This window comes from Vibrio sp. SCP2 (genome assembly GCF_059295395.1).
The window spans coordinates 115344-172877 of the sequence record NZ_JCAFVV010000004.1 but is presented as its reverse complement, the minus strand read 5'-3'; the positions used below and the strand labels follow the sequence as shown (position 1 = coordinate 172877).

Below are 57534 nucleotides of genomic sequence, written 5' to 3'. Positions count from 1 at the left end.
TATGCCGCTACATAGTAGTGCGAAACGTTTTGATACCATGCACGAAATCATCAAATGGGTTGCCACTCAAGTTTCATCCGGTGATATGGTGCTATTATCACCTGCTTGTGCGAGCTTTGATCAGTTTAATAACTTTATGGCTCGCGGCGATGCCTTTACCGAGCTTGCAAAAGCTTACGCTTAAATTCACCGAGATATATGCAGATTCAAAACGTCTTTGGCAGTATTAAACGTTGGGTGACTTCAGCTTCACCCGAGGCTTTGTATGACCGTCAATTGGTATGGATTTCATTAGGCCTAATGCTAACAGGCTTAGTGATGGTGACTTCTGCTTCTTTCCCAATTAGCTCACGTCTAACGGATCAACCGTTCCACTTTATGTTCCGCCACGCCATCTTTCTGGTTCTGGCATTGTCGACGTCTGCGGTAATTCTACAAGTGCCCACTAAGCGGTGGGCGCAATACAGCACTTGGTTGTTGCTGCTATCGATATTTCTGCTCTTCGTAGTGCTGGTGGCGGGTAAGTCAGTAAATGGGGCATCACGTTGGATACCCCTTGGCTTGTTTAACTTACAACCCGCTGAAGTGGCCAAGCTATCGCTGTTTATCTTTATGTCCGGTTATCTGGTACGTAAAAATGAAGAAGTGAGGTCGAGCTTTTTTGGCGGTTTTATTAAACCTATTATTGTTTTTGCCACCTTAGCCAGTTTACTGCTGTTACAACCAGACTTAGGTACAGTGGTCGTGATGTTGGTGACTCTATTCGGCATGCTGTTTATTGCCGGCGCTAAACTCACTCAGTTTCTGGCCTTGATGGTGGTGGGACTGCTCTCGGTTGCCACTCTGATTTACATCGAGCCTTATCGTATGCGCCGCGTCACCTCATTCCTCGACCCGTGGGAAGATCCGTTTGGCAGTGGCTACCAGCTAACCCAGTCGTTAATGGCGTTTGGTCGTGGTGAGTGGTTTGGTCAAGGTCTAGGTAACTCAATCCAAAAACTAGAGTACCTTCCTGAAGCACATACTGACTTTGTATTCGCTGTTTTAGCCGAAGAGTTGGGCTATGTGGGTGTGGTTTTAGTCTTGATGCTGATTTTTAGCTTGGTGCTGAAAGCGATATTTATTGGTCGCAAAGCTTTTGACAACAATCAGTTGTTTGGCGGTTACTTGGCATTTGGTATAGGTATTTGGTTCGCTTTTCAAACCTTAGTGAATGTTGGCGCCGCGGCAGGTATGGTGCCAACCAAAGGTTTAACACTACCACTGATCAGTTATGGTGGTTCGAGTTTGATCATTATGTCAGTCGCTGTATCGATATTGCTGCGCATTGATTATGAATGCCGTTTAGCTAGCGCAGAAACACAACAAAACACAGATAACGATGAAAAAGAATAAACGATTAATGGTGATGGCTGGTGGAACTGGCGGTCACGTATTCCCAGGCCTTGCCGTTGCTAAACAACTTCAATCTCAAGGGTGGGAGATCCGCTGGTTAGGCACCGCAGATAGAATGGAAGCCGACCTAGTGCCCAAACATGGCATTGAGATCGACTTTATCAAGGTAAAAGGTCTACGAGGTCAAGGTATTGCTCGCTTGATTAAAGCACCCTTTCAGATCCTAAATGCAATTATGCAAGCTCGGGCGCATATGAAGCGTTGGCAGCCAGATGCTGTGCTAGGAATGGGCGGCTACGTCAGCGGGCCTGGTGGAATTGCTGCTTGGCTACTGGGTATTCCTGTGGTGTTACATGAGCAGAATGCCGTCGCGGGTTTAACTAACCAGTGGTTGTCTAAGATAGCTAAAAAGGTTTTTCAAGCTTTCCCAGGCGCATTTCCTAAAGCAGAGGTTGTTGGTAACCCAGTGAGGGAAAATGTGGTTGCGATTAGCGAGCCTGAGCAACGCATGGCTGAGCGTGATGGCAAAGTACGTATTCTAGTCATGGGGGGGAGCCAAGGCGCGCAAATACTTAACCGCACCTTACCTGATGTAATGGCTAAGCTAGGCGATGAATTTGAGATTCGCCACCAAGCAGGTAAGAACAACCGCGATGAAGTGACCCAGGCATATCAAACAAATAATGTACAAAATGCACAAGTAACCGAGTTTATTGACGATGTCGCCAAGGCGTATGACTGGGCAGATTTACTGGTTTGCCGCTCTGGGGCGTTAACGGTATCGGAGGTCTCTGCTGCCGGGGTAGGAGCAATCTTTATCCCATTTATGCATAAAGACCGACAACAAGCTTTAAATGCTGACCACTTGGTAGAATGTGGCGCAGCAAAAATGATTGAGCAGCCTGAACTGACGGTTGACAAGCTGGTGTCAGAGATTGAGGCACTAGATCGAAGCAAACTAATGGCTATGGCGAGCGAGGCTCGTAGGGCTGCTAAGTTAGATGCAGATAAAGTGGTGGCTGAAGCCATTGTTGCGCTGACGAAATAACGAGAAGATTCATGACAATTCAACATACTCAAGATTTAGCTCAAATTCGCGCTATGGTGCCAGAGATGCGCCGCGTGAAATGTATTCACTTTATCGGCATTGGTGGTGCAGGGATGAGTGGCATTGCAGAAGTGCTGCTTAACGAAGGCTACCAAATCTCAGGTTCAGATATTGCTGAAAACCCGGTGACAGAGCGTTTAACGCAAAAAGGTGCCACCGTCTATATCGGCCATGCAGAGGAGAACGTTGCTCAAGCAAGCGTTGTTGTCGTCTCAACAGCGATAAACGAAGAGAACCCAGAGATTATTGCCGCGCGAGGAGCGCGTATTCCGGTGGTTCGCCGTGCGGAGATGTTGGCAGAGCTGATGCGATTCCGCCACGGTATTGCAGTGGCGGGTACACATGGTAAAACAACTACTACAGCGCTAGTCACGCAGATCTACTCTGAAGCAGGCCTTGATCCAACTTTTGTTAACGGTGGTTTGGTTAAGAGTGCGGGTACTAATGCGCGCTTAGGTTCTAGCCGTATATTGATTGCGGAAGCAGACGAGAGCGATGCATCCTTCTTACACCTTCAACCTATGGTGAGCATCGTAACTAATATCGAAGCGGATCATATGGACACCTATGGTGGGGATTTCGAGACCTTAAAGCAAACTTTCATCGATTTCTTACATAATCTGCCATTTTACGGTCAAGCGATTGTTTGTATTGACGATCCTATTGTACGAGAATTAGTGCCGAAGATCAGTCGCCAAGTGATTACCTATGGTTTCTCGGAAGACGCGGATGTTCGCATTGATAATTACCGTCAAGAAGGTCAGCAAGGTAAGTTCACGGTAATCCGTCAAGGCAAAGCTGACCTCGATATTACGCTCAATATTCCAGGTCGCCATAATGCCTTGAATGCTTCAGCTGCTATTGCGGTTGCAACGGAAGATGACATTGCCGACGAAGCGATCTTGAATGCGATGGCTGGCACACAAGGCACAGGCCGTCGATTCGATCATCTGGGCGAGTTTGACACTGGTAATGGTCAGGCGATGTTGGTTGATGACTATGGGCACCACCCAACAGAAGTCGATGTGACTATTCAAGCTGCACGCAATGGTTGGAAAGAGAAGCGTCTAGTGATGATCTTCCAACCTCACCGCTATAGCCGAACACGTGATCTCTATGATGATTTCGCTAATGTCCTAGAACAAGTTGATGTTTTGATCATGCTGGATGTTTACTCTGCGGGTGAAAAACCAATTGCAGGCGCGGATGGTCGAGCGCTATGTCGCACAATTCGCAGTCGCGGTAAGCTTGACCCAATTTTTGTCCCAGAAAGCAAGGCGTTACCTTCAGTTCTCGCTAATGTTTTACAAGATGGTGACTTAGTACTAACTCAGGGCGCGGGTGATGTCGGTAAAGTGGCTAAACAGCTTGCTGCTTTTGAGTTAAATATCGATAAGATGACTCAGGCCTAGTTTAAAACATCGAATTTTGGGTATTTGCGTCACTTATTGCATTTTAAGTAGCGATTTATCACTTTCAGTGTTTGATACTTTCTAGGACGCCAGTATAATCCGAAGGTTAAAGTAAGTGCTTTTGCCTCTATTATACGAATTGGGATAGGGAAAGAATAAGCGAGCTAATGGCAAGGACTATGGACTTTGATTAAAAGTGCTTTTAATGAAGGCCGTCGTTTAACCGCTATGCCACTGGTAAAAGAACATGCCTTCGGTGGCAGTTTTTTGCTGGTGGTCTTGTTGTTAATTGGCTCTCTCCTCTACTCAACGATTACTTGGATGTGGGACGACCAGCGTCTACCCCTTTCAAAAATCGTGCTTCAGGGCGAATTACACTATGTATCTGCTTTAGATGTTCAACGAGCTTTTGCTCGGCTTGAGCATGTCGGTACATTCATGTCTCAGGATGTGGATGTGTTGCAGAACATGGCGGAGTCGATCCCTTGGGTTTCTCATGCCTCTATTCGTAAGCAGTGGCCAGACACGGTTAAAGTTTTTCTGACAGAGCACCATGCAGAGGCGATCTGGAATGGTAATGCTTTGCTCAATGATTACGGTCAGATTTTTGATGGTGATATTGGCAAATTGGAAGAAGAGCGGGTCAAGCTATACGGGCCACAAGGCACCAGTGAAGAAGTTCTTCAGGTATGGCGAGACATAAGCCCGAGATTTGAAGCACTTAACCTAATGATCACATCATTAGTTTTAAATGATCGTCGAGCTTGGCAAATCATCCTCGATAATGGAATTCGTTTAGAGCTAGGTAAAGAGTCGTTAGAAGAGCGAATAGAGCGCTTTATCTCGCTTTATAAGAATTTGGGTAGTGATACTCAGCGAGTGAGCTACATAGACCTCAGGTATGATACGGGAGCATCAATAGGATGGTTCCCAGAACAAGAGTTAGCACAAGAGACTACAGATGACTAAGACCGCTGATGACAACATTATTGTTGGTCTTGATATAGGCACTGCTACCGTATCGGCTCTCGTAGGCGAAGTATTGCCTGATGGTCAAATTAACATTATTGGCGCAGGCAGTAGTCCGTCTCGCGGGATGGATAAGGGCGGCGTTAACGACCTTGAATCGGTGGTAAAATCGGTTCAGCGTGCCGTTGACCAAGCTGAATTGATGGCCGAGTGCCAAATTAGCAATGTTTTTATTTCGCTTTCAGGGCGCCACATTGCGAGCCGTATTGAAAAAGGCATGGGAACTATCTCTGATGAAGAGGTTTCTCAGGAAGATATGGATCGTGCAATCCATACGGCAAAATCGATCAAAATTGGTGACGAACAGCGCATTCTGCATGTAATTCCTCAAGAATTTACGATTGATTACCAAGAAGGGATTAAAAATCCGCTAGGTTTATCAGGAGTGCGCATGGAAGTCAGCGTACACCTAATTTCTTGTCACAATGATATGGCAAGAAACATTATTAAGGCGGTTGAGCGCTGCGGGCTTAAAGTTGAACACCTTGTTTATTCCGGTTTAGCAGCAAGTAATGCTGTGATTACCGAAGATGAGCGTGAGCTCGGTGTATGTGTGGTAGATATTGGCGCTGGTACTATGGATGTTTCCATTTGGACTGGCGGCGCACTACGTCATACTGAAGTGTTCTCTTATGCCGGTAACGCAGTGACAAGCGATATCGCTTTTGCTTTCGGTACACCAGTGAGTGATGCGGAAGAGATAAAAGTAAAATATGGCTGTGCTCTTAGTGAGCTAGTCAGTAAAGATGACACGGTTAACGTTCCAAGCGTTGGCGGGCGCCCATCACGCAGTTTGCAAAGACAGACACTGTCTGAAGTGATTGAGCCTCGTTATACTGAGCTCATGGGGCTGGTTAATCAAACCATCGATACAGTTCAAGAAAAGCTGCGCGAAGAAGGGATTAAACATCACCTAGCAGCTGGTGTGGTGCTCACTGGTGGAGCAGCACAGATTGAAGGACTGGTCGAGTGTGCGGAACGTGTATTCCGCAACCAAGTCAGAGTCGGCAAACCTCTAGAGGTAAGCGGCTTAACGGATTATGTAAAAGAGCCGTATCATTCTACGGCAGTTGGTTTACTTCATTATGCAAGAGACAGTCAAATTAACGACGATACTGAGTACAACGAGCCAGCGCGTTCGTCAGTAACGGGGTTGTTTGGTCGTTTGCGTAATTGGATACAAAAAGAGTTTTAACCTGAGCGGCAGGAAAAACGGAGATAACACATGTTTGAACCGATGATGGAAATGTCTGACGACGCAGTTATTAAGGTCGTTGGGGTTGGTGGCGGTGGCGGTAACGCCGTTGAACACATGGTACGTGAATCCATCGAAGGTGTTGAGTTCATTAGTATTAATACTGATGCTCAGGCGCTTCGTAAAACCAGTGTGAATAGTGTTATTCAGATTGGTGGTGATATGACCAAAGGTCTTGGTGCTGGTGCGAATCCTCAAGTAGGACGTGACGCAGCTCTCGAAGATCGCGATCGCATTAAAGAAGAGCTAAACGGTGCCGATATGGTATTTATCGCAGCTGGTATGGGCGGTGGTACTGGTACAGGTGCAGCACCTGTTATTGCAGAAGTGGCAAAAGAGCTAGGCATCCTAACGGTTGCTGTAGTTACTAAGCCATTTAGCTTCGAAGGCAAAAAGCGTTTAGCTTTTGCTGAGCAAGGTATCGAAGAGCTTTCTAAGCACGTGGACTCGTTAATTACGATTCCTAACGAGAAGCTTCTTAAGGTACTTGGCCGTGGTATTACACTACTTGAAGCCTTTGCTAGCGCGAACGATGTATTAAAGAATGCAGTACAAGGTATTGCAGAACTGATTACTCGTCCAGGCATGATTAACGTCGACTTTGCTGACGTAAGAACAGTGATGTCAGAAATGGGTCATGCCATGATGGGTAGCGGTGTTGCTAAAGGCGAAGATCGCGCTGAAGAAGCGGCAGAAATGGCAATTTCTAGCCCACTTCTAGAAGATATCGATCTTGCTGGAGCACGCGGTGTGTTGGTTAACATCACGGCAGGTCTAGACATGCGTCTAGATGAGTTCGAAACCGTAGGTAACACAGTTAAAGCGTTTGCTTCAGACAACGCAACAGTCGTAATCGGTACGTCATTAGATCCTGATATGGCTGATGAAATCCGTGTGACCGTTGTTGCTACTGGTATTGGCAACGAGAAGAAACCTGACATTACTTTAGTTGCGGGTGGCAAAGCGAAAGTCGCTCCTGTTGCTCAACCGCAGACTCAACCACAAACGGCACCTGCTCAGCAGACTGTCAATAAAGTGGAAGAAAAAGCGGCACCAACTTTGCAAGAAAAACCTCAGGTAACTCCTCAGCCAACGACATCAACACCGTCTGGTTCGGGTGCGGGTCAAAGTGCAGCAGCGCCTAAGGCAGATAAAGAAAGCGGCTATCTTGATATCCCTGCGTTCTTACGTCGTCAAGCTGACTAAAATAACTACAATTTGACACTGTTCAATTTTGTGGTAGCATGCACGGTCAATGTCACAATTGACCGTGATTTGTAGCATTTTTACTGAGGCAAAGTAGATGATCAGACAACGTACTCTGAAAGAAATAGTGAAAACAACTGGTGTGGGGCTCCACTCTGGTCGTAAAGTCACGCTTACTCTGCGCCCTGCTGCTGCAAATACTGGCATCGTTTATCGCCGTACCGATGTGAATCCTCCAGTTGATTTTCCTGCGGATCCTGCTTCTGTTCGCGATACTATGCTATGTACAGCACTGGTTAATGACGAAGGTGTACGTATCTCTACTGTTGAGCACTTAAACGCAGCTCTAGCGGGAATGGGGATCGATAACATTGTCGTAGAAGTTGACGCACCAGAAATTCCAATCATGGATGGCAGCGCTAGCCCATTCGTATTCTTGCTTCAGCAAGCAGGCATCGAAGAGCAAAATGCACCAAAACGCTTTATTCGAATCAAAAAGCCAGTGCGCTTTGAAGATGACGATAAATGGGCAGAATTTGTGCCATTCGACGGCTTCCGTATGGATTTCGAAATTGAATTCAACCACCCAGCGATTGAATCTGATGAACAGCATCTACTGTTTGATTTCTCATCGCAAGGTTTTGTTAAAGACATCTCTCGTGCACGTACTTTCGGCTTCATGCGCGATATTGAGTACTTACAGTCACAAAACCTATGTCTAGGTGGTAGCTTCGATTGTGCAATCGTACTGGATGAATACCGTATTCTTAACGAAGAAGGCCTGCGCTTTGACAATGAGTTTGTTACTCACAAAGTGTTGGATGCAATCGGTGACCTTTACATGTGTGGCCACCCAATCATTGGTGAATTCCGTGCATTTAAATCAGGTCACGGCTTGAACAACCAATTACTTCGTTCAGTGCTTGCAGACCAAGAAGCATGGGAATGGGTAACCTTCGAAGAAGAAGCAAGCTCTCCAGTTGCATTTGCAGAACCAAACATGGTTATGGCATAACAAAATTGATTAAAAAAGCCAGACGAAAGTCTGGCTTTTTTGTTTTCTGGTCTTTCCTAAATAGCTTTAGGTTTTGGCAGCCTGCCTCTGCTACTCTTGATCTTTTTTAGCCAATTTTGCCAAGCTCTCTAATCTCGCTTTGACTTTAGGCGAGGCACCTGTTGCGATCATTTCTAAATACTGCGCTGCGGTACCGGATATTGGGTCACGAGGTTTTGGTTTATCTTCACTGCGATTCTTACTTCGATACAGTTCAGGGTTGATCTGAACGCTTACTGCAATCAAGCGAGCAAACCCTTTTGATCTTAGCTGATTCAAGATACTCAATCGCTCGTAATCAATTTTCATCTTGATCCCGGCACTTGCCACTTCGAGAATCAATTGGTTATCGCGAATATTTGCCACCCGGCAATGATCTTCCGTCCCTCTTGGTAGGATCGATTTTAATTCTTTGTTGATCAACATGATCTCTTTGGCATGTTGTTGCAATTGAGATAGTCGCGAACCCCCGATTATCTCATCCCCTAACGTCGGGCGGTGATCTCTCATGTTGAGCCTCTAATCAAATCGACAACTCTATTTTAGTCAATGCTCTAGAGCGAAGATAGAGCTTAATGCGAATAAACTTCCATCATATAACGAGAAAAAATAAAGAATGCTTCAAACAAATCACCTTGTTATTGGTTGTAAGAGGCAAAATTTCATAAACTATGCGCCACTTATAGTGATATAAGCCTTGAAATCTATAGTTGTCATCACAATATCTGAGGAAAGTGATTTATCTCAGTATTCTTAGTTCAAAACTGTTAGAGACTGAAGGCATTAAAAGTAGATCGGGCCCGATCTGGATAAAGAGAGATTCATAGCAAATGATAACTAAGCTACTGACAAAAGTGATTGGTAGTCGCAATGACCGAACACTGCGCCGTCTGAGAAAGATTGTAAAAGAGATTAATAACTACGAACCAACATTTGAAGCGCTTTCTGATGAAGAGCTAAAAGCGAAAACAGTTGAGTTCCGTCAGCGTTTAGAACAGGGTGAAACTCTAGATAAACTACTACCAGAAGCGTTCGCGACTGTGCGTGAAGCGTCTAAGCGTGTTTACGGCATGCGTCATTTCGACGTTCAGCTTATCGGTGGTATGGTACTGAACGCTGGTCAAATTGCAGAGATGCGTACAGGTGAAGGTAAAACGCTAACTGCAACACTTCCTGCTTATCTTAATGCGCTGCCTGGTAAAGGCGTACACGTTGTTACCGTCAACGACTACCTAGCAAAGCGTGACGCGGAAACCAACCGCCCTCTATTTGAATTCTTAGGTATGTCTGTTGGTGTTAACGTACCTAACATGCCTCCTCAAGAGAAAAAAGAAGCTTACCTAGCGGATATTCTTTACGGTACAAACAACGAATTTGGTTTCGACTACCTACGTGACAACATGGCATTCCGCGCTGAAGACCGTGTACAACGCGAACGTTTCTTCGCCGTAGTCGATGAAGTGGACTCGATTCTTATCGATGAAGCGCGTACTCCGCTAATTATCTCTGGCCCTGCTGAAGACAGCTCTGAGCTATACATTCGTATCAATACTTTGATTCCTCATCTGCAAAAGCAAGATCAGGAAGACTCAGAAGAATACCGTGGTGATGGTCACTACACGGTTGACGAAAAATCAAAGCAAGTTCACCTGACAGAAACTGGTCAAGAGTTTGTTGAAGAGCTAATGATCAAAAATGGTCTGATGGAAGAGGGTGATACGCTTTACTCTCCAGCCAACATCAGCCTACTGCATCACGTGAACGCAGCACTTCGCGCCCACGTACTGTTTGAAAAGAACGTAGATTATATCGTTAATGAAGACGGCGAAGTCGTTATCGTTGATGAACACACGGGCCGTACTATGCCTGGTCGTCGTTGGTCTGAAGGTCTTCACCAAGCGGTAGAAGCGAAAGAAGGCGTTAAGATCCAAAACGAAAACCAAACATTGGCATCGATTACCTTCCAGAACTTCTTCCGTCTATACGAAAAACTGTCAGGTATGACAGGTACGGCAGATACTGAAGCGTTCGAGTTCCAGTCTATCTACGGCTTGGAAACGGTTGTTATCCCAACCAACAAACCAATGATTCGTAACGATATGCCAGATGTGGTTTATCGTACTGAAGCGGACAAGTTCAATGCGATTATTGAAGATATCAAAGACCGCGTTGCTAAAGGCCAGCCATCTCTTGTGGGTACCGTGTCTATCGAGAAATCTGAGCTTCTTTCTAATGCCCTGAAGAAAGCTAAGATTAAGCACAACGTACTTAATGCTAAGTTCCACGAGAAAGAAGCGGAAATCGTTGCAGAAGCAGGTACACCTGGCGCAGTAACGATTGCAACCAACATGGCCGGTCGTGGTACCGATATCGTGTTAGGTGGTAGCTGGCAGGCTCAAGTTGAGAAGCTAGATAACCCAACTCAAGAGCAAATCGATAAGATTAAAGCTGACTGGAAAGTGGTTCATGATCAAGTACTAGAAGCAGGTGGCCTGCATATTATTGGTACAGAGCGTCATGAGTCTCGTCGTATCGATAACCAGCTACGTGGTCGTTCTGGTCGTCAAGGTGATGCGGGTTCATCTCGTTTCTATCTATCGATGGAAGACTCACTACTGCGTATCTTCACCTCTGATCGTATGGCAAGCTTGATTCAAAGCGGCATGGATGAAGGTGAGGCAATCGAATCTAAGATGCTGTCTCGCTCAATCGAAAAAGCACAACGTAAAGTTGAAGGCCGTAACTTCGATATTCGTAAACAGCTACTTGAATACGATGATGTTGCCAACGACCAACGTAAAGTGGTGTACGAGCTACGTGATGAGTTGATGGTTGTAGAAGACATCAGTGAGATGATCGAACAGAACCGTCAAGACGTCCTAACTGCGGTTATCGATGAGTACATTCCGCCACAATCTCTAGAAGACATGTGGGATGTGGAAGGTCTCCAAGAGCGCTTGAAGAACGACTTCGATCTTGATGCGCCAGTGAAGCAGTGGCTAGAAGAAGATGACAAACTTTACGAAGAAGCACTGCGTGAGAAGATCATCGAAACAGCGATCACTGTATACAAACAGAAAGAAGAAGTGGTTGGCGAGCAAGTGCTGCGCAACTTCGAGAAATCTGTGATGCTACAAACGCTAGATACGCTTTGGAAAGAGCACCTAGCTGCAATGGATCACCTTCGTCAAGGTATTCACTTACGCGGTTACGCACAGAAGAACCCGAAACAAGAGTACAAGCGTGAGTCGTTTGAGCTGTTTGAAGGTTTGTTAGATGCGTTGAAGTCAGACGTGATTACCATTCTGTCTAAAGTTCGCGTTCAGCAACAAGAAGAAGTAGAGCGCATGGAAGAGCAGCGTCGCGCTCAAGCGGAAGAAGCAGCTCGCCGTGCTCAAGCGCAACATGCGTCAGCGCAAAGCCAGCTTGCAGACGGTGAAGAAGAGACAGAAGGCGCGCACCAACCAATGGTACGTGAAGAACGTAAAGTGGGTCGCAACGAGCCTTGCCCATGTGGTAGCGGTAAGAAATACAAGCAGTGTCATGGTCAGATTAACTAATTAGATCATCACTGTATAGAGATTGAAGAGTCGCTTAGGCGGCTCTTTTTATATCTAATGGTTATCTCAAAAATAGTCAGCCACAATGCAGGGCATGACAATGGAAAGTAAATAGGAAGTCTGATGAAACGAATTCATATCGTCGCCGGAATTATCTTCAATCAAGATAAATCGCAGGTGTTTATTACTAAGCGTCCTGATGACAAACATAAAGGCGGCTTTTGGGAGTTTCCTGGTGGTAAGGTCGAGCAGGGCGAAACGATCGAGCAAGCCATGGTTCGCGAACTTGAAGAAGAGATTGGGATTACAACGACTGAGCAAGCGCTGTTTGAACACCTTGAGTTTGACTACCCTGACAAGTCGTTGAAGTTTGATTTTATGACGGTGACACAGTTTGAAGGTAAGCCTTATGGCAAAGAAGGGCAACAAGGAGAGTGGGCGGCGATCGCTGATCTCTCTAACTATGCGTTTCCTGAAGCCAATGTCCCGATCCTAGAGCGCGTGATTAAAGAGTTTTCCTAAACGATCAAATTTTCTTAAACGATCAAAGCCCCCTAGCCAGCGGTAGTGAATGCTGTTAGTTTTAACGGATTGGCTAAAAAAAACGATTATTCGAAACGGAGATATGCAATGGTACGTATTGCAGTTGCAGGAGCAGCAGGCCGAATGGGCCGTAACCTAGTTAAAGCAACTTACCTAAATCAGCAGGCGCATGTTGGCGCGGGTTCAGAGCGACCAGAATCTTCACTCGTGGGTGTGGATGTCGGTGAACTGTGCGGCGAAGGTAAGTTTGATGTTGTTCTGACTGACGACCTAGCAAAAGAGATTGAAAACTTTGATGTCATCATCGACTTCACGGCGCCAGCAAGCACGCTTGTTAACTTGGAGCTGTGTCGTCAACACGGTAAGAGCATTGTTATTGGCACGACGGGGTTCACCGATCAAGAGCGAGAGCTCATCGATACGATTGCCAAAGAAGTACCTGTAGTGATGGCACCGAACTACTCGGTTGGCGTTAACTTGGTCTTTAAGCTTCTTGAGAAAGCGGCCAAGGTGATGGGTGATTACTGCGATATTGAAATTGTCGAAGCACACCACCGTCATAAAGTGGATGCGCCTTCTGGTACGGCTATTGGCATGGGTGAAGCGATTGCCGATGCGATGGGTAACAAGCTCAATGATGTAGCTGTCTATGCTCGTGAAGGTATTACCGGTGAGCGTACTAAAGATGAGATAGGCTTTGCTACGATTCGAGCGGGTGACATTATTGGTGAGCACACGGCAATGTTTGCTGATATCGGTGAGCGTGTTGAGGTGACCCATAAAGCGACTGACCGTATGACCTTTGCTAATGGTGCTGTTAAAGCCGCCGTTTGGCTAAATGAGAAGCCAGCAGGCTTCTATACCATGACCGATGTGTTAGGGCTCAATGAGCTGTAAATCAATAATTATGCGCTGGGCTTACCCGGCGCTTTTTGTATCTAGCCAGTAATAATCGTTTAATAAACCAGGTGGATTACGCTGGTTATATGGTTTTTGAGTGTCTATTTTGGCTGTTCTGATGTGTTTTTTGTTTTAACTGCTCAAAAATTCCAGTTAACTTAGTTTGTTCAACGTTTGCGCAAAAAGTGAAAACAAAACTGTGATCTGTAATGAGTGAAAAATGACACAATTCATAAATTTTTCATCTCACCCTCCCAATGCTCTGACTAAACTTTGTTTTTTAGCCATCTAAAACCCTTTTTTGATTTAACTGCTCTAAATATCCAACTTATTTTCACGACTCTGTTGACACAAATCACAACCGTCATTAGAATACCGCCAATTTGTCTAATTTCCATAAACACGCACTTTTGAGTGTTGCAGGAAGGTAGATTTGCAAATTAAATCAATTTTAATGCATTTTTATTCCGGAGGTTGTCTTGAGCAAGTCAGCACTGCTAGTCCTAGAAGATGGGACAGTATTTCACGGTGAATCCATTGGCGCAGATGGTTCTGCTGTCGGTGAAGTCGTTTTTAACACCTCGATGACGGGGTACCAAGAAATCCTCACTGATCCTTCCTATTCTCAACAAATTGTTACTCTTACTTACCCTCACATTGGCAATACCGGAACCAATTCCGAAGATGAAGAATCCTCTTCAATCCACGCACAAGGCCTTGTGATTCGCGACCTTCCTCTTATCGCTTCTAACTTCCGTAACGAACAATCCCTTTCTGACTACCTTAAATCGCAAAACATCGTCGGCATTGCTGATATCGATACGCGTAAGCTCACGCGCATTCTGCGTGAGAAAGGTGCACAGAACGGTTGTATCGTAGCAGGTAACAACCTAGACGAGGCTCTAGCGCTAGCTAAAGCGAAAGAATTCCCTGGCCTAAAAGGTATGGACCTTGCGAAAGAAGTTACAACAAAAGAAGCGTATCAATGGAAACAAGGTTCGTGGACGCTTGAGGGTGGACTTCCTGAGGCGAAAGACGACAGCGAACTGCCATATCACGTTGTTGCCTACGACTTCGGTGCAAAACGCAACATCCTGCGTATGCTTGTTGACCGCGGCTGCCGCCTAACGGTTGTTCCTGCTGAAACTTCAGCAGAAGAAGTATTGGCTCTTAACCCAGATGGTGTGTTCTTATCAAACGGCCCGGGTGACCCAGAACCATGTACTTACGCGATTGAGGCGACAAAAGTATTCCTAGAAAAAGGCCTACCAATTTTCGGTATCTGTCTTGGTCACCAAATCCTAGCGCTTGCTTCTGGTGCTCAAACGGTGAAGATGAAGTTTGGTCACCACGGTGCAAACCACCCAGTTAAAGACCTAGACCGTAACGTTGTAATGATTACTTCTCAGAACCACGGTTTTGCTGCGGATGAAGCAACACTGCCTGAGAATCTACGTGCCACTCACGTATCGCTATTTGATGGCTCACTGCAAGGTATTCACCGTACAGACAAGCCAGCGTTTAGCTTCCAAGGTCACCCAGAGGCGAGCCCAGGTCCAGAAGATGCGGCACCGCTATTTGACCACTTTATCGAACTCATTAAACAACACAGCGCTTAATTCGGAGTAGTAGAGAATGCCAAAACGTACTGACTTAAAAAGTATTCTAATTCTAGGTGCAGGCCCGATTGTTATCGGTCAGGCATGTGAGTTTGACTACTCTGGTGCTCAAGCATGTAAAGCACTGCGTGAAGAGGGTTACCGAGTTATCCTTGTAAACTCTAACCCTGCAACCATCATGACTGACCCAGACATGGCGGATGCAACTTACATCGAACCAATCCAGTGGGAAGTAGTTCGCAAGATCATCGAGAAAGAGCGCCCAGATGCGGTTCTACCAACTATGGGTGGTCAGACTGCGCTTAACTGTGCTCTAGACCTAGAAAAGCACGGCGTACTTGAAGAGTTCGGCGTAGAGATGATTGGTGCAACGGCTGACGCTATCGATAAAGCAGAAGACCGTTCTCGTTTTGATAAAGCGATGAAGTCTATCGGCCTTGAGTGTCCTCGTGCTGATACGGCGAAAACAATGGAAGAAGCTTACGGCGTCCTAGAGATGGTTGGCTTCCCTTGTATCATTCGTCCTTCATTCACTATGGGTGGTACTGGTGGTGGTATCGCTTATAACAAAGAAGAGTTCGAAGAGATTTGTCGTCGCGGTCTAGACCTTTCGCCAACTAACGAGCTTCTAATCGATGAATCACTCATCGGTTGGAAAGAGTACGAGATGGAAGTGGTTCGCGACAAAGCGGACAACTGTATCATTGTATGTGCGATTGAAAACTTCGACCCAATGGGTATCCACACTGGTGATTCAATCACAGTAGCGCCAGCTCAGACTCTAACGGATAAAGAGTACCAGTTGATGCGTAATGCATCTCTAGCGGTACTACGTGAGATCGGTGTAGAAACAGGTGGTTCAAACGTACAGTTTGGTATCAACCCGAAAGATGGCCGTATGGTTATCATCGAGATGAACCCTCGTGTATCTCGCTCTTCTGCACTAGCGTCTAAAGCGACAGGTTTCCCAATCGCTAAGATTGCAGCGAAACTGGCTGTTGGCTTTACGCTTGATGAGCTACAAAACGACATCACTGGTGGTGCAACTCCTGCATCATTCGAACCTACTATCGACTACGTAGTGACTAAGATTCCTCGCTTTAACTTCGAGAAATTTGCTGGCGCTAACGACCGTCTAACGACTCAGATGAAGTCAGTAGGTGAGGTTATGGCAATTGGTCGTAACCAACAAGAATCGCTACAAAAAGCACTTCGCGGCCTAGAAGTTGGCGCGACTGGCTTTGATGAAATGGTTGACCTAGATGCGCCAGACGCACTAACAACTATTCGCCACGAGTTAAAAGAAGCGGGCGCTGAGCGTATTTGGTACATCGCTGATGCATTCCGTGCAGGTATGTCAGTTGATGGTGTATTTAACCTAACGCAAATCGACCGTTGGTTCCTAGTTCAAATCGAAGACCTAGTTAAGCTTGAGCAAGAGCTTAAAGTGAAAGGCTTCGCTGGCTTGAACAAAGAAGAACTGAAAAAGCTTAAGCGTAAAGGTTTTGCAGATGCTCGCCTATCTAAGATTCTAGGTGTGTCTGAAAGCGAAATCCGTCGCCTACGTGACCAGTACGATATCCACCCAGTTTACAAGCGCGTAGATACCTGTGCGGCTGAATTCTCTTCTGATACCGCTTACATGTACTCATCTTACGATGATGAGTGTGAAGCGAACCCAACGGATAAAGAGAAGATCATGATTCTTGGCGGTGGTCCTAACCGTATCGGCCAAGGTATTGAATTCGACTACTGTTGTGTACACGCATCACTAGCACTACGTGAAGATGGCTACGAAACCATCATGGTTAACTGTAACCCTGAGACAGTTTCAACAGACTATGATACTTCTGACCGTCTGTACTTCGAACCAGTAACACTAGAAGACGTACTAGCAATCGCTCGCGTTGAGAAACCAAAAGGCGTTATCGTTCAGTACGGAGGTCAAACGCCACTGAAACTGGCTCGCGCACTTGAAGCTGCAGGCGTGCCAATCATTGGTACTAGCCCAGATGCTATCGACCGTGCAGAAGACCGTGAGCGCTTCCAAGTTGCTGTTGACCGTTTAGGTCTTCTACAGCCAGAGAACGCGACGGTAACGACAATGGAACAAGCGGTAGAGAAAGCGCGTGAAATTGGTTACCCATTAGTTGTACGTCCTTCATACGTACTGGGTGGTCGTGCGATGGAAATCGTATACGACGAGCAAGATTTACGTCGCTACTTCAACGAAGCAGTTAGCGTATCGAACGAATCTCCAGTTCTTCTTGATAGCTTCCTAGACGATGCAGTTGAAGTGGATATCGATGCTATCTGTGACGGTGAGCGCGTAGTAATCGGCGGTATCATGGAGCACATCGAACAAGCGGGTGTTCACTCAGGTGACTCAGCATGTTCTCTTCCTGCATACACGCTAAGCCAAGAAATCCAAGACGTAATGCGTGAGCAAGTTGAAAAGCTAGCGTTCGAGTTGGGTGTTCGTGGTCTGATGAACACGCAGTTTGCGGTTAAGAACAACAAAGTATACCTAATCGAGGTGAACCCTCGTGCAGCACGTACTGTACCGTTCGTATCGAAAGCAACAGGCGCACCAATCGCTAAGATTGCGGCACGTGTTATGGCGGGTCAATCTCTAGAAGCTCAAGGCTTCACTAAAGAAATCATCCCACCATACTACTCTGTAAAAGAAGTGGTGTTACCGTTCAACAAGTTCCCAGGTGTTGACCCACTGTTAGGCCCAGAAATGCGCTCAACAGGTGAAGTAATGGGTGTCGGTGCAACATTCGCAGAAGCTTACGCAAAAGCAGAGCTAGGTTGTGGCAAGGTATACCCAGAAGGTGGCCGCGCATTACTGTCTGTTCGTGAAGGCGATAAAGAGCGTGTTGTAGACCTAGCGTCTAAGCTGTCTAAGCTTGGTTACCAGCTAGATGCTACTCACGGTACAGCGGTGATTCTAGGTGAAGCGGGTATCAACCCACGTCTAGTTAACAAGGTACACGAAGGTCGTCCACACATTCTTGACCGTATCAAGAACAATGAGTACACCTACATCGTTAACACGGCGGCAGGTCGTCAAGCGATTGAAGATTCGAAAGTACTTCGCCGTGGCGCACTAGCAGAGAAAGTGAACTACACCACAACGCTAAACGCAGCATTTGCAGCTTCTATGGCTCATACTGCTGATGCGTGTGCATCTGTAGCATCTGTTCAAGAGCTACACGCAAAGGTGAAAGCGAACGAAGCGTAATAAAAATCAGTAAGCTCAACTGAGAGCTTATATGACAACTTCATTGCCCACTCATTTGAGTGGGCTTTTTTTACCCTTATCGATGAATAATTGGAATGAATTAAAGTCTAATCTTTCTCTAAGAGAATTATTAACTTAGTGATATTTTGGCTGATAGAAACTGATAACCGATTGATTGAGAATGGAACTGACACTCGAAATTCTGACGATACTCTTCTTCGTGGCGACCGCTGCAGGCTTCATTGATGCTATGGCTGGGGGCGGAGGACTCCTTACTTTGCCTGCTCTACTGGCGGCGGGTGTCCCTCCGACTCAAGCGCTCGCGACAAACAAGCTTCAGAGTTCATTTGGCAGCTTTTCTGCCAGTTGGTATTTCGTGCGCAATGGGATTGTCAGCATTAAAGAGATGCGCCTTGCGATCGTTTGTACTTTTATTGGCTCGGCGGTGGGTGCAGAAGCCGTCCAGTACATAGACGCTGGGGTACTGACGAGTCTAATTCCGATTTTGTTGGTTGCGATCTCGCTCTATTTCCTAATGATGCCGAAAGCGAAACAACATAAAGGTGAGGCAAAGTTATCTGAAGCCATGTTTGCTTTCTCGGTTGGCGGAGGCGTCGGCTTTTATGATGGCTTCTTTGGCCCGGGTACAGGGTCGATATTCACAGTTTGCTTTGTTGCACTAGGTTACTTCTCGCTAGTGGATGCGACGGCGCGTACTAAGGTACTTAACTTCACCTCTAACATTGCGGCGCTGCTGTTCTTTATTTTTGCCGGATTGCCGATTTGGGAGTTAGGGCTTGTGATGGCCATTGGCGGATTCATTGGGGCGCGGCTCGGCGCTAAAGTTGTGGTGACTAAAGGACAGCAATGGATTCGCCCATTGGTGATTACAATGTCGATGTTGATGGCAGCTAAGTTATTGTGGCAAGAGCATTCGCAGTGGTTACTCTCTTTTATTGCTTAGAGTTTTAGTGAGCTAGGATTAAGCGACGTGTTTGCTGACTTGGCTACCGAAGCTACCACTTTATCAACTAGGACTTTAATTCGTTGATTCTTATACGAAGAAGCGCGCAGGCACACATGCAGCGGGCGATAGAGTGGTTGTAGCTGCTCGAAGTGATGGCAGTGCTGTTGCTCGATCTTTAGCGTTTGGATGACGGATAAGGGCACTAAAGCTGGGGCAATACCTGAAAGGGCAAGCTGAGCTGCAGCAGCATAAGAGTCCATCTCCATCACTGGTGTCATAGCCAGATTTTTGAGGATTTTTAGCTGATAGGTGTTGGCGGTATTGGCAAGATCATTGGTAATGATCGTGCTCGGCAGCTGCTTAAGAGGTGTATCGGCGACTATAAAAAACGGCTCGTCGACGAGGTGAAATGTTTTGAGTCCATGCTGCGGAGGAAGCAAACCCGCACATATACCTAAGTGCGCTTTGCCAGACTGAACATGCTCAACGATACGCGGTGTATGATTGGTGGTGATGCGAATGTAAGGATCGGTTTTAAAGTGTTCGCCAAGGATATCCGCAAGGTAACTGGCAACTAACGTTTCAGAGCAATCGACGCTTATTGTGCTCTGCTCCTCCATCGATTGTTGCTCATAGATACGGCCTCTCAGTTCATTGAAGGTGGGACCAATACTCTCGATAAGATTGATCGCATCTTGTGTTAGCTGAACATTTCTTCCATCTGGGACAATCAGCTTCTTACCCAGTTTCTTCTCAAGGTTGGCAATGCGTTTGCTGACCGCTGATTGGCTGATATAGAGTTGGCTACCAGTACGGCTCATGGTTTTGGCCTTACTGAGCGCTAACAGTGTTTCTATACCTTCTAACAGCATGTCATCGTATCCCTAAGAGTCGAACAGGTGTGATACTGTACCCAATAAAAAAGCGGCGCTCAATGAGCGCCGCTTTTAAAATCGATTATCTGAGAATTATAGAGACTCAGTAAAAGTACGTGCGATTACGTCGCGCTGCTGCTCTTGAGTTAGAGAGTTGAAACGTACTGCGTAGCCAGAAACGCGGATAGTTAGCTGAGGGTAGTTTTCTGGGTTAGCCACTGCGTCTTCTAGAGTTTCACGCTTAAGAACGTTTACGTTTAGGTGCTGACCGCCTTCGATACGTGGTGCTGTTTCGATAGCAACTTCACGGCTTTCGTATTCGCCTAGCTCGTTGATCGCAACAACTTGATCAGCTTCGAAGCCAGAGTTCGCTGCTACACAACGCGCTTCGTTCTTCTCGCTGTCTAGAAGCCAGATTGAGTTCAGTAGATCGTCGTTAGCTGCTTTTGTAATTTGAATACCTTGGATCATCACTATCTCCTAGTCCACTTTAGTGGTTTATTGGTGTTAATTTTCGAATTTTATTGAGCTACGTATTATATAGCGAATATCCCTTATGATAATATTGATTTAAGTCAAAAAACAACCAAAAACATCAATTTTCTAAAGGTTATTTTCTTGTTCTAAATCAATAAAATCTTTGAAAACAATATAGTTACAATATATTTGATAATATAAAAAATATTTAATAACTCATTTTGTTGTAATTTTACTACAAAATGAGACTGAAAATTGAACTTGCTCATCTAAGTGACTGTAAATAGGTTCATAGTCTGAAAGTATAAAGTGATTAAATGACAATGCGTAAAAATCAGTTTGGTAATAAGTATATTGGTGCCCATGTTTCTGCTGCTGGTGGTGTCGATCAAGCGCCGCTAAGAGCGAGAGAAATTGGCGCGAATGCGTTTGCTTTATTTACTAAAAATCAACGCCAATGGGTGGCAAAACCGTTAGAAGAAAAAACCATCCGAGCGTTTCGGGCAAATTGCCAAATGTTAGGTTTCAGTAGTGAGCAGATACTTCCGCACGATTCCTACCTCATTAACCTTGGTGCTCCCGAAGAAGAGAAACTAGCCAAGTCTCGCGCGGCTTTTATAGATGAAATGGAAAGGTGTAATCAGTTGGGTTTAACCCTGCTCAATTTTCATCCTGGGAGTCATTTAAAGAAGATATCTGAGAAAGAGTGCTTAGCGCGAATAGCGGAGTCGATTAATCTTGCCCATCAAGCGGTGCCTAATGTTATTGCTGTGATTGAGAACACCGCAGGACAGGGAACGAATCTTGGTTGGCGATTTGAACATCTGGCCGAGATTATCGAGCAGGTAGAGGATAAGTCTCGCGTCGGTGTTTGCATTGATACTTGCCATACCTTTGCCGCAGGCTATGACTTGAGCAGCTTTGATGCCTGCGAGGCAACATTTGATGAGTTCGACCGAGTTGTCGGTATGCATTATTTAAGGGCAATGCACATTAACGACTCAAAGATTGCCTTAGGCGGCAAGGTCGATAGGCACCACGCACTAGGTAAAGGAGAGATTGGTTGGGACTGTTTTGAGTACATCGCAAAAGATCCTCGTTTTGATTCTATCCCATTGATCTTAGAAACAATTGAGCCTGAGCTTTGGCCTGATGAGATCGATCAATTACGTGCTTTTCACGCACAAGCGCAAGCAGAATAGCTATCTAAGTAAAAGGTGGCATCAATTTTTCATAGTCATTAATGAAGTTGATAATATGAGGATGCCACTATGCCATATTCATACCGAAATATTAGTGTACGCCCAGCGCGCTTACCTGCGCCGAATCGCCACATTACCGGTCAAGGTCACTATCGCACCCCGCAGAGAAACTAGTTAATTTAGCTCTAAATACCTTGTTCCTTTTACATATTCTGCCAAAATCGAGGCTGGCATACAGTAAGAGGAACAGAACATGGGTGCGTCTTTAACTTGGCAAGATGTTATTGGAGCGGAAAAACAGCAGGAATACTTTCAGCAAACTCTGGCGTTTGTTGAGCAAGAAAGAGCGGCTGGTAAGGTCGTTTACCCGCCTGCGAAAGATGTCTTTAATGCGTTTCGTGCCACTGAGTTTGGAGACGTAAAGGTCGTAATCATCGGCCAAGATCCTTATCACGGCCCAAATCAAGCGCATGGACTCTGTTTCTCGGTTCTACCTGGTGTTAAGACGCCACCATCTTTGGTCAATATGTACAAAGAACTCGCACAAGATATTGAAGGCTTTCAAATTCCGCAGCACGGCTATTTACAAAGTTGGGCTGAGCAAGGGGTGCTGTTGTTGAATACTGTCTTGACCGTAGAGCAGGGCAAAGCGCACTCACATTCTAAAACAGGCTGGGAAACCTTTACTGATAAAGTGATTGAAGCGCTTAATCAGCACCAATCGGGCGTGGTGTTTTTACTTTGGGGAGCGCATGCACAGAAAAAAGGGCGCTTTATCGATCGCGACAAACACTTTGTACTTGCAGGTCCTCATCCTTCTCCACTCTCTGCTCACAGAGGCTTCTTTGGTTGTCGTCATTTTTCGCAGACCAATCAAATTTTGCAGCAACAAGGTAAATCAATCATTGAATGGCGACTGCCTTTACATATAGAAGGGTAACTCGCTTTCTATGATGTTTGCCTAATTTTCGAACAAGCTCAAAGCACATCAGTAGTATCTCTTATACACTTAGTAAAAGTAGGTGTTAAGGAGAAACGCTATGATGATTGAAAGGATTAGGCGTGAGCACGGTTATATGGTGCGTTTATTAGCCGTGTTGCGCCATAAACTTACGATGCTCAAGAGTGAGCGTCAGGTAAACTACGCGGTTCTAAAAGAGTTGGTTGATTATCTTGCTAACCATTCAGAGAAAGTTCACCACCCTAAAGAAGACATCCTTTACCGTTACTATCTTGAGCACTACGGCCATCACCACGAGATTGACAACCTAGAGTTGGAGCATCAGACATTATCGGAAAAGACCCATGCTTTCTTAAACGTGGTTGATATGGTGCTGCAAGATGCGGTGATCCCGCAGGATATGTTTATCGAACAGTTGGAGTCATTTCTCGATGCTCAAAAACAGCATTTGGAAACTGAAGAGAAGCGTATCTTCCCCTATTTGATTGAGACGTTTACAGTCAAAGATTGGCAAGCAGTCGAAGAGCAATGGAGCGTTTGTGAAGACGACCCAGTGTTCGGGGCAACGATCGCAGAGCAATACGCCCAGCTAGCGGAGCGAGTCCACCAAACTGAGCATGAATGTATCTAGCGTAAACAAAAAAGAGGCGAACAGTAGCCTCTTTTCTAAATTCTAATACTCAAGTTTATCTAGATCATCAAAGCCGATATCCATGTCCATCAGCTCTTTTTGTAGACGCTGACGGTCTTTTATCGCCTCAATTTCACGCCATTTGCGCTTTACGGGTTTAGAACGAGCCGTGCGTCCTTTGGGAAAGTCCTGTTCCAATAGTTCTTCAAAGTTTAAGCCTTCCATAAGCTACCTCTTTATGATTTTTATCCCTCTAAATGGGGCAGGTTTTTAATACCATATTCAAAACAACAGTAACCTTGATTCGTTTCTCATTTGTTACGTTTCAATGAAGTTTTTACGCATATTGTGCGAGCAAGTCACAAATTTTGGCCATCATGTTGGCGTTTTTTTGAACACTTGAACTGACGAGAACGATTAAATTGAACATTTGAGAATGTTAACTCAGTGTGCACATCACTATCACTATTGTGGATATTCAATCAGGTGAGCATCCTTAGTCACCAAGTTAGCTTATTTTACGGGCATTCATTTTGTAATTGAGGTTTGACGCCTTATCTAGCAAGGGGATTCGATTGGTTAGCGACGCATATGAAATTATGTTTCGTAATATGCGTGATGTTGTAATCTCTTTTATTGTTTGTTTGTGGTTTGTTGGTTTTTTGTGTTGTTGCGTGTTAATTGGTGGTGATGATATGGTGAAAAATAACAATTATACGCAGTTATTTTCATATTGATTTTTCCACATCTTCACTGCATTATCCGCCCGTCAAAAAATACGCTGACACGTAAAATGGAAGCACGAAGCGAGTTTTACAGGTCTAAACTGCATAAAACAACAAAATCAATGCTAAGCAATCTTGACACTTAGTCGAGCAGTTAGATGGATGGCTTGGACGCAGAGGTCAGCGAAAACTCACTATGAGGATGTTATGACAGACTTAATCAATTTAATGAATGACCTTCTATGGGGTTCTATTCTTGTTTACCTTCTGGTCGGTGTGGGAATTTACTTTACAGTCCGTTTGGGCTTTATTCAGTTCCGCCACTTTGGCCATATGTTCTCTGTTCTAAAAAATAGCCGCAAAGCAGATAAAGCAGGTATCTCTTCTTTCCAAGCACTTTGTACAAGCTTAGCTGCACGTGTCGGTACAGGTAACATGGCAGGTGTTGCTGTTGCTCTAACTGCGGGTGGCCCAGGCGCCATTTTTTGGATGTGGCTAATTGCTATGTTAGGTATGGCAACATCATTCGCCGAAAGTACCTTAGCGCAGCTGTACAAAACCAAAGATGATGATGGCAACTACCGTGGTGGTCCAGCGTACTACATGGAGAAAGGTCTAGGTATGCGTTGGATGGGTGTACTGTTCTCAGTATTCCTAATTATCGCTTTTGGCCTTGTTTTCAATGCAGTACAAGCTAACTCAATTGCTAATGCGATGAACAATGCCTTCGGTTGGGAAGATACCTACGTAGGTATCGCAGTCGTGTTGCTTTCATCGATTGTTATTTTTGGTGGTATCAAGCGTATTGCTAGAGTGGCTGAGCTGGTTGTTCCGCTAATGGCACTGGCTTACTTACTACTGGCTATGTTCGTCATGTTGACTAACCTAGAGAAGCTTCCAGCCGTTCTTACTCTGATCTTTAAGAGTGCATTTGGCTTGCAAGAAGCGGCCGCTGGTGGCCTTGGCTACGCAATCGCACAGGCGATGATCAACGGTATTAAGCGCGGTCTATTCTCAAACGAAGCAGGTATGGGTTCAGCACCGAACGCAGCAGCTTCTGCGACGCCATATCCTCCACACCCAGCATCACAAGGTTACGTGCAGATGTTAGGTGTCTTTATGGATACTATCGTTATCTGTTCAGCAACCGTGGCTATCATCCTAATGTCAGGTGAATATGTACCACACGGTGAAGTAACAGGTATCGAACTAACGCAAACGGCTTTGAGTTCTCAAGTCGGTGAGTGGGGCGGTATTTTTGTTGCTGTGGCAATCTTCTTCTTTGCCTTTACCTCAATCATTGCCAACTACTCTTATGCAGAAACCAACCTAATCTTCTTAGAGCACAACCACAAAGCGGGTCTTGGTATCTTCCGTATCATCGTTTTGGGTATGGTGATGTTTGGTGCCGTGGCTTCTCTACCAGTTGTATGGGCTCTAGCAGACGTTTCTATGGGTCTAATGGCGATTGTTAACTTGGTGGCGATTATTCTGCTATCAGGCATCGTTATTAAGTTAGCGAAAGACTACAACCGTCAGCTAGACGAAGGTAAAGTGCCGACGTTTGATTCAAATGATTTCCCAGAGCTGAAGTCTCAACTTGAGGATGGTATCTGGGATCAGAGCAAAAAAGATTAATAGTTAGCCTCTATTAAAACGATTCAAAAAGCCATGCAGACATTGCATGGCTTTTTTTGTAACCTATATCTAACAACATAATTAAACAGATAGAGTTAAGTCATGCTAATCGTCGTTTCACCTGCGAAAACCTTAGATTATGAATCGCTACTGGCGACAGAGAAATATACTCAACCGGATTTAATTGAGTACTCTAAGCAGCTTATTGATGTTTGCCGTAAGCTGACCCCGGCTGATGTAGCAAGCTTAATGAAGGTTAGTGATAAAATCGCCGATCTGAACGTTGGCCGTTTTCAAGAGTGGAGCGAGATATTTACCTCAGACAACTCTCGCCAAGCGATCTTAGCTTTTAAGGGCGATGTCTACACAGGGTTAGATGCGCAGTCATTATCTGAGCAAGATTTTGATTACGCGCAAAACCATTTGCGCATGTTATCTGGTTTGTACGGTTTACTTAAGCCACTCGATTTAATGCAGCCTTACCGTCTTGAAATGGGGACTAAGCTTGCTAACGATAAAGGCAGCAACCTCTATCATTTTTGGGGCAATGTGATCACCGATAAGCTTAACGAGGCGATTGCTAACCAAGGTGATAACGTATTGGTTAACCTAGCGTCGAATGAGTACTTTAAAGCGGTTAAGCCGAAAAATCTCGATGCCCAAGTGATTACGCCAGTATTTAAAGACTGCAAAAATGGCCAATATAAGGTGATCAGCTTTTATGCCAAGAAAGCCCGCGGCATGATGGCGCGCTACATTATTGAAAATCGCATTTCGAGCGTCGCTGAACTGACGAAGTTTGATACTGCGGGATATTACTTTGTTGAAGATGAATCGACACCGACAGAATTGGTATTTAAGCGCGAAGAGCAATAATTGATAGGAGTAGATGATGCTCAAATGGTTTAAGCGATGGCTAGCGAAGTATGACGCTTGGTGTCAGTCAATGGGGCTAACACCAGAAAATAAACGCAGTTGTGTCCCTTATCGTAGCGACTCTACTTCATCAACAAGCAATAACAACAAGGCGCAGCGTTAATGCGCCTTTTTGATACCCACTGTCACCTCGACTTTGACGTATTCGCAAACGGTTTAGATGATCATATCAAGTCAGCGAATCAAGTTGGGGTTGAGCGCTTTTTGATTCCAGCTACTGGTCCATCAAACTGGAACAGGGTCGAGGACCTTGCAAAGCAGTACTCCTCTATTTATTACGCATTGGGAATACATCCTTATTTTCTTAGTCCTGATAGCCACATTTATCGCGACCAGTTAGATGCACTGCTCAGTCAGCGCTCAGGACAATGTGTTGCGGTAGGGGAGTGTGGGCTAGATGCTATGGTTGATGTTGATAGCCAGATTCAAGAGCGTGTTTTTATTCAGCAGCTTGAGCTGGCGCAAACTTACCAACTGCCACTTATCCTTCATTCTCGGAAAACTCACAATCGCCTACTACAATTGCTTAAACAGAATCGTTTATCGTATGGAGGTGTGTTACACGCTTTTTCTGGCAGTTTTCAACAAGCGAAACAGTTTACAGACTTGGGTTTTTACATTGGTGTTGGTGGAGGAATCACCTATCCAAGAGCGAATAAGACACGTCAAGCGATCACTCAGTTGCCGCTTGAATACATCGTCTTGGAAACCGATTCGCCAGACATGCCACTAAATGGGTATCAAGGCAAGATGAATCAGCCAAAGATGTTAGCTCAAATATTGTCCTGTCTCGCATCCTTGAAAGGAATGCCAGAGCAAACGATTGCTGAAAACGTTTGGAAAAATAGCAATTCAGCGTTCGGTATTTGTGAATAAATTCTAAATAAATTGTTCTTTTGATGATTACGAAGAGGATGAATGGTGATCGGCTTCACGTTAATGAGTGAACACATGATGAATCTTATTAGAAACTGTGAGGACGGCATTACTTTATCAATGGACGGATGAGTATAATTGCCTCCGCTTTTGAGCTCCATTTTGTAACACGCCAACAAATAACATATAAGGAAATCATAAACTATGAGCCTGTTTATGAGCCTAGTCGGTATGGCAGTATTGCTAGGAATTGCATTACTACTGTCTGATAACCGCAAAGCTATCAATCTAAGAACTGTGGGTGGCGCATTTGCTATCCAATTCATCATCGGTGGTTTCGTTCTTTACGTACCATGGGGTCGTGACCTTCTAGCTGGTTTCTCAGCTGGTGTACAAAACGTTATCGACTACGGTAAAGACGGTACTGGTTTTCTATTCGGAAGCCTAGTTAACTTCTCAGTTGACGGTATTGGTTTCATCTTTGCGTTCCAAGTACTTCCAACGCTAATCTTCTTCTCTGCACTTATCTCTGTACTTTACTACATTGGTTTAATGCAGTGGGTTATCAAGATTCTTGGTGGCGGTCTACAAAAAGCACTAGGTACTTCACGTGCCGAGTCTATGTCTGCAGCAGCTAACATTTTCGTAGGTCAAACAGAAGCACCTCTAGTGGTTCGTCCGTTTGTTCCTAAAATGACTCAATCTGAGCTATTTGCAGTAATGTGTGGTGGTCTAGCGTCTGTTGCTGGTGGTGTACTAGCAGGTTACGCATCTATGGGTGTACCTCTAGAGTACCTTGTAGCAGCATCATTCATGGCAGCACCAGGTGGTCTACTGTTCGCTAAAATCATCAAGCCTGAAACAGAACAGGCTAACGAAGATCTAGGCGCAGACATCGACGGTGGTGACGACAAGCCTGCTAACGTTATTGACGCAGCAGCTGGCGGTGCTTCAGTTGGTCTACAACTAGCTCTAAACGTTGGTGCAATGCTACTAGCGTTCATCGGTCTAATCGCTCTAATCAACGGTATCCTAGGTGGCGTTGGCGGTTGGTTCGGTATGCCAGAGCTAACTCTAGAAATTCTACTAGGTTACCTATTCTCTCCACTAGCATTCCTAATCGGTGTGCCATGGGCAGAAGCAACAGTAGCTGGCTCGTTCATCGGTCAGAAACTGGTTGTTAACGAATTCGTAGCTTACCTAAACTTTGTACCTTACGTTGGTGAGAACGCTCAAGTTGTTGCTGCAACAGGTCAAGTAATGTCTGAGAAGACTCAAGCAATCATCGCATTCGCTCTATGTGGTTTCGCAAACCTTTCTTCTATTGCGATTCTACTAGGTGGTCTAGGTGGTCTAGCTCCAAACCGTCGTCATGACATCGCTCGTATGGGTGTGAAAGCGGTTTGTGCAGGTACACTGTCTAACCTAATGGCGGCGACAATCGCTGGCTTCTTCCTATCTTTCTAATTGATTAAGCGAAAGATTATATAGACGCCGTTTTATAAAGCCCCGTAGTTGCATAGCTTGCTATGTACTACGGGGCTTTTTCGTTTTTTCTTTCGTCGTCTTTTGCCCGCTAACTGCGTTAACTACGAATATTCGCCCCAATCATTTAGTAAAACTAAACTCATGGGGACTCATATTCTTGTTGCCTTGTTAGCGAACAAATGACTTAGAAAGGATTCGACTTAGCCAGTGCGATAGCTGCGTTAACTTCGGTTTTCACCCTAGTCACTTAGCGAGCTAAGCTCCCAGGGATTCAAATCCTCGTTGCCTTGCTCTCACACTGACTATTTCGAAAAAACATCAGCATGAGACAATGAGAGCTTTCGTTGGATTGTGCGAAGGTCTGGAATGAGTTCGGACAACAAGATTCATAACGTTTGTGCAGTTGATTAGATTGAGCAAACGTTAAGCAGAATCTTTTTTGAGATACAAACCGTTTGCGCTCTATGAGCCACTACAGTTCTGCGACAAATATCTATAATGTAGGTATCTATAGAAAGTAGGGTAAAACTCATGAATGAAGTTTTCCTCGCAACCTTAGCCGGTTTTGTCGTTGGAGTCCTGTTTTCCGCTATCAAGTTACCGATACCGGCCCCGCCTGTATTAGCAGGTGTTATGGGCATCGTTGGTGTTTATCTTGGTGGCGTAACTTATCAATGGATTATTGAGAAGTTTTTTAGCTAGCGATAATTAATACAAGGAGTATGATTGGCGCTGGCAGCAACGATACCGTTGCTTGGGCGTTTGCCCATATACGTTAGACACCGCAATCGCAGATTGTTGTGCCATAGACCAAACTGGTACTGTGCGGTGACAAGGATAGCAATTGGCATATTAAAACTCGCTGTATATGCCGAGTCTTCAGGGAACCAAGTCCGTTCATAAATGACTGCAGTTCTAAAAACGTTTTTAGAACAGTAACTTTTTTGAATATTGATCGGAGATAGAAATGAGCGATTTAAAAGCAGCAGCACTACGTGCACTTAAACTAATGGACCTAACTACGCTGAATGATGATGACACTGATGCGAAAGTTATTTCACTATGTCATGACGCAAAATCAGCAGTAGGTAACACAGCTGCAATTTGTATTTACCCTCGCTTTATTCCTATTGCTAAGAAGACACTTCGTGAGCAAGGTACGCCAGAAGTTCGCATCGCAACTGTAACTAACTTCCCACACGGTAACGACGACATCGAGATCGCTGTTGCTGAAACTAAAGCGGCAGTAGCTTACGGTGCAGATGAAGTAGACGTAGTATTCCCTTACCGTGCTCTAATGGCAGGTAACGAAGAAGTGGGCTTCGAGCTAGTTAAGCAATGTAAAGAAGCTTGTGGTGATATTCTTCTGAAAGTAATCATCGAAACGGGTGAGCTAAAAGAAGAAGCACTAATCAAGAAAGCATCTGAAATCTGTATCAAAGCTGGCGCAGACTTCATTAAAACTTCAACGGGTAAAGTGCCAGTAAACGCAACACCTGAATACGCTCGCATGATGCTAGAAGTGATTCGTGATATGGGTGTTGCACAAACTGTTGGTTTCAAACCAGCTGGTGGCGTTCGTACTGCTGAAGATGCAGCGGATTACCTAGCAATGGCTGATGAAATCCTAGGCGATAACTGGGTTGATGCTCGTCACTACCGTTTCGGTGCGTCAAGCCTGCTAACAAACCTACTAAATACATTAGAAGTAACAGACGAAACTGCTGATCCAGCAGCTTACTAATTCTCTCGTTCGAGAGTAGATAAAAACAAAGTCTGTTTGGTGGAGTAGCGAGCCGCTGCTCCACATTACCTCTTTACCTTATAACCATCGCTTGCTAAAGCGTGGGAGGATCTAATGTACTTACCTCAAGAAATCATTCGTAAAAAACGCGATGGCGAAGTGCTTACCGCGGAAGAAATTAACTTCTTTATCCAAGGCGTAGCGAAAAACACTGTATCTGAAGGTCAGATTGCAGCGTTTGCTATGACTATCTTCTTTAATGAAATGACGATGCCTGAACGCATTGCGCTTACTTGTGCTATGCGTGACTCTGGTATGGTTATTGATTGGAGCCACAAAGAGTTTGGCGGTCCTATCGTTGATAAACACTCAACCGGTGGTGTCGGCGATGTAACCTCTCTAATGCTTGGCCCTATGGTCGCTGCATGTGGTGGCTTTGTACCTATGATCTCAGGTCGTGGTCTTGGTCATACTGGCGGTACGCTAGATAAGCTTGAGTCTATTCCTGGTTACAACATTACCCCAACTAACGAAGTGTTTGGTGATGTAACCAAAGAAGCGGGTGTGGCAATCATAGGTCAAACCGGCGACTTGGCACCAGCCGATAAGCGCGTATACGCGACACGTGATATTACTGCGACGGTTGATAACATCTCGTTGATCACCGCTTCAATTCTTTCTAAGAAACTGGCAGCAGGTCTTGAATCACTAGTGATGGATGTAAAAGTTGGTTCTGGTGCATTTATGCCAACTTACGAAGCGTCGGAAGAGCTAGCTAAATCTATTGTCGCCGTAGCAAACGGTGCAGGTACTAAGACAACGGCTATCCTAACCGATATGAACCAAGTACTGGCTTCTTCTGCGGGTAACGCGGTTGAAGTACGTGAAGCCGTTCAGTTCTTAACGGGTGAGTACCGTAACCCTCGTCTACTTGAAGTGACTATGGCGTCATGTGCCGAGATGTTGGTTCTAGGCAAGCTTGCTGATAACACTGAAGATGCGCGTGCCAAGTTGATGGAAGTACTCGACAACGGTAAAGCGGCAGAGTGTTTCGGCAAAATGGTTGCTGGCCTTGGTGGCCCTGCTGATTTTGTTGAAAACTACGATAACTACCTAGAAAAAGCGGAATTCATCAAGCCTGTATACGCTGATCAAAACGGTACTGTATCAGCGATGGATACTCGTGCAATTGGTATGGCCGTTGTGTCTATGGGTGGTGGTCGCCGTGTTGCAACAGACGTTATTGACTATGCAGTGGGCTTTGACAGCTTCATCCGCTTAGGTGAAGAGGCATCAAGTGATAAGCCTCTAGCGGTTATCCACGCTCGCAATGAAGAGCAGTGGCAGGAAGCAGCGCAAGCACTGAAAGCCGCGATCACGATTGGTGGTGAGTACACACCAACGCCAGAGGTGTATCGTCAGATTCGCGCTGAAGATCTTTAAACTCTTCATACTTGAACTTGCAGCGGCGTTAACTGCGTTCGCTCCCCCAGTCACATAGACGAGCTATGCTCAGGGGATTCGCTTGCTGGTTGCCTTGCTGCAAGTCCAACTATTTTGAGTTGAATTACTATTATTATTAGATTGGTCGATTGAGCTGTTGTTCTTGACCAATCAAAGGAAGAGAGCAATGAAAAGAGCATTTATTTTAGTCTTAGACTCATTTGGTATCGGTGCGACAGCTGATGCTAAAGACTTTGGTGACGTTGGTTCAGATACCCTAGGTCATATTGCTGAGCAGTGTGATAAGGGCTTAGCGGACAACGCTGATCGTAGCGGCGCACTAAAGCTACCTAACTTATCTAAGCTTGGCCTAGCAATGGCACACAAAGAGTCGACAGGTAGCTTTGCTCCAGGCCTTGATGCAGACGCAGAAATCATCGGTGCTTATGGCCACGCGGCTGAGCTTTCTTCTGGTAAAGATACTCCATCTGGTCACTGGGAGATTGCAGGTGTACCTGTACTGTTTGATTGGGGCTACTTCACTGACAAAGAGAACAGTTTCCCTAAAGAGCTAACTGACCGCATCCTTGAGCGTGCAGGTCTTGACGGTTTCCTAGGTAACTGTCACGCATCGGGTACTCAAGTTCTTGATGATTTGGGTGAAGAGCATATGAAGACTGGCCAGCCAATCTTTTACACTTCTGCTGACTCTGTATTCCAAATTGCTTGTCACGAAGAGACGTTTGGTCTTGATCGTCTACTCGAGCTTTGTCAAATCGCGCGTGAAGAACTTGAAGATTACAACATTGGTCGTGTTATCGCTCGCCCGTTTGTTGGTCCAGGTAAAGGTCAATTTGAGCGCACGGGTAACCGTCGTGACCTATCTGTTGAACCACCTTCAGCAACGATTCTTCAGAAGCTAGTTGATGAGAAGGGCGGTGAAGTTCACTCGATTGGTAAGATCTCTGATATTTACGCTGGCTGCGGTATCACTAAGAAGACCAAAGCAACAGGTATTCCTGCTCTATTTGAAGCAACAAAAGAGGCAATCAAAGAAGCGGGTGACAACACTATCGTATTCACCAACTTTGTTGACTTCGATTCTGCTTATGGTCACCGCCGTGACGTTGCGGGCTATGCAGCGGCGTTAGAGTACTTTGATGGCCGTATCCACGAAGTGATGGAGATGATGGAAGAGGACGATGTACTGATTCTAACTGCTGATCATGGTTGTGATCCTACTTGGCCAGGTACTGACCACACTCGTGAGCACATCCCAGTGATTGTTTACGGTCAGAAAGTACCAGCAGGCTCGTTGGGCCTTCGTGAATCCTTTGCTGATATTGGCCAAACTTTGGCTAGCTACTTTGGTACTTCACCAATGGATTACGGTAAAAACTTCTTGTAATCAAAATCGACTAAATTAGATAGAGGGCCTAGCCCTCTATTATTTTGTCCATTCTCACTAATATCCGATTAATAAAAGGAAATTGAATCATGGCAACTCCACATATCAACGCAGAAATGGGTGCATTTGCAGACGTCGTACTCATGCCGGGTGACCCGCTACGCGCAAAATACATTGCAGAAACCTTCTTGGAAGATGTTGTACAGGTATGTGATGTACGCAATATGTACGGCTTCACGGGCACTTACAAAGGCCGCAAAGTATCGGTAATGGGTCATGGTATGGGTATCCCATCATGTTCTATTTACGCAACAGAGCTGATCAAAGATTTCGGCGTGAAGAAGATCATTCGTGTCGGTAGCTGTGGTGCGGTAAGTGAAGATATCAAAGTGCGTGACGTAGTCATCGGCATGGGCGCATGTACGGATTCGAAAGTGAACCGTATTCGTTTCAAAGGTCATGACTTTGCGGCTATCGCTGACTACAAAATGGTTCGCGCAGCAGAAGACGCAGCAAAAGCACGCGGTATTGAAGTGAAAGTCGGTAACCTATTCTCAGCGGAGCTGTTCTACACGCCTGATCCAGAGATGTTCGATGTTATGGATAAATACGGCATCGTTGGGGTTGAAATGGAAGCCGCAGGCATCTACGGCGTATGTGCTGAGTACGGTGCAAAAGCACTAACCATCTGTACTGTTTCAGACCATATTAAGACAGGTGAGCAAACTACATCTGATGAGCGCCAAACAACGTTCAACGATATGATGATCGTTGCTCTAGACTCTGTTCTTTTAGGTGACGCAGAGTAGGGGCGGACTGCGTCCTTGAGATCGCTTCGCTTCGGGAAAACGGGATCGGGCTTCGCCCTTCGATAACACTGCGTTCCGAGAATCGAGATAGGACTTCGTCCTTCGAGAGTTTTTCGTTCCCGTGTCCATAGCTAAGCGTTCCTAAATAAACAGGGTTGACGTTTTCACGTCAACCCTGTTCTATTTTATCCAGTTATCCAGTTATCCAGTTATCCAGTTATCCAGTTATCCAGTTATCCGTAGGACGAAGTCCGTTCCCGCATCTAGGAGCGAAGCGTTCTAAAAATCTCTACATATCCTTGAGCAACAAGTTCTCACCCTTGCGCTTGTTTGGCTTACGGCGAACAATCAAGGTAAGCAGCAGGCCGGCGATAAAACTCAGCCCGACCATGGTGTACATGTATCGATCGCTTTTGCGGTAGTAGTGATCAGAGAAGGCGGTCAGCTTACCTGTTTCAAAGGTGATGCGGACAAAGCCAATCACTGAGCCATCGTGTAACACGGGCTCCACCAATTGTTGTTTGCCAATACGTGCTGTTTGTAGTGGGGTATCTAGACCAAGCATCTCTCGTACAGACTTTGCTTCCTGACTGGCCGCCAGTTTTACCCCTTCAGAGTCATAGATGGTGGCATCGATTACCAGCTCATCTTTAGCTAGTTGATTGGAAAGTTTAAGTAAGCGCTCTTGATCTTGATTGATGATCATATCACTGGCAGAAAGCGATGCCTGTGAGATCAGAATATTGGTTAGCGTCTCTAGTTGGTTGGCCTGAATCTCTTCGTTACCCTTCGTAATTTTGACGCTGTTAATCCCAATGGTTGCCACCATAGCAATCAAAGAGATAATCGCGAGTACTTTCATCGCAGTACGAAAAGAAAACAGAGATGAGTCCATTTTTCACCTAAATAGAGCTTAATTATATTTTAGAGCATATTGAGACTTGCGCACCCAAATTGCAATAGGTTAACGTGTTGAGAGATTTTTTAGGAATAGTAGACATGGACACGTTAAAGACTCTCTCTATACGTAAACACATCCCCCTCATTAACCGCCTACCAGAATCTCGACTTGCTACCCAGTTTGATAAAGCCAATGCAGGTTGGGTTGTTTTTGGTGAGTACCTCTGCCCAAGTCAGTTTGAAGACATCGACTTCTTCGTTGGTTACTACAATGCTGTAGTTGACGTTTGGAAGGTTGGGCGTTATGAAGTGGCCTTAATGGCTGGCGAACTAACGCCTGAGCATGAAGAAATTTTACAAGGTTTAGAGCTAGATTACTCTACACTGGTCGATATGCCAGATCTGTCTAAACCGGGGTTGATCGTGTTGGATATGGACTCAACCGCGATTCAAATCGAGTGTATTGATGAGATCGCTAAACTCGCGGGTGTGGGTGAAGAAGTAGCGGAAGTCACTGAACGTGCGATGCAAGGAGAGCTCGATTTTGAGCAGAGCTTACGTCAACGTGTTGGCAAGCTTGCAGGCGCTGATGAGTCAATCTTGAGTGAAGTCCGCGCCGAGTTACCTCTGATGCCTGATTTACCCGAGCTGATTGGCACACTAAAACAGTATGGTTGGAAAACGGCGATTGCATCGGGCGGCTTTACCTATTTCTCAGACCACCTCAAACAATTGTTAGCGCTTGATCATGCTCAGTCCAACCAACTAGAAATCGTTAAAGGTAAACTGACCGGTAAGGTGCTTGGTGACGTAGTCTCAGCGCAAACGAAAGCGGATATTCTGGTAGAGCTGGCAGAGCAATACGATATTGAGTCTCACAATACGATTGCTGTCGGCGATGGAGCCAATGATTTGGTGATGATGGAAGCGGCGGGCTTAGGCATCGCTTATCATGCGAAACCGAAAGTTGAGCAGCAAGCTAAGAGTGCCGTTCGCTATTCTGGCTTAGGTAGTATTGTGTGTATTCTTTCTGCACTGCTAGTGAAGCAAAAGCGGGTCAGCTTTAAACCTCAACCATAAGCATTCAAAGCGAGGCAACCAAGGCCTCGCTTTTTTATTGGGTTAAGCCCAAACGGATTAACACTTCCTCGGTGATGTCAGTCAGCTCACCATAACCAACAATGTTGTGGATGTCTTTTTCTAGATTACGCGCATGGTGCAAACTGATATGAGTTAACTCATCGAGGTCTTTGCGCACCAAGGCAGTAATAGGATCAAAGACTGGCGCACCACAGATTCTAATCGCATAGAACTCTCCCATTGCTTGGGCATTTTTGACAAAGTTCATGCGTTCTTTCAGGCTATCGAAGTCGCTGCTCAATTTCGAATCAACTGATTGGATACGCGTTCCGAACTTAACCGCAGTGAGATAGAGCTCATGATATTGAGGTTGAGCACCTTCAATTCGCTTCATCGGTTGAGCGAGGAGCGTATTGGTGCGGCCTTTGTATATTGGACCAAGCGAGAAGTTTTTCTCATCGCCTAGTTTAGCCAAAATGGTTAAGTAAGGTTTGAGTGGGTAATTAATACCAATCGCTTTTGGTCTCAGGCTATTGCCTTTCTTCTCGATAAACAGTGGCGAGCTGACCATTTTATCGAGCAAGATATCATGCAGACCTTCAAGTAGCTCATTGCTTGGCAGCAGTTCTTTTTTAGCGATCAATTTATCTTGGTTATGATCGATCAAAGTGCCAAAGAAAGCGATAGTGCGCATAATCTGACTATCTTCAATGATCGCCAGTTGCAACTGCTTCCCTCCGGGGCTCACTCTAATCACGCGATAAGGCACTTCGCCAAGAGGGAGCTTCTTGTCATAGAGTTGAAGCTCTTTGAAATTGACTGAACAAGTTTCGCCCGCTTTCAATTTACACGGCGCAGCCAGAGCGACGCTAATGCCATGTTTAGAGATATCTATGCTGATGCCTTCATAAGTCGTTGTGTCAGGCTCAGAGAGCATTATCGGCGATTTAAACTGGTATCGCGGTTCTCTACGACGCGACTGAGCATCGAAATAGATACATACCGGATTGTTTTCTGGGTTTCGGGCATGTCTAAATTGGTTAAGTTCACTGCTCGCTAAACGAGGTTTCTCTGCCAATAGATAGTCTTGGCGACTGGTGTCATCAGCGATTTCTTGCAAGATGCCACAATGAGTCAATGAAGAGGTTTCAAGCCCAAGTTCGTTGGTATGCTCTGAAAGTTCGAGCCTCTCTTCTGCAGACAGTTCAAACACCGACAATCGGAATACTTTCCAACTCTCTTTCTTTGCACCAATGTGCCAAAACAGCTGACGCAGTTCACGTGTCGCTTCCGGCATCATCATGGAGAAGAACAAGGTTTTGTCTTGATGCTCATGAGTGAAGGAGTAGATCACATTACTACTTCCTCTCATGCCTTCCGTAGTGAGCAATGACATACGCTGGTTGTTGAATAAGTTAGTTAAGCTCTGCTGATTGCGCTCATCATGCCAGTACTGCCAAATCTTCTGGTTGTTTTCTGTCATTAGGGCAAGTTTTAACTCATTACCACTAAAGAACACTGGTAGATTACAGGTGTGTTTTAAGTAGGTATGCTCAAAACCACGTGAACGAGCACGAATGATCTTATCTTGATTGTCGTGGCGAGTCTTTTGTCCTTCACTTTTTAGCAGTTGCTCAATCACATCTTCGATAATATTGGTGGTATCAAGCTTGAGTAGCCGTAGATACTTAACCGCATCGTTCTCGTAAGACTCATCGATGCCAACAATACGATAAGGAATGACGGAATGTATCCCTTCCACTTCAACGGTTTTGCTCAGTTCAACCAGACGAACGTCAATGACTTCACCAAGTTTGTAATTGAAGGCTGAGGGTACTTTAAATTTAGCGCCGGAAGGAGAGAGATCGACAGTCACGGCATGGACAATCTGTCCGCTCAGCAGTTCAATCTCGATCTGGGAAGAGATTTTTAGACGGTTCTCTTTGCGTTTCAGGTCATAACCCATTACTACCGCTTCGACATCAATACCATTGATATCGGTGGTGATCTCGGTTCCTAGTGGTTTGCCACGTTTTTGCATCACTCTGAAATTGTTATGAGTATTGCAAAGTGCTTCCCAAACCCCTTCGGTATAACCACCAAACTTGCGCGTGTTCTTGTGGTAGGCATTAAATGCAACGTCATCGAGCCAATGTTTTAGGCCATCGAGCTCGTATTCTCTACATTCACCTTTGACTCGTCCGCGGAGGTCGATAGGTTTAGTACAGGGTGCCATAACTCGGTTAAGTTCCATCTTAACTAAGATTTTGACAGACGGTGGGTCTCCCTCAGTCATTTGACCAAGAAGAAATTCGAAATCTTCCGAGTTGTAAGCAGGAATCAAACGTTCCGCAAGAGAGAGTATTTCTGGCTGCTGCATATTTTTTTGTTAGAGTATCCCTTACTCAAAATATCGACCTTGATATAAAGATCTTTAGTGATATGTTACTGCGAATCAAGTAGAGATGGTGAGATACGCAAGCGTAGACGATGTTTGCGTCACAAATACAATATTTTAAGAGGCCTGAGGTTACATGGCAAAAGCGAAGAGAGCATACGTTTGTAATGACTGCGGAGCAGATTTTCCCCGTTGGCAAGGACAGTGTAATGCGTGTGGAGCGTGGAATACCATCAGTGAGGTTCGTTTAGCGGCATCACCGACAGTAGCGCGCAACGAGCGTCTTGCAGGTTATGCAGGGGCAAGTACAGAAGCGAAGGTTCAAACGCTTTCTGAGATCGAGCTGCAAGAGGTTCCCCGTTTTACTAGTGGATTCAAAGAACTCGACCGAGTGCTAGGCGGAGGTGTGGTTCCCGGTGCTGCGATTCTAATTGGTGGTAACCCCGGCGCAGGTAAATCGACACTCTTGCTACAAACCATGTGCTACTTGGCATCGCAAATGCCGACGCTTTATGTCACGGGTGAGGAATCTCTTCAGCAGGTTGCAATGCGCGCCTCTCGACTTGGCTTACCCAAAGACAATTTGAAGATGTTGTCAGAAACCAATGTCGATCGCATCTGTCAAATTGCTGAAAAAGAACAGCCTAAGATTATGGTGATTGACTCTATTCAGGTTATGCACGTCTCGGACGTTCAATCCTCACCAGGCAGTGTGGCTCAAGTAAGGGAAGCGGCAACGGCTTTGACTCGTTATGCGAAGCAAAATAACGTCTCGGTATTCATTGTCGGTCACGTAACTAAAGATGGCACCTTGGCTGGCCCTAAGGTACTTGAGCACATCATTGACTGTTCGGTGTTGCTTGACGGAGGTACAGACAGCCGTTTTCGTACCCTTCGCAGCCATAAAAACCGTTTTGGCGCAGTGAATGAGCTGGGTGTATTCGCTATGACGGGCCAAGGACTTAAAGAGGTGAGCAACCCTTCGGCGATTTTCTTATCGCGCGGCGAGGAAGAAACCTCCGGCAGCTCGGTTATGGTGGTCTGGGAAGGCACGCGCCCACTCTTGGTAGAGATCCAAGCCTTAGTCGATTATTCGCAATTGGCTAACCCGCGCCGAGTCGCAGTTGGTCTAGAGCAAAACCGATTATCGTTACTTCTTGCCGTACTACATAAACATGGCGGTCTGCAAATGGCTGACCAAGACGTGTTTGTAAATGTCGTCGGTGGGGTAAAAGTAACAGAAACCAGCGCTGATTTGGCCTTAGTAATGGCTCTACTCTCAAGCTTTAGAGACAGACCACTACCTAAAGATGTAGTTGTGTTTGGAGAAGTTGGTCTGGCAGGAGAGATTCGCCCTGTACCAAGTGGACAAGAGCGTTTAAACGAAGCCTTCAAGCATGGTTTTAAAAAGGCAATTGTTCCTGCCGCTAACATGCCAAAAGGCGGCATCCCAGGTATGCAAATCCACGGAGTTAAGAAGCTGTCAGAGGCGATTGAAGCGTTTGATGAGCTGTAGAATCTAGGGAACGGACTTCGTCCTATGGATCGCTTCGCTAATGGAACGGGCGTTGCCCTATGGATCACTTCGCTTATGGAACGCTTCGCTTATGGAACACTTCGTTGCGGGAGAACTGGATCGGGCTTCGCCCTGCTAGAGAGAAGAAGCTTCTTTTCGGTCATTCCATAGAGCGACGAAGGAGTGAGTAGGGAATCTCTTCGAGTGTTCGAATTGCTTTAAGAGATCCCCAACTCGGTCGTTCCTCCCTCTTGAGGATGACCGTCATAAAATAAAGAGTGGAGGCTCGATTAATGTAAATCTAGTTATCTAGTTATCTAGTTATCTAGTTATCTAGTTATCCAGCTCTCCGTAGGACGAAGTCCGTTCCAAAATCCCAAATCCCGCATCCATAGCGAAGCGTTCCCGCTCTCGCCTAAAGCATATCCACTGCTTTCTCAACCGCAGCCACTAACCTATCAACGTCTTCCATGGTGTTATATACCGCAAAAGAGGCGCGGATAGTGCCTTTCACACCTAACGCATCCATTAGCGGGTGGGCGCAGTGGTTGCCTGCTCTCACTGCGATACCCTGCTGATCTAACAAGGTGGCGACATCTTGATGATGTACGCCATCAATGATGAAAGAGATGACCGATGAGCCTTTCTGAAAGCCTAAGGTTTGCACATCTTCGATTTGACTGAGTTTTTGGTGCGCACGTTCGACAAGCTGGTGGATATGTTGTTCAACTAGAGCCTGATCTAATGAAGAATACCAATTGATCGCGGTAGCTAAAGCGATTGCTCCGGCTACATTGGGTGTTCCAGCTTCAAATTTACCTGGAACGCCAGTGAAGGTTGTGCCGCTGAAAGAGACTTTTTCAACCATCTTTCCGCCACCATGCCAAGGCGGCATGGACTCTAGTAAGCCAAGTTTGCCGTAGAGCACGCCAATCCCCGCAGGAGCAAAGAGTTTGTGCCCTGAGAAGACATAGAAATCCGCGCCAAGCGTTTGCACATCGACTTTCTCATGTACGACGCCTTGAGCGCCGTCAACAACCACAATGGCATCGTGCTGGTGGGCAAGCTCTATGACTTGTTCGATAGGCTGCCTTGTACCAGTCACATTGGTGATATGGGCGAGTGCAACGATTTTGGTTTTATCCGTAATCAGTTGTTGATACGCGGCAAAGTCAAACTCACATTCCTGAGTCATCGGTATTTTGACTACTTTGGCTCCGGTCTGCTCAGCAACAATTTGCCACGGCACTATGTTGGCATGATGCTCCATCTCACTGACCAGTATCTCGTCATCTGGGGTTAGTATTGAACGAGCATAAGTCTGAGCGATAAGGTTGAGGGCTTCTGTCGCACCGCGAGTCCAAATAATCTCGCTAGCCGATGCTGCGCCAACAAAGTTAGCTACCGTTTCACGTGCGGTCTCAAATTCACTGGTCGCTTTGGCGGTCAAGCTATGACTGCCACGATGGACATTGGCATTTTGCTGGCTGTAGTAATCAGAAATCGCCTTGATGACACATTTAGGCTTTTGACTTGTTGCGGCGCTATCAAGGTAAACAAGTCTCTGGTCATTAATTTGTTGCTTTAAAGCGGGGAACTGATCAGCAATAAGCTTGGCGTCGAACATTATTCATCACCCAGTTTGTGGTATTGCAGGGTAGGGATGGTGACCATTGGCTCTGCGACCGTCCACGCGTGTGCTTTGCCTGATAGATTTATGATAATCTCCATCGCAAATTCGAGCGCGGTGCCCGGCCCTTGGCTCGTCAGCAAATTATGGTTTACATCATAAGTGACGCGTTTTACTCGCCAGTTTTTCTTTTCAATATGACTTTCGAAGCTAGGGTGACAAGTCATTAAAGCTTCTGAGTATAGGCCATGGTGTGCTAACACTAACGCTGGTGCAGCGCAGATTGCCGCGACAAGTTTACCTTCGTACATTTGCTGACGAACAATCTCGACCAAAACGGTACTGTCTCTGAATACCTCTGCACCGCCAACGCCACCCGGTAAAATGACAGCATCAAATTCGTCATCCGCAATATCGACTAGCTTACAATCTGCATTAAGAGTGACACCTCGTGATGCCTTCATGGTGAGGTTGCCATCAAAGTCTGCGCTAGCCACAACAACTTCATAGCCCGCACGAACCATCATATCTATGATGGTAATAGCTTCCATTTCTTCACTACCGGGAGCGATTGGGACGAGTACTTTTTTAGTCATTATGAATTCCAACTTTGTTCTATGTTTTTGATGGCTTGATACAGTTTGCGATTTTTGGGCATCGAGATGCCATGGTGCTGCGCACGCTCAAGTAAGTATCCAGTAATAAAGTCTATCTCGCTTGGGCGGCGATGGAAAATATCTTGCTGCATAGAAGAGTTATTGGCAGCGGTTGCCTCTATCACTTGATTGACTGTTTGCGACAGTTGCTCACGTGAAAGCGGGATCTGTTCAGCGGCTAACACTGGATGGATCTCATCCAGTAGCCCATTCACTTCAAGCTGGTGATCTTGTGCGGCAAGCTGACCATTTTTGATTTGATGAATTGCCGTGAGGGGGTTAATCGCACAATTTATCGCGAGCTTAGTCCATAGCGCGTGGTGAATATTGTTATTCCAAGCTGTAACAGGAAGTGCATGAGTAAAGACTTCCTCCAGAAATGCACATTTGTTGCCAAGTGAATTGAAACCACCGAGCTGTGTCTGCCCTATGCCAGTATGGAGAACTTGTTGCTTGCTTGGTTTATACGCCCCGTGGGTGGTTGTAGCCAGTACTAACGGGTTGTTAGGCATTTTACGCACTACGGCTTCAGCCGTTCCCATACCATTATGCATTAGCACTATGATGGCATCTGGGCTGATGCTTGGCATAAGCGGGGTCAGTGCAGAGTCAACTTGCCACGCTTTTACCGTAATAAAAATCAGATCGGCTTGCTCAATACTGTTAGTGTCGCGGTTAGAAAAGGTTTGCGGCGGTAGCTGATCAAGTTGAAGGGTGAGTCTTGGTTCGATAGAGGTCGACCAGAGAGAAACATTGTGCCCTGCTGCTTGAAACTTGGATGCCCATAATGAGCCAATTGCTCCCGGGCCTAGGATAAGAATATTCACTGAACGCTCGCAAGTAGATAACTTTGCACCAAGGATAATGTCAGCGAAGGGGAAAGCAATAAAAATGGCACCCCAAGGTGCCATTTTTAGTCAATACATCAACAATTAGAAGTTGTATTGTACGCGGTAGATTACAAGATCTTGGTAATCTTTACGTGCAAGTTTGTTAACTGTGTAACGGTATAGGATACCTGTTGACCAGTTTTGTGTGACATTCCACATTGCATTTAGGCTACCGTTTAGACCCCAGCTTTCTGAGCTTTCATTAGAGCCAGCAGTTGTGCTTTGAAGCGTAGAGTACGCATCGTTACGTGCAAATTCTAGCTCATTCCAAGTAGAGAAGGTAAAGTTTTGACCTGCAATATCTGTGTTGTAGTAACCAACGTAGCCAAACATACCACCGTTGCTGCCTTTGATATCACCAGAATTGATTTGGTGTACACCAATGAATGGAGTGAAGCCCCAACCATCGCCTTTAAGGCCTGTGTAACCTAGACCTAACACGCGGTTTTGCTCGTGGAAACCTTTGTCTGTATCTGTGTTGTATACTTGAGCGTATAGAGAGATACCTGAGTCAGTTAGGTTGTAGTGGATTGTACCTTTAGTAGATGCACCACGGTCATCACCTGCGCGATCTACACCTTCGTAATCGTAGAAGCCGTAGATTTGGCCCCAATCGAATACCGCACCACCTTCAATACCGATTACCGCTTGGTTACGATCTTCGATTTCGCCGCCAAAGTTGTCTTTATCGTTACCGATACCGTGGTTCCATGCTTGGTAGTCAACATACATACCACCGAAACCGAATAAGTATTCTGCTTGTGCTGGTACAGCTGATACCGCTGCAACAACACCTAGAGCTAAAAGTGATTTACGCATAATGGGAACTCTCTATGTTTGTTAATTTAAATATTCAGTAGATATTTACTTGGTTGCACAATCTTAGCTGTGCTTTATGGGATGGAATAATATCGATAAAAATCTCAAAAGCCATGTGCAACCAATGTAAAAAAACATAAATCTGGTGATCGGGATCTCATTAACAGACTAAAATTTTAAATGTAACGGAACTTTCATTGCATTGCACAGAAAGTGATATAGGTATCGATTACGCAAACGTTGGCCTAAATTTTTATGCTTATCATGTATTCAACATATTCGGTGAATGATCGGGTTGGTGTGTTGTAACGTAACTGTTAATAAAAAGATGGGGAGTTACATTTATGCCTGAGATTATGCTTTTTCCTTTGAGTTCTTTTGTGTTGCCAGAAGGGAAAATGCGCTTAAGGATTTTTGAGCCACGATATAAAAGATTGGTTTCTCAAGCGATGAAAGCCGATGGAACCTTTGGTGTGTGTCTGTTTGAAAAGCGTGATGAGCCTGAAGGCAGTGAATTGTCTAAAATCGGAACCCTAGTAAAGGTGATTGACTTTGAGCAGCTTGACGATGGGTTACTCGGGATCTCTGTCACTGGTTTAACTAAGTTCGAGATCAAGCATGTAAGAGTTGAATATGATGGTTTGCGATATGCCAGAGTCAAATGGCTACCGAGTTGGGAATATTCTACTGTTGATAAAGAGGTTGAGCCCATCTGCCATTATTTGAGCCGGGTTTATCAGCAGTTCCCTGATATTGGTAATCTCTACGAGCAAAAGTTTTTTGATGATGCCAGTTGGGTCAGTCAACGTTGGTTAGAAATACTCCCTCTGACCAATCAGCAATTTGATCGTTTAGTCGGGCAAAAAGATTGCGAAGGTGCTGTTAGTTTTCTTACAAAAACCTTAGGAGATGAGCTGACACAGTGATCGAAATAGTTTGTCAGACGTATTAAAAAGTTCAGGGGCGTTATTAAGGATATCGAAATGGCCAACATAGATACCCAAGCTTTTAAAAAAAATGACTGGGCGTCGTGTATGGAGAAGGTGAAGCAACAAGACAAGCAAGCATTTGCTCTGGTGTTCTCTCATTTCTCCCCACGTTTAAAGCAGTTTGCCTTTAGGCATATGGGCAATGAGCAGGTGGCTTTAGAAATCGTTCAAGAAGCGATGGCAACCGTGTGGCAAAAAAGTGCATTGTTTGATGGTAGTAAAAGCTCGCTTTCTACTTGGATATACACCATTGCTCGTAACCTCTGTTTCGACACTCTGCGTAAACAGAAGGGGAGAGAAGCGCATATCCACTCGGAAGATATTTGGCCTAATGACTATTGTCCGCCTGATTTGGTTGAGCACTACTCTCCTGAAACGGAGCGCTTGAAACAGCAGATTATCAAGTATCTCGATATTTTGCCTGAAGCACAGAAGAAGGTGGTCAAAGCTGTTTACCTTGAAGAGCTTCCCCATCAGCAAGTCGCTGATATGTTCGACATACCTTTAGGCACCGTTAAATCTAGATTGCGATTAGCGGTAGAGAAATTACGCAATTCAATTGAGGCAGAGTAGTATGAGTTTCCATCCACAAACATCAATGTTGCAGGCTTACGCTCAAGGCATTCTTGATGATGTGAGTGCCTTTACAATTGCCACTCATATCGAGAGTTGTCCTAAATGTAGGCAGCTGGTTCAGCAGTTTGAAGCCGAGTGCGGAGAAGAGCTAGTTAGTGAAAGTGTAGATTCAAATCTAGATTTGGCTTCAATGTTTGATCAGATTGTACGTTTAGAGCAAAACAGCGAGCCACTGAGACCGCCGCGATTACCGACTTTTATCGAAGTAAATGACAAAACGTTCAGGCTTCCTCTGTCGTTAACTCGCTTTAGAGACAAAATAGGCGAGTGGAAAAGTTATGGAGGTAAGGTCTACAGCGCTTCGATAGATATTTCCGAGCAAGCGCGAATCAATCTGATGTACATCGCAGAAGATGTCACCATCCCTCAGCATACGCACAAAGGTTTAGAATCAACACTAGTACTGCATGGAGGGTTTAGTGATGAGGATGGCCATTATGAAGTGGGTGATTACTTGCTTAAAGATGGTTCGGTGAAACACAGCCCGTTCACCCGCGTCGGCGAAGATTGCTTATGTTTGACCGTGCTTACTGAGCCGATGCTTTTTACCCAAGGTGTAGCAAGAGTATTTAACCTGTTTGGCAAAGGCATGTATCCTTAGAAAGCAGATAGAACGAAAAAGGCTTGGTTTTTTGAACCAAGCCTTTTTTGATCAACTATTTTCTGTGCTTTGCTGCTGCAGTTCCTGTTTATCCCGCTCCTTTGCCTTCTCCAACATGTCGGAGAAATAGTGTCTGAGTGAATAGAGCATAATCAGGCTTGGAATCACCATCACTGCGGTCAAGATAAAGAAGGTTGACCAGTCGTTGAGGTAATCGACCAACTCCCCCGAGAATGAAGCAAGTGTCGTTCGACCAAAATTGCCTAATGAAGCGAGCAGGGCGTATTGCGTTGCCGAGAAAGCTTGCCCTGTCACTACGGTTAAGAAAGAGACAAAGGCGACAGTCGAAAATGCTGAGGTAAAGTTATCGACTACTAGTGTGGCTAAGAACAATTGCTCATTTGGTCCAACCTTAGCGATCCATGCAAACATCAGATTACTCGACGCCATGGCAATACCGCCAATCATCAGGCCGCGCACAATACCAAACTTCACATTGACCATACTGCCAACTAGGGTGAACAGAATTGTTAGTCCCCAGCCGATTAACTTGGAGTAATAACCGATCTGTTCATTACTAAAGCCAATCTCTTTATAGAAGGTAATCGACATTCGGCCAAGGAAAGCCTCACCAATCTTAAATAAGAAAACGAACAGTAGTAGTGTCAGTGCGACGCGGAAGCCATTTCGTTTGAAGAAATCTAAGAAGGGTTCCACCACGGTTACCGTTAGCCAAGCAACGGCTCGATTGCCAACTACTTTGCTATGGCGCAGTTCCGCTTGCGCTTGCAATGAATCACGCTGGGTTTTTGGCTCACCGACGAGCAAGGTGAAGACCATCAAAATAGCGACAATGGCGGCCATACCGTAGTAAACGCCATTCCAACCAACAGAATCTGCATTGATAAAGGCAAGGTAACCAGGTACTGAGTAGCCCGTCCACCAACCAATCACTGCCATCGCAGAAGCTTGCGGCAGTTTTGAAGGTTCTGATTTAGGGAAAGTATCGATACGAAACGCATCGATAGCGATATCTTGTGTTGCTGACGAGATAGCAATTCCCAAAGCTAACATCGAAGTAAGCATCAGGTTTTGCGATGGATCGACACCGGCGATAAATAAGGTGCAAACGAGAACCACTGACTGACAGAGGAATATCCAACTTCGGCGCTGACCTAGCATTGCGTGCAATAGTGGTAAGCGAACCCTGTCGACCAGTGGCGCCCAAAGAAAGTTAATTGCGTAGACAGCGAAAACACTACCAAAGTAGCCAATTGCTGCGCGAGTCAGCCCGGCATCTTTGAGCCAGCCTGACATATTCGAACCAATCAATACCCAGGGAAAACCACTGGAACAGCCGAGCATGAACACCCACATCAGGCGTCTATCCATGTAGCTTTGAATTGTTTCTCGCCAAGACAGTGAAGGGGAGTCAGAAGACATACACTATTCCTTGTTTGAGTTTCCGGTATGCAAGAAGAAAGGCTCTAACCGCGGAGATTAGAGCCTAAGAGGATTATTTTAGAAGAGTCGCTTTTGTAATTATGATTGGTTCAACAGGAACATCGCGGTAGCGTCCTACTGAGTGGGTCGGTTTTTTACCCATCTTTTTAATTACGTCAAAACCTTGCGTTACTTTACCAAACACTGCGTAACCTGGTGGGCGTTGGTCATAGTCAAGGAAGTTATTGTCGACGAAATTGATAAAAAACTGACGAGTTGCAGAATTTGGGTTGTTGGTACGCGCCATTGCAATCGTTGCCGTATTATTCTTCAACCCATTCGACGCTTCATTCTTAATCGGTGAGTAAGTCGCGAGCGGCTTCATCTCTTTATCAAAACCACCGCCTTGAGCCATAAAGTTAGGAATCACGCGATGAAACTGAGAACCGACATAGCTACCATCGTCGACATACTTTAAAAAGTTCGCCACCGTGATAGGGGCTTTCTCTTGGTTTAGCTCAACAGTGAAAGAGCCTAGGTTGGTTTCGAATTCTACCTTTGGACCTGCAAATGCGAGACTGCTAACTAACGCAAGTGAGGCAATTGCTGTTTTCCACATTAGAATCGCTCCTGCATGTAGTTTTGAAGTTCGCGGTCGTTAGAGACTTCTTGCAGCACTAGGTTGATGACATCATTTAGTACTTCTTCGATCTCTTCGTTTGAAGCGCTAAGTGCACCTGTGCGTTTTGCTGTACCCGTGTAAGTCTTAACAAGTTTGCCCTGTGGTGTTTCTGCGGTAATTTCCAGAACGACTTTTCCATCCATCTGGTTTTCCATTACGGTGTGCTTAACAGACACTAGCGCTTCTTGAACTTCCACTTCCACGGAGTTTTCGCTGTTAACTGTGCTACGGAAACCTTGCGACTTGAACTGATCCAACAGTGCGTTTTCGATTGAGATGCGAACATTTTGCTTAGAGTGAATCGGTTCAATGTTTGAACGTCCACTGTCTACCAAAGCAACATATTGCGCGGAACGCATGTCTTTACTGGTCAGAGTAAAACTTGCATCTTGAACAATATCACTGTTGCTCAATACCGCTTTAGGCATGAAGTTGATTTGCTCTTGCTGCGGAGCTGAACACGCAGTGAGTAATGCCATTGACGCGGCTAGAACCAGTTTTCTCATTGTAATTTCCTTTCTTGTTAACTCTGCGAGCCTACTGAAACGTATAGACAGATAATAGTGGACTATTTAGTCGCTTGTAAAATAACAAATTTCTTATTGGAAGCGACAACTTTTACGTTCGACTTGCCAAACAGTCTAGATAGCTTTCCATCGTAGCCGAGGTGACGGTTACCGATAACTAATAATTGTCCACCGACACTAAGAATTTGCTTTGCATCACAGAACATCTGCCATGCAATGTGATCCGTAATCGCTTGTTGCTGATGAAAAGGGGGATTACACATTACCAGATCGACATCTTTCGCCGGCATTCCATCGAGGCAGTTATTGGCGATACAATCGATTTCTCTCTCTTTTCCTAAGTTTGCGATAAGGTTTTGTTGCGCGGATTCCACCGCCATAAAGCTCTCATCGACGCAGGTCAGTTTTATCTGGGGATTCAGTTGGCCTATTTTTACTGATAACACACCATTACCACAGCCTAAATCGAGTACGTGTTTAAGATCTGGGTTTTGCGGTAAGTGATCAAGCATAAAGCGAGCGCCAAGATCTAAGCTCTCTCCAGAGTAAACATTGGGTAGGTTGTTAAGCTCAATCTGTTCATTATCAACGGACCAACGAGTGTCAGGGGAGACTTTGATTGGTGTTTGACTGTTGGCATTGCTAAAGACAAGGCGGTGTTTTTTCCACGCCAACGATGTCTTGGTTTCGCCAAGGTATTTTTCGAACAATTTGAGTGTCGAAGTGTGGATCTCTTTGGCCTTGTTGACCGCAATCACCGGGACAGAGCTATCTAGCGAATCGCGCAACTGACTGAGTAGCCAGACTAAGTGGCGATTACTCTTAGGTAACTGAAACAGCACCAAATCGACGTCATTTGGAATCTTGTCCATGGTAGTCAAGTAAGTGATCGTCTGGCAGTTGTTTGCTTTGAGGTTGGCGTTTGCCCCTTTATGAGAGATAAACGAGTCACTCATCAATGTAACTTTATGTCGTTGGCTAAACCAACAGCTCAAAGCGCCGAAGTGATCGTTAATAATCAGAATGTTCTGATTAATTGGTAGCTCTAACTCTTCAACATGATTGATGAGATATTCGTCTCCAGCATCCCATGCTTGCAGGGTTTCATTATTTCTTTTTGGGTATCGGTACAAAGAAAGAGTACGCTCGTGCAAAGTAAGCTCAGTTTTCATATTTGGAATGCTAGCTAGTCGTTAATCGCTAAATTGTCGCAAAACCGGAGGGGAGAGGAAACTAAAACCTTTAGCTTTATGATAGAGGCGATTATTATCTAACCTTATTAAGTTGTTCATATCTGATGGTGAAACAGATGATCCAAGAAGTCATTGAAAGCAAGCTCAAAGAGGCCTTCAATCCAGACCACTTAAGCGTGATTAACGAAAGTTACATGCATAACGTTCCGCCAGGCTCAGAAAGCCACTTTAAGGTGGTTATTGTCAGTGAAGCATTTGAAGGGGCGCGTTTGATTGCACGTCACCGCCAAGTGAATCAAGTGCTTGCTGAAGAGTTAGCCAACCAAATTCATGCTTTGTCTATGCACACCTATACGGCTGATGAATGGAAAGAGCAGAATCAGCTCGCGCCAGATAGCCCGATGTGTTTAGGCGGTTCAAAATAAGTCACAAAAAGGGGTAGCGTTTGCTACCCTTTTTATTGGTAGCGATAGTCTAGATGTTAACAAGGTAGAAACAAATAAATGCAATGGTTAGTTTTAAAACAGAATGTTTCACGATGTGAATGAATTAGAAAAATAGGAAATAGGGTGCGGATTTATGTTTGTGCGGTGGCTCAAAGTTATGACTATTCTATCGCCTTTTAAACCCTATTCACTCGAAATATCTCTGTTAATCATAGCATTCATCATGGCATCACCTTCTAAAAAGATGATAGACTACCGCACCTGATAAATCCCGCTTAATTCTTGTAGCGAGATTTTTAATAGGATGTTGCGATTTTGGTGTTTAAAACTTCACCAAAACCGGACACTAGTGTCGTGTCTAAAAGTTACGCAAACAAAGAATCTTTTTCCCGATAAAAGTAGTGCAAGTGCGTATGATTACAATAAAGAAGGGTTTGGACCTTCCTGTTGCAGGAACTCCTACCCAGGTGATTAATGATGGTAAGACCATCAAAAAAGTCGCCTTGCTTGGCGAAGAGTACGTCGGCATGCGTCCTACTATGCATGTCCGCGTAGGCGATGAAGTAAAGAAAGCTCAAGTTCTTTTTGAAGATAAGAAGAACCCAGGTGTGAAATTTACTTCACCAGCAGCTGGTAAAGTGATCGAGATTAACCGTGGTGCTAAGCGTGTACTTCAATCTGTAGTGATTGAAGTGGCAGGTGAAGAGCAGGTGACATTCGATAAGTTTGAAGCTGATAAACTAGCAGGTCTTGACCGTGAAGCGGTGAAAACTCAACTAGTTGAATCAGGCCTTTGGACCGCTTTACGTACTCGTCCGTTCAGCAAGGTTCCAGCAATCGAATCTTCTACTAAGGCTATTTTCGTTACTGCTATGGATACCAATCCATTGGCGGCTCAGCCTGAGTTGATCATCAATGAGCAACAAGAAGCGTTCGTTGCAGGTTTAGATCTGCTTTCAACTCTGACTGATGGCAAGGTTTACGTATGTAAATCTGGCACAAGTCTTCCTCGTTCTTCTCAATCAAATGTTGAAGAGCATGTATTTGATGGCCCTCACCCAGCAGGTCTTGCTGGCACCCACATGCATTTCCTATACCCAGTGAATGCAGAAAATGTGGCGTGGAGTATCAACTACCAAGACGTTATCGCGTTCGGTAAGTTGTTCCTAACTGGTGAACTTTACACTGACCGTGTTATTTCTCTGGCTGGCCCAGTAGTGAATAACCCTCGTCTAGTTCGTACATCTCTAGGTGCATGCCTTGATGACGTAACGGACAGCGAGCTAATGCCAGGTGAAGTTCGTGTGATTTCTGGTTCAGTACTAACTGGTACTCATGCAATTGGTCCTCACGCATACCTTGGTCGTTACCACGTACAGGTTTCTGTATTACGTGAAGGCCGTGAAAAAGAACTGTTTGGTTGGGCAATGCCTGGTAAGAACAAGTTCTCAATTACTCGCTCATTCCTTGGTCACGTATTCAAAGGTCAGTTGTTCAACATGACAACGACGACTAACGGTAGTGATCGTTCAATGGTTCCAATCGGCAACTACGAACGCGTAATGCCTCTAGATATGGAGCCAACTCTGCTACTTCGTGATCTATGTGCAGGCGATACTGACAGTGCAGCAGCACTAGGTGCGCTAGAGCTAGATGAAGAAGATGTAGCATTGTGTACCTTTGTGTGTCCTGGTAAATACGAGTACGGTGAACTCCTTCGTGAATGCCTAGATACCATCGAGAAGGAAGGGTAATTTTCATGGCTCTTAAAAAGTTTATTGAAGACATCGAGCATCATTTTGAGCCAGGTGGTAAGCATGAGAAGTGGTTTGCTTTATATGAAGCAGCAGCAACACTTTTCTACACGCCAGGCTTGGTAACGAAAAAAAGCTCGCACGTTCGTGATAGCGTTGACCTAAAACGTATCATGATCATGGTTTGGTTCGCGGTATTCCCAGCAATGTTCTGGGGTATGTACAACGCGGGTGGCCAAGCTATCTCAGCACTTAATCACATGTATGCTGGTGATCAGCTAGCAGCTGTAGTTGCTGGCAACTGGCACTACTGGCTAACGGAAATGCTTGGGGGCACTTTAGCCGCCGATGCAGGCGTTGGCAGTAAGATGATCCTAGGTGCAACTTACTTCCTACCTATCTACGCGACGGTCTTTATCGTTGGTGGTTTCTGGGAAGTACTGTTCTGTATGGTGCGTAAGCACGAAGTTAACGAAGGTTTCTTTGTTACTTCTATCCTATTTGCACTTATCGTTCCACCAACACTTCCTCTATGGCAAGCAGCGCTAGGTATTACCTTCGGTGTTGTTGTTGCTAAAGAGATCTTTGGTGGTACGGGTCGTAACTTCCTTAACCCAGCACTTGCTGGCCGTGCATTTCTATTCTTCGCTTACCCTGCGCAAATCTCAGGTGACGTAGTTTGGACTGCAGCTGATGGCTTCTCTGGTGCAACGGCGCTTAGCCAATGGGCACAAGGTGGTAACGGTGCACTAGTGAATACAGTGACAGGCGCTCCTATCACTTGGATGGACGCTTTCATCGGTAACATTCCTGGTTCTATTGGTGAAGTTTCTACACTGGCTCTAATGATCGGTGCAGCAATGATCGTGTACATGCGAATTGCTTCATGGCGCATTATTGCAGGTGTGATGATCGGTATGATTGCAACAGCAACTCTGTTCAATGTTATCGGTTCTGACACTAACCCAATGTTCAACATGCCATGGCACTGGCACCTAGTTCTAGGTGGTTTTGCATTCGGTATGTTCTTTATGGCAACAGACCCTGTATCCGCTTCATTTACTAACAAAGGTAAATGGTGGTACGGCGCACTAATCGGCGTGATGTGTGTACTAATTCGTGTAGTAAACCCAGCTTACCCAGAAGGTATGATGCTGGCGATTCTATTCGCGAACCTGTTTGCACCTCTGTTCGACCATGTAGTTATCGAGAAGAACATCAAGCGGAGACTAGCACGCTATGGCAAGTAATAACGACAGCATTAAAAAGACGCTGGGTGTTGTTATCGGGTTGAGCCTTGTTTGTTCAATCATCGTATCAACAGCAGCTGTAGGTCTACGTGACAAGCAAAAAGCTAACGCTGTACTAGATAAGCAAACTAAGATCGTTGAAGTTGCAGGTATCGACGCTGCAGGTAAGAAAGTACCAGAGCTATTCGCTGAGTACATCGAGCCTCGTCTAGTTGATTTCGATACTGGTGCTTTCGTTGAAGGTGACGCTGCGTCATACGACCAACGTAAAGCTGCAAAAGATCCTGTTGAGTCTATCAAGCTAACCGCTGACCAAGACAAAGCGAAGATCCTACGTCGCGCAAACACGGGTGTTATTTACCTAGTGAAAGATGGCGATGCAGTATCTAAGATCATCCTGCCTGTTCACGGTACGGGTCTATGGTCAATGATGTACGCTTTTGTTGCAGTAGAAACTGACGGTAACACTGTTTCTGCAATCACTTACTACGAACAGGGTGAAACTCCTGGACTTGGTGGTGAAATTGAGAACCCTTCTTGGCGTGCTCAGTTTGAAGGCAAGAAACTGTTTGATGAGAACCACAAACCAGCAATCAAGATTGTTAAAGGTGGCGCTCCAGCAGGTTCTGAACACGGTGTTGATGGCCTATCAGGTGCGACACTAACAGGTAACGGTGTTCAAGGTACATTTGATTTCTGGTTAGGCGATATGGGCTTTGGTCCATTCCTAGCAAAAGTTCGTGACGGAGGTCTGAACTAATGTCTAGCGCACAAAACGTTAAGAAGAGTCTATTAGCGCCAGTATTGGATAACAACCCAATCGCGCTTCAGGTTCTTGGTGTTTGTTCTGCATTGGCAGTAACAACTAAACTAGAAACGGCTTTTGTAATGACACTAGCGGTTATCTTTGTAACTGCACTGTCTAACTTCTTCGTTTCAGTCATCCGTAACCACATTCCTAACAGTGTGCGTATCATCGTTCAAATGGCGATCATCGCATCTCTAGTAATCGTGGTAGACCAAGTGCTAAAAGCTTACCTATACGATATCTCTAAACAGCTATCAGTATTCGTAGGTCTAATCATCACGAACTGTATCGTAATGGGTCGTGCTGAAGCATTCGCAATGAAGTCTGAGCCTCTTCCATCACTTATCGATGGTATTGGTAACGGTCTTGGTTACGGTTTCGTTCTTATCACTGTTGGTTTCTTCCGTGAGCTATTTGGCTCAGGCAAATTATTTGGCATGGAAGTTCTACCTCTAGTGAGCAATGGTGGTTGGTACCAGCCTAACGGTCTGATGCTACTAGCACCATCTGCATTCTTCCTAATCGGTTTCCTTATCTGGGCAATCCGTATTCTGAAACCAGAGCAAGTAGAAGCGAAGGAGTAAGGACGTCATGGAACACTACATTAGCTTGCTAGTTAAATCGATTTTCATCGAAAACTTAGCACTATCGTTCTTCTTAGGTATGTGTACATTCCTTGCTGTATCTAAGAAAGTTAAGACCTCTTTCGGTCTTGGCGTTGCCGTTGTTTTCGTACTGACTGTTGCAGTACCTGTGAACAACCTACTTTACAACCTAGTTCTTAAAGAGAATGCGTTACTTGAAGGTGTGGATCTTAGCTTCCTAAACTTCATTACCTTTATCGGTGTAATCGCGGCTCTTGTACAGATTCTAGAAATGATCTTAGACCGTTTCTTCCCACCTCTGTACAACGCACTAGGCATCTTCCTACCGCTGATCACAGTAAACTGTGCGATCTTCGGTGGTGTATCTTTCATGGTACAACGTGACTACAACTTCGCAGAGTCAGTAGTATACGGCTTCGGCTCAGGTGTGGGTTGGATGCTAGCTATCGTTGCTCTTGCAGGTATTCGTGAGAAGATGAAGTACTCTGATGTACCTCCAGGTCTACGTGGTCTTGGTATCACGTTCATCACAGTTGGTCTAATGGCGTTAGGCTTTATGTCTTTCTCTGGTGTTCAACTGTAAGTCGGGTAAACGGCAGCAATTAAAGGAATAGTCATGAATACTATTATTTTTGGTGTAGTGATGTTTACCCTGATTATCTTGGCGCTAGTTTTAGTGATTCTATTCGCTAAATCTAAACTAGTACCATCAGGTGACATTACAATCTCTGTGAATAACGACCCAAATCTGGCGATCGTTACACAACCAGGCAGTAAGCTTCTGGGTGCTCTAGCTGGTGCTGGCGTATTCGTATCTTCTGCTTGTGGTGGCGGTGGCTCATGTGGCCAGTGTCGCGTAAAAGTTAAATCAGGTGGTGGTGACATTCTACCAACCGAGCTTGACCACATTACTAAAGGTGAAGCGCGTGAAGGTGAGCGTCTAGCGTGTCAGGTTGCAATGAAAACTGACATGGACATCGAACTTCCTGAAGAGATCTTCGGCGTTAAGAAGTGGGAATGTTCTGTTATCTCTAACGATAACAAAGCAACATTCATCAAAGAGCTTAAGCTACAAATTCCAGATGGCGAATCAGTACCTTTCCGTGCTGGTGGTTACATCCAGATTGAAGCTCCTGCTCACCACGTGAAATACGCTGACTTCGATGTACCAGAAGAGTACCGCGAAGATTGGGACAAGTTTAACCTGTTCCGCTACGAGTCTAAGGTAAACGAAGAAACAATCCGCGCTTACTCTATGGCTAACTACCCGGAAGAAGAAGGTATTATTATGCTAAACGTGCGTATCGCTACGCCGCCGCCTAATAATCCTGATGTACCACCAGGTATCATGTCTTCGTTCATCTGGTCTCTTAAAGAGGGCGACAAGTGTACTATTTCTGGTCCATTTGGTGAGTTCTTTGCGAAAGACACAGACAACGAGATGGTCTTCGTTGGTGGTGGTGCTGGTATGGCGCCAATGCGTTCGCACATCTTCGACCAGCTTAAGCGTCTTAAATCTACTCGTAAGATGTCTTTCTGGTACGGTGCGCGTTCTAAGCGTGAGATGTTCTACGTTGAAGACTTCGATGGCCTACAAGCTGAAAACGAAAACTTCGTGTGGCACTGTGCACTGTCTGACCCTATGCCAGAAGATAACTGGGATGGTTACACAGGCTTCATCCACAACGTACTGTACGAAAACTACCTGAAGGATCACGAAGCTCCTGAAGATTGTGAGTACTACATGTGTGGTCCACCGATGATGAACGCGGCTGTTATCGGCATGCTGAAAGATCTCGGTGTTGAAGACGAAAACATCCTACTGGATGACTTCGGCGGCTAAATTTAAGTAAGTTGGGGCTGTAGCTTGACGAGTTAATCTGCTGAGCTACAACTCCAACTACTTGAAATTACGTATATAAGATGGCTGACTGCTTTAAGTCAGCCATTATTTTTTAAAGAGTGGTAATAGTCGATGCGTTCTATATAAAACGTATGTGCTATTCCCGTTTCGAATTTAAGGAGTCTAACAAGTGAAAAAGTGGCTTGTTGCATTTGCTTCTCTACTCGTTTTGGCTGGCTGTGAAAAGCCCGCAGAGCAGGTTCACCTAAGCGGCCCAACAATGGGGACGACTTACAACATTAAATACATCTCAGCGGAAGGTATCCCTTCACCACAGACGCTTCAGCAGGAAGTCGATCG

Annotated in this window: 54 protein-coding genes (2 of these 54 running past the window's edge); 40 read left to right on the top strand and 14 right to left on the bottom strand. The window is 45.3% G+C overall.

Annotated elements, in window-relative coordinates; translation table 11 throughout:
- The 8 genes from murD to lpxC form a co-directional block, all read left to right on the top strand.
- Window positions 1-184, top strand: partial view of a UDP-N-acetylmuramoyl-L-alanine--D-glutamate ligase gene (murD, locus tag AC5O63_RS14140; protein WP_494505398.1) — the final stretch only. Its footprint begins 1139 nt before the window's first position; 184 of the gene's 1323 nt are visible here — the last part of the coding sequence; its start codon lies off the left edge, out of view; the stop codon is at window positions 182-184.
- Window positions 185-198: 14 nt separating this feature from the next.
- The gene (gene ftsW, locus AC5O63_RS14135; RefSeq protein ID WP_171381843.1) at window positions 199-1395 is read left to right on the top strand and encodes a cell division protein FtsW; all 1197 of its coding nucleotides are present in this window, start codon (window positions 199-201) and stop codon (window positions 1393-1395) included.
- Window positions 1382-2443 carry an undecaprenyldiphospho-muramoylpentapeptide beta-N-acetylglucosaminyltransferase gene (gene murG, locus AC5O63_RS14130; RefSeq protein WP_494505397.1) on the top strand — a complete coding sequence of 354 codons (1062 nt, stop codon included), beginning with the start codon at window positions 1382-1384 and terminating at the stop codon, window positions 2441-2443. Before ftsW ends, murG begins: the two co-directional genes overlap by 14 nt.
- An 11-nt stretch (window positions 2444-2454) precedes the next feature.
- On the top strand, window positions 2455-3915 hold the full coding sequence (murC, locus tag AC5O63_RS14125; RefSeq protein WP_494505396.1) for a UDP-N-acetylmuramate--L-alanine ligase: 1461 nt from the start codon (window positions 2455-2457) through the stop codon (window positions 3913-3915).
- A 186-nt stretch (window positions 3916-4101) separates the two neighbouring features.
- Window positions 4102-4884 (top strand): cell division protein FtsQ/DivIB, encoded by a 783-nt coding sequence (locus tag AC5O63_RS14120; RefSeq protein WP_494505395.1) that lies wholly within the window; start codon window positions 4102-4104, stop codon window positions 4882-4884.
- Entirely contained in the window at window positions 4877-6139 is a 1263-nt protein-coding gene (gene ftsA, locus AC5O63_RS14115; protein ID WP_069667120.1) for a cell division protein FtsA, read from the top strand. The genes AC5O63_RS14120 and ftsA overlap by 8 nt, the downstream gene beginning before the upstream one ends.
- Before the next feature lie 30 nt (window positions 6140-6169).
- Entirely contained in the window at window positions 6170-7405 is a 1236-nt protein-coding gene (ftsZ, locus tag AC5O63_RS14110) for a cell division protein FtsZ (RefSeq protein ID WP_004744949.1), read from the top strand.
- A gap of 97 nt (window positions 7406-7502) precedes the next feature.
- On the top strand, window positions 7503-8420 hold the full coding sequence (gene lpxC, locus AC5O63_RS14105) for a UDP-3-O-acyl-N-acetylglucosamine deacetylase (RefSeq protein ID WP_494505394.1): 918 nt from the start codon (window positions 7503-7505) through the stop codon (window positions 8418-8420).
- A gap of 90 nt (window positions 8421-8510) precedes the next feature.
- Here lpxC and AC5O63_RS14100 read toward each other — a convergent pair whose 3' ends face one another.
- Window positions 8511-8969 (bottom strand): DUF721 domain-containing protein, encoded by a 459-nt coding sequence (locus AC5O63_RS14100; protein ID WP_494505393.1) that lies wholly within the window; start codon window positions 8967-8969, stop codon window positions 8511-8513.
- Window positions 8970-9289: 320 nt separating this feature from the next.
- On the opposite strand from AC5O63_RS14100, the gene secA reads away from it, so the two are divergent.
- The 6 genes from secA to AC5O63_RS14070 all read left to right on the top strand — a co-directional run bounded on the left by secA (window position 9290) and on the right by AC5O63_RS14070 (window position 19292).
- Window positions 9290-12019 (top strand): preprotein translocase subunit SecA, encoded by a 2730-nt coding sequence (gene secA / locus AC5O63_RS14095; protein ID WP_494505392.1) that lies wholly within the window; start codon window positions 9290-9292, stop codon window positions 12017-12019.
- 123 nt (window positions 12020-12142) lie between these two features.
- Complete coding sequence (mutT, locus tag AC5O63_RS14090) at window positions 12143-12541, top strand: 8-oxo-dGTP diphosphatase MutT (RefSeq protein WP_494505391.1); 399 nt, start codon at window positions 12143-12145, stop codon at window positions 12539-12541.
- A 108-nt stretch (window positions 12542-12649) separates the two neighbouring features.
- Entirely contained in the window at window positions 12650-13459 is an 810-nt protein-coding gene (gene dapB, locus AC5O63_RS14085) for a 4-hydroxy-tetrahydrodipicolinate reductase (RefSeq protein ID WP_171381838.1), read from the top strand.
- A gap of 482 nt (window positions 13460-13941) precedes the next feature.
- Entirely contained in the window at window positions 13942-15081 is a 1140-nt protein-coding gene (carA, locus tag AC5O63_RS14080; RefSeq protein ID WP_004744942.1) for a glutamine-hydrolyzing carbamoyl-phosphate synthase small subunit, read from the top strand.
- Window positions 15082-15097: 16 nt separating this feature from the next.
- Window positions 15098-18328: a carbamoyl-phosphate synthase large subunit gene (gene carB, locus AC5O63_RS14075; RefSeq protein ID WP_004744941.1), complete on the top strand. Its 3231-nt coding sequence runs from the start codon at window positions 15098-15100 to the stop codon at window positions 18326-18328.
- A gap of 181 nt (window positions 18329-18509) precedes the next feature.
- Window positions 18510-19292, top strand: coding sequence for a TSUP family transporter (locus AC5O63_RS14070; RefSeq protein ID WP_494505390.1), 783 nt, complete (start codon window positions 18510-18512; stop codon window positions 19290-19292).
- On the opposite strand, the gene AC5O63_RS14065 is transcribed toward AC5O63_RS14070, so the two are convergent.
- Together AC5O63_RS14065 and grcA are read right to left on the bottom strand one after the other, a co-directional pair.
- Window positions 19289-20167 carry a LysR family transcriptional regulator gene (locus AC5O63_RS14065; protein ID WP_494505389.1) on the bottom strand — a complete coding sequence of 293 codons (879 nt, stop codon included), beginning with the start codon at window positions 20165-20167 and terminating at the stop codon, window positions 19289-19291. The two genes, AC5O63_RS14070 and AC5O63_RS14065, sit on opposite strands and share 4 nt — an antisense overlap.
- 96 nt (window positions 20168-20263) lie before the next feature.
- Window positions 20264-20641 carry an autonomous glycyl radical cofactor GrcA gene (gene grcA, locus AC5O63_RS14060; protein ID WP_004744938.1) on the bottom strand — a complete coding sequence of 126 codons (378 nt, stop codon included), beginning with the start codon at window positions 20639-20641 and terminating at the stop codon, window positions 20264-20266.
- A 323-nt stretch (window positions 20642-20964) separates the two neighbouring features.
- Between grcA and nfo the strand changes: the two genes are divergently transcribed.
- From nfo to AC5O63_RS14045, 3 genes are all read left to right on the top strand, one after another.
- Window positions 20965-21849 carry a deoxyribonuclease IV gene (gene nfo / locus AC5O63_RS14055; RefSeq protein WP_494505388.1) on the top strand — a complete coding sequence of 295 codons (885 nt, stop codon included), beginning with the start codon at window positions 20965-20967 and terminating at the stop codon, window positions 21847-21849.
- Window positions 21850-22102: 253 nt separating this feature from the next.
- Window positions 22103-22789 (top strand): uracil-DNA glycosylase, encoded by a 687-nt coding sequence (gene ung / locus AC5O63_RS14050; protein WP_004744937.1) that lies wholly within the window; start codon window positions 22103-22105, stop codon window positions 22787-22789.
- 100 nt (window positions 22790-22889) lie between these two features.
- Window positions 22890-23441: a hemerythrin domain-containing protein gene (locus tag AC5O63_RS14045; protein WP_494505387.1), complete on the top strand. Its 552-nt coding sequence runs from the start codon at window positions 22890-22892 to the stop codon at window positions 23439-23441.
- Window positions 23442-23483: 42 nt separating this feature from the next.
- Here the strand turns inward: AC5O63_RS14045 and AC5O63_RS14040 are convergent, their stop codons facing one another.
- Window positions 23484-23666 (bottom strand): DUF3545 family protein, encoded by a 183-nt coding sequence (locus tag AC5O63_RS14040; protein ID WP_004744935.1) that lies wholly within the window; start codon window positions 23664-23666, stop codon window positions 23484-23486.
- Between the two features lie 707 nt (window positions 23667-24373).
- On the opposite strand from AC5O63_RS14040, the gene AC5O63_RS14035 reads away from it, so the two are divergent.
- The 10 genes from AC5O63_RS14035 (at window position 24374) to deoD (ending at window position 34508) form a co-directional block, all read left to right on the top strand.
- Window positions 24374-25804, top strand: a complete 1431-nt coding sequence (locus tag AC5O63_RS14035) for an alanine/glycine:cation symporter family protein (RefSeq protein WP_004744933.1) — start codon at window positions 24374-24376, stop codon at window positions 25802-25804.
- Between the two features lie 102 nt (window positions 25805-25906).
- On the top strand, window positions 25907-26680 hold the full coding sequence (gene yaaA, locus AC5O63_RS14030) for a peroxide stress protein YaaA (RefSeq protein ID WP_494505386.1): 774 nt from the start codon (window positions 25907-25909) through the stop codon (window positions 26678-26680).
- 16 nt (window positions 26681-26696) lie between these two features.
- On the top strand, window positions 26697-26843 hold the full coding sequence (locus tag AC5O63_RS14025; protein WP_004744931.1) for a DUF5363 family protein: 147 nt from the start codon (window positions 26697-26699) through the stop codon (window positions 26841-26843).
- Window positions 26843-27616, top strand: a complete 774-nt coding sequence (locus AC5O63_RS14020) for a TatD family hydrolase (protein ID WP_494505385.1) — start codon at window positions 26843-26845, stop codon at window positions 27614-27616. Before AC5O63_RS14025 ends, AC5O63_RS14020 begins: the two co-directional genes overlap by 1 nt.
- A 204-nt stretch (window positions 27617-27820) precedes the next feature.
- Window positions 27821-29083 (top strand): NupC/NupG family nucleoside CNT transporter, encoded by a 1263-nt coding sequence (locus tag AC5O63_RS14015; protein ID WP_272785608.1) that lies wholly within the window; start codon window positions 27821-27823, stop codon window positions 29081-29083.
- A 552-nt stretch (window positions 29084-29635) separates the two neighbouring features.
- Entirely contained in the window at window positions 29636-29806 is a 171-nt protein-coding gene (locus AC5O63_RS14010; protein WP_004744928.1) for a XapX domain-containing protein, read from the top strand.
- Window positions 29807-30071: 265 nt separating this feature from the next.
- Window positions 30072-30848: a deoxyribose-phosphate aldolase gene (deoC, locus tag AC5O63_RS14005; protein ID WP_004744927.1), complete on the top strand. Its 777-nt coding sequence runs from the start codon at window positions 30072-30074 to the stop codon at window positions 30846-30848.
- Between the two features lie 114 nt (window positions 30849-30962).
- Window positions 30963-32291 carry a thymidine phosphorylase gene (gene deoA, locus AC5O63_RS14000; RefSeq protein ID WP_494505384.1) on the top strand — a complete coding sequence of 443 codons (1329 nt, stop codon included), beginning with the start codon at window positions 30963-30965 and terminating at the stop codon, window positions 32289-32291.
- 187 nt (window positions 32292-32478) lie between these two features.
- Window positions 32479-33699 carry a phosphopentomutase gene (locus AC5O63_RS13995; protein ID WP_004744925.1) on the top strand — a complete coding sequence of 407 codons (1221 nt, stop codon included), beginning with the start codon at window positions 32479-32481 and terminating at the stop codon, window positions 33697-33699.
- Window positions 33700-33788: 89 nt separating this feature from the next.
- Window positions 33789-34508 (top strand): purine-nucleoside phosphorylase, encoded by a 720-nt coding sequence (deoD, locus tag AC5O63_RS13990; protein ID WP_171323020.1) that lies wholly within the window; start codon window positions 33789-33791, stop codon window positions 34506-34508.
- Window positions 34509-34797: 289 nt separating this feature from the next.
- On the opposite strand, the gene AC5O63_RS13985 is transcribed toward deoD, so the two are convergent.
- Entirely contained in the window at window positions 34798-35403 is a 606-nt protein-coding gene (locus AC5O63_RS13985) for a YtjB family periplasmic protein (protein ID WP_171323018.1), read from the bottom strand.
- Window positions 35404-35507: 104 nt separating this feature from the next.
- On the opposite strand from AC5O63_RS13985, the gene serB reads away from it, so the two are divergent.
- A complete protein-coding gene (gene serB, locus AC5O63_RS13980; protein ID WP_494505383.1) occupies window positions 35508-36488 on the top strand; it encodes a phosphoserine phosphatase in 981 nt (326 codons plus the stop codon).
- Between the two features lie 34 nt (window positions 36489-36522).
- Here the strand turns inward: serB and AC5O63_RS13975 are convergent, their stop codons facing one another.
- Window positions 36523-38868: a PilZ domain-containing protein gene (locus AC5O63_RS13975; protein ID WP_004744921.1), complete on the bottom strand. Its 2346-nt coding sequence runs from the start codon at window positions 38866-38868 to the stop codon at window positions 36523-36525.
- A 154-nt stretch (window positions 38869-39022) separates the two neighbouring features.
- Between AC5O63_RS13975 and radA the strand changes: the two genes are divergently transcribed.
- Window positions 39023-40402, top strand: coding sequence for a DNA repair protein RadA (radA, locus tag AC5O63_RS13970; protein WP_494505382.1), 1380 nt, complete (start codon window positions 39023-39025; stop codon window positions 40400-40402).
- 415 nt (window positions 40403-40817) lie between these two features.
- Here radA and csdA read toward each other — a convergent pair whose 3' ends face one another.
- The 4 genes from csdA to AC5O63_RS13950 all read right to left on the bottom strand — a co-directional run bounded on the left by csdA (window position 40818) and on the right by AC5O63_RS13950 (window position 44397).
- Entirely contained in the window at window positions 40818-42029 is a 1212-nt protein-coding gene (gene csdA, locus AC5O63_RS13965; protein ID WP_494505381.1) for a cysteine desulfurase CsdA, read from the bottom strand.
- Window positions 42029-42628, bottom strand: coding sequence for a DJ-1 family glyoxalase III (locus AC5O63_RS13960; RefSeq protein ID WP_171802024.1), 600 nt, complete (start codon window positions 42626-42628; stop codon window positions 42029-42031). Before AC5O63_RS13960 ends, csdA begins: the two co-directional genes overlap by 1 nt.
- Window positions 42628-43515: a 2-dehydropantoate 2-reductase gene (gene panE / locus AC5O63_RS13955; RefSeq protein ID WP_494505458.1), complete on the bottom strand. Its 888-nt coding sequence runs from the start codon at window positions 43513-43515 to the stop codon at window positions 42628-42630. Before panE ends, AC5O63_RS13960 begins: the two co-directional genes overlap by 1 nt.
- Window positions 43516-43620: 105 nt before the next feature.
- On the bottom strand, window positions 43621-44397 hold the full coding sequence (locus AC5O63_RS13950) for an outer membrane protein OmpK (RefSeq protein ID WP_004744916.1): 777 nt from the start codon (window positions 44395-44397) through the stop codon (window positions 43621-43623).
- 344 nt (window positions 44398-44741) lie between these two features.
- On the opposite strand from AC5O63_RS13950, the gene AC5O63_RS13945 reads away from it, so the two are divergent.
- From AC5O63_RS13945 to AC5O63_RS13935, 3 genes are read left to right on the top strand one after another with little or no spacing between them, the layout of a single operon-like run.
- Complete coding sequence (locus AC5O63_RS13945; RefSeq protein WP_494505380.1) at window positions 44742-45323, top strand: LON peptidase substrate-binding domain-containing protein; 582 nt, start codon at window positions 44742-44744, stop codon at window positions 45321-45323.
- Between the two features lie 57 nt (window positions 45324-45380).
- Window positions 45381-45959: a sigma-70 family RNA polymerase sigma factor gene (locus AC5O63_RS13940; RefSeq protein WP_494505379.1), complete on the top strand. Its 579-nt coding sequence runs from the start codon at window positions 45381-45383 to the stop codon at window positions 45957-45959.
- A gap of 1 nt (window position 45960) precedes the next feature.
- Window positions 45961-46623: a ChrR family anti-sigma-E factor gene (locus AC5O63_RS13935; protein WP_494505378.1), complete on the top strand. Its 663-nt coding sequence runs from the start codon at window positions 45961-45963 to the stop codon at window positions 46621-46623.
- Between the two features lie 51 nt (window positions 46624-46674).
- Here the strand turns inward: AC5O63_RS13935 and AC5O63_RS13930 are convergent, their stop codons facing one another.
- From AC5O63_RS13930 to AC5O63_RS13915, 4 genes are all read right to left on the bottom strand, one after another.
- Complete coding sequence (locus AC5O63_RS13930) at window positions 46675-48066, bottom strand: AmpG family muropeptide MFS transporter (protein ID WP_494505377.1); 1392 nt, start codon at window positions 48064-48066, stop codon at window positions 46675-46677.
- 73 nt (window positions 48067-48139) lie between these two features.
- The gene (locus AC5O63_RS13925; protein ID WP_171322998.1) at window positions 48140-48685 is read right to left on the bottom strand and encodes a peptidylprolyl isomerase; all 546 of its coding nucleotides are present in this window, start codon (window positions 48683-48685) and stop codon (window positions 48140-48142) included.
- Entirely contained in the window at window positions 48685-49254 is a 570-nt protein-coding gene (locus tag AC5O63_RS13920; RefSeq protein WP_004744909.1) for a YajG family lipoprotein, read from the bottom strand. The genes AC5O63_RS13925 and AC5O63_RS13920 overlap by 1 nt, the downstream gene beginning before the upstream one ends.
- A gap of 62 nt (window positions 49255-49316) precedes the next feature.
- Complete coding sequence (locus AC5O63_RS13915; protein ID WP_494505376.1) at window positions 49317-50447, bottom strand: methyltransferase; 1131 nt, start codon at window positions 50445-50447, stop codon at window positions 49317-49319.
- Between the two features lie 137 nt (window positions 50448-50584).
- Here AC5O63_RS13915 and bolA point away from each other — a divergent pair, with 137 nt between their 5' ends.
- From bolA to AC5O63_RS13875, 8 genes are all read left to right on the top strand, one after another.
- On the top strand, window positions 50585-50893 hold the full coding sequence (gene bolA / locus AC5O63_RS13910) for a transcriptional regulator BolA (protein WP_004744907.1): 309 nt from the start codon (window positions 50585-50587) through the stop codon (window positions 50891-50893).
- A 434-nt stretch (window positions 50894-51327) separates the two neighbouring features.
- Complete coding sequence (locus AC5O63_RS13905) at window positions 51328-52668, top strand: Na(+)-translocating NADH-quinone reductase subunit A (protein WP_171322994.1); 1341 nt, start codon at window positions 51328-51330, stop codon at window positions 52666-52668.
- Between the two features lie 5 nt (window positions 52669-52673).
- Complete coding sequence (locus AC5O63_RS13900) at window positions 52674-53918, top strand: NADH:ubiquinone reductase (Na(+)-transporting) subunit B (RefSeq protein ID WP_171322992.1); 1245 nt, start codon at window positions 52674-52676, stop codon at window positions 53916-53918.
- Entirely contained in the window at window positions 53908-54678 is a 771-nt protein-coding gene (locus AC5O63_RS13895; RefSeq protein ID WP_494505375.1) for a Na(+)-translocating NADH-quinone reductase subunit C, read from the top strand. The genes AC5O63_RS13900 and AC5O63_RS13895 overlap by 11 nt, the downstream gene beginning before the upstream one ends.
- Window positions 54678-55310: an NADH:ubiquinone reductase (Na(+)-transporting) subunit D gene (locus AC5O63_RS13890; RefSeq protein WP_004415330.1), complete on the top strand. Its 633-nt coding sequence runs from the start codon at window positions 54678-54680 to the stop codon at window positions 55308-55310. The genes AC5O63_RS13895 and AC5O63_RS13890 overlap by 1 nt, the downstream gene beginning before the upstream one ends.
- 7 nt (window positions 55311-55317) lie before the next feature.
- A complete protein-coding gene (gene nqrE, locus AC5O63_RS13885) occupies window positions 55318-55914 on the top strand; it encodes an NADH:ubiquinone reductase (Na(+)-transporting) subunit E (protein ID WP_004744903.1) in 597 nt (198 codons plus the stop codon).
- Window positions 55915-55947: 33 nt separating this feature from the next.
- Window positions 55948-57174: an NADH:ubiquinone reductase (Na(+)-transporting) subunit F gene (nqrF, locus tag AC5O63_RS13880; RefSeq protein WP_272785590.1), complete on the top strand. Its 1227-nt coding sequence runs from the start codon at window positions 55948-55950 to the stop codon at window positions 57172-57174.
- A 190-nt stretch (window positions 57175-57364) separates the two neighbouring features.
- On the top strand, window positions 57365-57534 hold the 5' portion of the coding sequence (locus AC5O63_RS13875; protein WP_272785589.1) for an FAD:protein FMN transferase. It continues 835 nt past the right edge of the window; only the first 170 of its 1005 coding nucleotides appear in the window; it begins with the start codon at window positions 57365-57367; its stop codon lies beyond the right edge, outside the window.

Bases quoted from the DNA above. Each gene is read 5' to 3' on its own strand.
- ftsW (WP_171381843.1), top strand. From the start codon at position 199: ATGCAGATTCAAAACGTCTTTGGCAGTATTAAACGTTGGGTGACTTCA.
- murG (WP_494505397.1), top strand. From the start codon at position 1,382: ATGAAAAAGAATAAACGATTAATGGTGATGGCTGGTGGAACTGGCGGT.
- murC (WP_494505396.1), top strand. From the start codon at position 2,455: ATGACAATTCAACATACTCAAGATTTAGCTCAAATTCGCGCTATGGTG.
- ftsA (WP_069667120.1), top strand. From the start codon at position 4,877: ATGACTAAGACCGCTGATGACAACATTATTGTTGGTCTTGATATAGGC.
- ftsZ (WP_004744949.1), top strand. From the start codon at position 6,170: ATGTTTGAACCGATGATGGAAATGTCTGACGACGCAGTTATTAAGGTC.
- lpxC (WP_494505394.1), top strand. From the start codon at position 7,503: ATGATCAGACAACGTACTCTGAAAGAAATAGTGAAAACAACTGGTGTG.
- AC5O63_RS14100 (WP_494505393.1), bottom strand. From the start codon at position 8,969: ATGAGAGATCACCGCCCGACGTTAGGGGATGAGATAATCGGGGGTTCG.
- secA (WP_494505392.1), top strand. From the start codon at position 9,290: ATGATAACTAAGCTACTGACAAAAGTGATTGGTAGTCGCAATGACCGA.
- mutT (WP_494505391.1), top strand. From the start codon at position 12,143: ATGAAACGAATTCATATCGTCGCCGGAATTATCTTCAATCAAGATAAA.
- dapB (WP_171381838.1), top strand. From the start codon at position 12,650: ATGGTACGTATTGCAGTTGCAGGAGCAGCAGGCCGAATGGGCCGTAAC.
- carB (WP_004744941.1), top strand. From the start codon at position 15,098: ATGCCAAAACGTACTGACTTAAAAAGTATTCTAATTCTAGGTGCAGGC.
- AC5O63_RS14070 (WP_494505390.1), top strand. From the start codon at position 18,510: ATGGAACTGACACTCGAAATTCTGACGATACTCTTCTTCGTGGCGACC.
- AC5O63_RS14065 (WP_494505389.1), bottom strand. From the start codon at position 20,167: ATGCTGTTAGAAGGTATAGAAACACTGTTAGCGCTCAGTAAGGCCAAA.
- grcA (WP_004744938.1), bottom strand. From the start codon at position 20,641: ATGATCCAAGGTATTCAAATTACAAAAGCAGCTAACGACGATCTACTG.
- nfo (WP_494505388.1), top strand. From the start codon at position 20,965: ATGACAATGCGTAAAAATCAGTTTGGTAATAAGTATATTGGTGCCCAT.
- ung (WP_004744937.1), top strand. From the start codon at position 22,103: ATGGGTGCGTCTTTAACTTGGCAAGATGTTATTGGAGCGGAAAAACAG.
- AC5O63_RS14045 (WP_494505387.1), top strand. From the start codon at position 22,890: ATGATGATTGAAAGGATTAGGCGTGAGCACGGTTATATGGTGCGTTTA.
- AC5O63_RS14040 (WP_004744935.1), bottom strand. From the start codon at position 23,666: ATGGAAGGCTTAAACTTTGAAGAACTATTGGAACAGGACTTTCCCAAA.
- AC5O63_RS14035 (WP_004744933.1), top strand. From the start codon at position 24,374: ATGACAGACTTAATCAATTTAATGAATGACCTTCTATGGGGTTCTATT.
- yaaA (WP_494505386.1), top strand. From the start codon at position 25,907: ATGCTAATCGTCGTTTCACCTGCGAAAACCTTAGATTATGAATCGCTA.
- AC5O63_RS14025 (WP_004744931.1), top strand. From the start codon at position 26,697: ATGCTCAAATGGTTTAAGCGATGGCTAGCGAAGTATGACGCTTGGTGT.
- AC5O63_RS14020 (WP_494505385.1), top strand. From the start codon at position 26,843: ATGCGCCTTTTTGATACCCACTGTCACCTCGACTTTGACGTATTCGCA.
- AC5O63_RS14015 (WP_272785608.1), top strand. From the start codon at position 27,821: ATGAGCCTGTTTATGAGCCTAGTCGGTATGGCAGTATTGCTAGGAATT.
- AC5O63_RS14010 (WP_004744928.1), top strand. From the start codon at position 29,636: ATGAATGAAGTTTTCCTCGCAACCTTAGCCGGTTTTGTCGTTGGAGTC.
- deoC (WP_004744927.1), top strand. From the start codon at position 30,072: ATGAGCGATTTAAAAGCAGCAGCACTACGTGCACTTAAACTAATGGAC.
- deoA (WP_494505384.1), top strand. From the start codon at position 30,963: ATGTACTTACCTCAAGAAATCATTCGTAAAAAACGCGATGGCGAAGTG.
- AC5O63_RS13995 (WP_004744925.1), top strand. From the start codon at position 32,479: ATGAAAAGAGCATTTATTTTAGTCTTAGACTCATTTGGTATCGGTGCG.
- deoD (WP_171323020.1), top strand. From the start codon at position 33,789: ATGGCAACTCCACATATCAACGCAGAAATGGGTGCATTTGCAGACGTC.
- AC5O63_RS13985 (WP_171323018.1), bottom strand. From the start codon at position 35,403: ATGGACTCATCTCTGTTTTCTTTTCGTACTGCGATGAAAGTACTCGCG.
- serB (WP_494505383.1), top strand. From the start codon at position 35,508: ATGGACACGTTAAAGACTCTCTCTATACGTAAACACATCCCCCTCATT.
- AC5O63_RS13975 (WP_004744921.1), bottom strand. From the start codon at position 38,868: ATGCAGCAGCCAGAAATACTCTCTCTTGCGGAACGTTTGATTCCTGCT.
- radA (WP_494505382.1), top strand. From the start codon at position 39,023: ATGGCAAAAGCGAAGAGAGCATACGTTTGTAATGACTGCGGAGCAGAT.
- csdA (WP_494505381.1), bottom strand. From the start codon at position 42,029: ATGTTCGACGCCAAGCTTATTGCTGATCAGTTCCCCGCTTTAAAGCAA.
- AC5O63_RS13960 (WP_171802024.1), bottom strand. From the start codon at position 42,628: ATGACTAAAAAAGTACTCGTCCCAATCGCTCCCGGTAGTGAAGAAATG.
- AC5O63_RS13950 (WP_004744916.1), bottom strand. From the start codon at position 44,397: ATGCGTAAATCACTTTTAGCTCTAGGTGTTGTTGCAGCGGTATCAGCT.
- AC5O63_RS13945 (WP_494505380.1), top strand. From the start codon at position 44,742: ATGCCTGAGATTATGCTTTTTCCTTTGAGTTCTTTTGTGTTGCCAGAA.
- AC5O63_RS13940 (WP_494505379.1), top strand. From the start codon at position 45,381: ATGGCCAACATAGATACCCAAGCTTTTAAAAAAAATGACTGGGCGTCG.
- AC5O63_RS13935 (WP_494505378.1), top strand. From the start codon at position 45,961: ATGAGTTTCCATCCACAAACATCAATGTTGCAGGCTTACGCTCAAGGC.
- AC5O63_RS13930 (WP_494505377.1), bottom strand. From the start codon at position 48,066: ATGTCTTCTGACTCCCCTTCACTGTCTTGGCGAGAAACAATTCAAAGC.
- AC5O63_RS13925 (WP_171322998.1), bottom strand. From the start codon at position 48,685: ATGTGGAAAACAGCAATTGCCTCACTTGCGTTAGTTAGCAGTCTCGCA.
- AC5O63_RS13920 (WP_004744909.1), bottom strand. From the start codon at position 49,254: ATGAGAAAACTGGTTCTAGCCGCGTCAATGGCATTACTCACTGCGTGT.
- AC5O63_RS13915 (WP_494505376.1), bottom strand. From the start codon at position 50,447: ATGAAAACTGAGCTTACTTTGCACGAGCGTACTCTTTCTTTGTACCGA.
- bolA (WP_004744907.1), top strand. From the start codon at position 50,585: ATGATCCAAGAAGTCATTGAAAGCAAGCTCAAAGAGGCCTTCAATCCA.
- AC5O63_RS13905 (WP_171322994.1), top strand. From the start codon at position 51,328: ATGATTACAATAAAGAAGGGTTTGGACCTTCCTGTTGCAGGAACTCCT.
- AC5O63_RS13900 (WP_171322992.1), top strand. From the start codon at position 52,674: ATGGCTCTTAAAAAGTTTATTGAAGACATCGAGCATCATTTTGAGCCA.
- AC5O63_RS13895 (WP_494505375.1), top strand. From the start codon at position 53,908: ATGGCAAGTAATAACGACAGCATTAAAAAGACGCTGGGTGTTGTTATC.
- AC5O63_RS13890 (WP_004415330.1), top strand. From the start codon at position 54,678: ATGTCTAGCGCACAAAACGTTAAGAAGAGTCTATTAGCGCCAGTATTG.
- nqrE (WP_004744903.1), top strand. From the start codon at position 55,318: ATGGAACACTACATTAGCTTGCTAGTTAAATCGATTTTCATCGAAAAC.
- nqrF (WP_272785590.1), top strand. From the start codon at position 55,948: ATGAATACTATTATTTTTGGTGTAGTGATGTTTACCCTGATTATCTTG.